This window comes from Lentzea sp. NEAU-D7 (genome assembly GCF_026242055.1).
Classification (GTDB): domain Bacteria; phylum Actinomycetota; class Actinomycetes; order Mycobacteriales; family Pseudonocardiaceae; genus Lentzea.
Genome location: NZ_JAPJDL010000008.1, coordinates 277,195 through 332,969, shown reverse-complemented (window position 1 = coordinate 332,969; position 55,775 = coordinate 277,195). Strand labels below are relative to the sequence as shown.

At 70.6% G+C, this 55,775-nt stretch carries 53 protein-coding genes and 1 pseudogene (2 of these 54 only partly in view); 23 read left to right on the top strand and 31 right to left on the bottom strand.

The window, feature by feature from the left end:
• From ORI60_RS19115 to ORI60_RS19105, 3 genes are all read right to left on the bottom strand, one after another.
• A protein-coding gene (locus tag ORI60_RS19115; protein WP_266038887.1) for a 5-carboxymethyl-2-hydroxymuconate Delta-isomerase crosses the window boundary here: on the bottom strand, nucleotides 1-250 show its 5' portion. It extends 107 nt beyond the left edge of the window; 250 of the gene's 357 nt are visible here — the first part of the coding sequence; the start codon lies at nucleotides 248-250; its stop codon lies off the left edge, out of view.
• Entirely contained in the window at nucleotides 214-2,163 is a 1,950-nt protein-coding gene (locus tag ORI60_RS19110; RefSeq protein ID WP_266038886.1) for a hypothetical protein, read from the bottom strand. The genes ORI60_RS19115 and ORI60_RS19110 overlap by 37 nt, the downstream gene beginning before the upstream one ends.
• Before the next feature lie 235 nt (nucleotides 2,164-2,398).
• Entirely contained in the window at nucleotides 2,399-3,163 is a 765-nt protein-coding gene (locus tag ORI60_RS19105) for an SDR family oxidoreductase (RefSeq protein WP_266038885.1), read from the bottom strand.
• A gap of 101 nt (nucleotides 3,164-3,264) precedes the next feature.
• Between ORI60_RS19105 and ORI60_RS19100 the strand changes: the two genes are divergently transcribed.
• Nucleotides 3,265-4,104 (top strand): helix-turn-helix transcriptional regulator, encoded by an 840-nt coding sequence (locus tag ORI60_RS19100; RefSeq protein ID WP_266038883.1) that lies wholly within the window; start codon nucleotides 3,265-3,267, stop codon nucleotides 4,102-4,104.
• Here ORI60_RS19100 and ORI60_RS19095 read toward each other — a convergent pair.
• Together ORI60_RS19095 and ORI60_RS19090 are read right to left on the bottom strand one after the other, a co-directional pair.
• On the bottom strand, nucleotides 4,097-4,573 hold the full coding sequence (locus ORI60_RS19095) for a GNAT family N-acetyltransferase (RefSeq protein WP_266038881.1): 477 nt from the start codon (nucleotides 4,571-4,573) through the stop codon (nucleotides 4,097-4,099). The genes ORI60_RS19100 and ORI60_RS19095 overlap by 8 nt on opposite strands.
• Nucleotides 4,570-5,592, bottom strand: coding sequence for an alpha/beta hydrolase (locus ORI60_RS19090; protein WP_266038880.1), 1,023 nt, complete (start codon nucleotides 5,590-5,592; stop codon nucleotides 4,570-4,572). The genes ORI60_RS19095 and ORI60_RS19090 overlap by 4 nt, the downstream gene beginning before the upstream one ends.
• 53 nt (nucleotides 5,593-5,645) lie before the next feature.
• On the opposite strand from ORI60_RS19090, the gene ORI60_RS19085 reads away from it, so the two are divergent.
• The 5 genes from ORI60_RS19085 to lnt all read left to right on the top strand — a co-directional run bounded on the left by ORI60_RS19085 (nucleotide 5,646) and on the right by lnt (nucleotide 11,703).
• Nucleotides 5,646-6,227 carry a TetR/AcrR family transcriptional regulator gene (locus tag ORI60_RS19085; RefSeq protein WP_266038879.1) on the top strand — a complete coding sequence of 194 codons (582 nt, stop codon included), beginning with the start codon at nucleotides 5,646-5,648 and terminating at the stop codon, nucleotides 6,225-6,227.
• Between the two features lie 45 nt (nucleotides 6,228-6,272).
• Complete coding sequence (locus ORI60_RS19080) at nucleotides 6,273-7,043, top strand: SDR family NAD(P)-dependent oxidoreductase (RefSeq protein WP_266038878.1); 771 nt, start codon at nucleotides 6,273-6,275, stop codon at nucleotides 7,041-7,043.
• Nucleotides 7,044-7,134: 91 nt separating this feature from the next.
• On the top strand, nucleotides 7,135-8,715 hold the full coding sequence (locus ORI60_RS19075) for a sigma-70 family RNA polymerase sigma factor (RefSeq protein ID WP_266038876.1): 1,581 nt from the start codon (nucleotides 7,135-7,137) through the stop codon (nucleotides 8,713-8,715).
• Between the two features lie 101 nt (nucleotides 8,716-8,816).
• Nucleotides 8,817-10,235 (top strand): polyprenol phosphomannose-dependent alpha 1,6 mannosyltransferase MptB, encoded by a 1,419-nt coding sequence (gene mptB, locus ORI60_RS19070; protein WP_266038875.1) that lies wholly within the window; start codon nucleotides 8,817-8,819, stop codon nucleotides 10,233-10,235.
• Complete coding sequence (gene lnt / locus ORI60_RS19065; RefSeq protein WP_266038874.1) at nucleotides 10,222-11,703, top strand: apolipoprotein N-acyltransferase; 1,482 nt, start codon at nucleotides 10,222-10,224, stop codon at nucleotides 11,701-11,703. Before mptB ends, lnt begins: the two co-directional genes overlap by 14 nt.
• A 105-nt stretch (nucleotides 11,704-11,808) precedes the next feature.
• Here lnt and ORI60_RS19060 read toward each other — a convergent pair whose 3' ends face one another.
• The 3 genes from ORI60_RS19060 to ORI60_RS19050 all read right to left on the bottom strand — a co-directional run bounded on the left by ORI60_RS19060 (nucleotide 11,809) and on the right by ORI60_RS19050 (nucleotide 14,918).
• Nucleotides 11,809-12,714, bottom strand: a complete 906-nt coding sequence (locus ORI60_RS19060; RefSeq protein ID WP_266038873.1) for an ArsR/SmtB family transcription factor — start codon at nucleotides 12,712-12,714, stop codon at nucleotides 11,809-11,811.
• A gap of 200 nt (nucleotides 12,715-12,914) precedes the next feature.
• Nucleotides 12,915-13,340, bottom strand: coding sequence for a peptidase inhibitor family I36 protein (locus tag ORI60_RS19055; protein WP_266038871.1), 426 nt, complete (start codon nucleotides 13,338-13,340; stop codon nucleotides 12,915-12,917).
• A gap of 132 nt (nucleotides 13,341-13,472) precedes the next feature.
• Nucleotides 13,473-14,918 carry a phenylacetate--CoA ligase family protein gene (locus tag ORI60_RS19050; protein ID WP_266038869.1) on the bottom strand — a complete coding sequence of 482 codons (1,446 nt, stop codon included), beginning with the start codon at nucleotides 14,916-14,918 and terminating at the stop codon, nucleotides 13,473-13,475.
• Between the two features lie 134 nt (nucleotides 14,919-15,052).
• Between ORI60_RS19050 and ORI60_RS19045 the strand changes: the two genes are divergently transcribed.
• The 3 genes from ORI60_RS19045 to ORI60_RS19035 all read left to right on the top strand — a co-directional run bounded on the left by ORI60_RS19045 (nucleotide 15,053) and on the right by ORI60_RS19035 (nucleotide 18,826).
• Nucleotides 15,053-16,705 carry a choice-of-anchor B family protein gene (locus tag ORI60_RS19045; protein WP_266038868.1) on the top strand — a complete coding sequence of 551 codons (1,653 nt, stop codon included), beginning with the start codon at nucleotides 15,053-15,055 and terminating at the stop codon, nucleotides 16,703-16,705.
• A 53-nt stretch (nucleotides 16,706-16,758) separates the two neighbouring features.
• Complete coding sequence (locus ORI60_RS19040) at nucleotides 16,759-17,625, top strand: hypothetical protein (protein WP_266038867.1); 867 nt, start codon at nucleotides 16,759-16,761, stop codon at nucleotides 17,623-17,625.
• 82 nt (nucleotides 17,626-17,707) lie between these two features.
• Nucleotides 17,708-18,826, top strand: a complete 1,119-nt coding sequence (locus ORI60_RS19035; protein ID WP_266038866.1) for a glycosyltransferase — start codon at nucleotides 17,708-17,710, stop codon at nucleotides 18,824-18,826.
• Here ORI60_RS19035 and ORI60_RS19030 read toward each other — a convergent pair.
• From ORI60_RS19030 to ORI60_RS19005, 6 genes are read right to left on the bottom strand one after another with little or no spacing between them, the layout of a single operon-like run.
• Nucleotides 18,798-20,075 (bottom strand): cation:proton antiporter, encoded by a 1,278-nt coding sequence (locus tag ORI60_RS19030; protein ID WP_266038864.1) that lies wholly within the window; start codon nucleotides 20,073-20,075, stop codon nucleotides 18,798-18,800. The genes ORI60_RS19035 and ORI60_RS19030 overlap by 29 nt on opposite strands.
• A gap of 16 nt (nucleotides 20,076-20,091) precedes the next feature.
• Nucleotides 20,092-21,387, bottom strand: coding sequence for a cytochrome P450 (locus ORI60_RS19025; protein WP_266038863.1), 1,296 nt, complete (start codon nucleotides 21,385-21,387; stop codon nucleotides 20,092-20,094).
• Nucleotides 21,381-22,376, bottom strand: coding sequence for an alpha-hydroxy acid oxidase (locus ORI60_RS19020; protein WP_266038862.1), 996 nt, complete (start codon nucleotides 22,374-22,376; stop codon nucleotides 21,381-21,383). Before ORI60_RS19020 ends, ORI60_RS19025 begins: the two co-directional genes overlap by 7 nt.
• Complete coding sequence (locus tag ORI60_RS19015; protein ID WP_266038861.1) at nucleotides 22,373-23,923, bottom strand: NAD(P)-binding domain-containing protein; 1,551 nt, start codon at nucleotides 23,921-23,923, stop codon at nucleotides 22,373-22,375. Before ORI60_RS19015 ends, ORI60_RS19020 begins: the two co-directional genes overlap by 4 nt.
• An 11-nt stretch (nucleotides 23,924-23,934) precedes the next feature.
• The gene (locus tag ORI60_RS19010) at nucleotides 23,935-25,308 is read right to left on the bottom strand and encodes a class I adenylate-forming enzyme family protein (RefSeq protein ID WP_266038860.1); all 1,374 of its coding nucleotides are present in this window, start codon (nucleotides 25,306-25,308) and stop codon (nucleotides 23,935-23,937) included.
• Entirely contained in the window at nucleotides 25,295-26,839 is a 1,545-nt protein-coding gene (locus ORI60_RS19005; protein WP_266038859.1) for an NAD(P)-binding domain-containing protein, read from the bottom strand. The genes ORI60_RS19010 and ORI60_RS19005 overlap by 14 nt, the downstream gene beginning before the upstream one ends.
• Before the next feature lie 63 nt (nucleotides 26,840-26,902).
• Between ORI60_RS19005 and ORI60_RS19000 the strand changes: the two genes are divergently transcribed.
• On the top strand, nucleotides 26,903-28,399 hold the full coding sequence (locus ORI60_RS19000) for an aromatic amino acid ammonia-lyase (RefSeq protein WP_266038858.1): 1,497 nt from the start codon (nucleotides 26,903-26,905) through the stop codon (nucleotides 28,397-28,399).
• 185 nt (nucleotides 28,400-28,584) lie between these two features.
• Here the strand turns inward: ORI60_RS19000 and ORI60_RS18995 are convergent, their stop codons facing one another.
• From ORI60_RS18995 to ORI60_RS18975, 5 genes are all read right to left on the bottom strand, one after another.
• A complete protein-coding gene (locus ORI60_RS18995; RefSeq protein WP_266038857.1) occupies nucleotides 28,585-29,823 on the bottom strand; it encodes a sensor histidine kinase in 1,239 nt (412 codons plus the stop codon).
• Nucleotides 29,820-30,509 carry a response regulator transcription factor gene (locus ORI60_RS18990; RefSeq protein ID WP_266038856.1) on the bottom strand — a complete coding sequence of 230 codons (690 nt, stop codon included), beginning with the start codon at nucleotides 30,507-30,509 and terminating at the stop codon, nucleotides 29,820-29,822. Before ORI60_RS18990 ends, ORI60_RS18995 begins: the two co-directional genes overlap by 4 nt.
• A 202-nt stretch (nucleotides 30,510-30,711) precedes the next feature.
• Nucleotides 30,712-31,503, bottom strand: a complete 792-nt coding sequence (locus tag ORI60_RS18985; protein ID WP_266038855.1) for a glycoside hydrolase family 20 zincin-like fold domain-containing protein — start codon at nucleotides 31,501-31,503, stop codon at nucleotides 30,712-30,714.
• Nucleotides 31,504-31,537: 34 nt separating this feature from the next.
• Nucleotides 31,538-33,235, bottom strand: a complete 1,698-nt coding sequence (locus ORI60_RS18980; RefSeq protein ID WP_266038853.1) for a sensor histidine kinase — start codon at nucleotides 33,233-33,235, stop codon at nucleotides 31,538-31,540.
• Nucleotides 33,225-33,920, bottom strand: a complete 696-nt coding sequence (locus ORI60_RS18975; protein WP_266038852.1) for a response regulator transcription factor — start codon at nucleotides 33,918-33,920, stop codon at nucleotides 33,225-33,227. Before ORI60_RS18975 ends, ORI60_RS18980 begins: the two co-directional genes overlap by 11 nt.
• Nucleotides 33,921-33,999: 79 nt before the next feature.
• On the opposite strand from ORI60_RS18975, the gene ORI60_RS18970 reads away from it, so the two are divergent.
• The 4 genes from ORI60_RS18970 to ORI60_RS18955 are packed head-to-tail and all read left to right on the top strand — an operon-like array spanning nucleotide 34,000 to nucleotide 37,473.
• Nucleotides 34,000-35,037, top strand: coding sequence for a peptidoglycan-binding protein (locus ORI60_RS18970; protein WP_266038851.1), 1,038 nt, complete (start codon nucleotides 34,000-34,002; stop codon nucleotides 35,035-35,037).
• Nucleotides 35,034-35,750, top strand: a complete 717-nt coding sequence (locus tag ORI60_RS18965; protein WP_266038850.1) for an ABC transporter ATP-binding protein — start codon at nucleotides 35,034-35,036, stop codon at nucleotides 35,748-35,750. Before ORI60_RS18970 ends, ORI60_RS18965 begins: the two co-directional genes overlap by 4 nt.
• Nucleotides 35,747-36,916 (top strand): ABC transporter permease, encoded by a 1,170-nt coding sequence (locus ORI60_RS18960; protein ID WP_266038849.1) that lies wholly within the window; start codon nucleotides 35,747-35,749, stop codon nucleotides 36,914-36,916. Before ORI60_RS18965 ends, ORI60_RS18960 begins: the two co-directional genes overlap by 4 nt.
• A 17-nt stretch (nucleotides 36,917-36,933) precedes the next feature.
• On the top strand, nucleotides 36,934-37,473 hold the full coding sequence (locus tag ORI60_RS18955; protein WP_266038848.1) for a hypothetical protein: 540 nt from the start codon (nucleotides 36,934-36,936) through the stop codon (nucleotides 37,471-37,473).
• A 37-nt stretch (nucleotides 37,474-37,510) separates the two neighbouring features.
• Here ORI60_RS18955 and ORI60_RS18950 read toward each other — a convergent pair whose 3' ends face one another.
• The 4 genes from ORI60_RS18950 to ORI60_RS18935 are packed head-to-tail and all read right to left on the bottom strand — an operon-like array spanning nucleotide 37,511 to nucleotide 41,086.
• Nucleotides 37,511-38,089 (bottom strand): DUF2510 domain-containing protein, encoded by a 579-nt coding sequence (locus ORI60_RS18950; RefSeq protein ID WP_266038847.1) that lies wholly within the window; start codon nucleotides 38,087-38,089, stop codon nucleotides 37,511-37,513.
• 4 nt (nucleotides 38,090-38,093) lie between these two features.
• Complete coding sequence (locus ORI60_RS18945) at nucleotides 38,094-39,428, bottom strand: DUF4041 domain-containing protein (RefSeq protein ID WP_266038845.1); 1,335 nt, start codon at nucleotides 39,426-39,428, stop codon at nucleotides 38,094-38,096.
• A 54-nt stretch (nucleotides 39,429-39,482) separates the two neighbouring features.
• A complete protein-coding gene (locus tag ORI60_RS18940; protein ID WP_266038843.1) occupies nucleotides 39,483-40,505 on the bottom strand; it encodes an LLM class flavin-dependent oxidoreductase in 1,023 nt (340 codons plus the stop codon).
• Nucleotides 40,502-41,086, bottom strand: coding sequence for an NADPH-dependent F420 reductase (locus tag ORI60_RS18935; protein ID WP_266038842.1), 585 nt, complete (start codon nucleotides 41,084-41,086; stop codon nucleotides 40,502-40,504). Before ORI60_RS18935 ends, ORI60_RS18940 begins: the two co-directional genes overlap by 4 nt.
• 95 nt (nucleotides 41,087-41,181) lie before the next feature.
• On the opposite strand from ORI60_RS18935, the gene ORI60_RS18930 reads away from it, so the two are divergent.
• Nucleotides 41,182-41,934: a class I SAM-dependent methyltransferase gene (locus ORI60_RS18930; protein ID WP_266038840.1), complete on the top strand. Its 753-nt coding sequence runs from the start codon at nucleotides 41,182-41,184 to the stop codon at nucleotides 41,932-41,934.
• Here ORI60_RS18930 and ORI60_RS18925 read toward each other — a convergent pair.
• Nucleotides 41,918-42,688 carry an alpha/beta fold hydrolase gene (locus tag ORI60_RS18925; RefSeq protein ID WP_266038838.1) on the bottom strand — a complete coding sequence of 257 codons (771 nt, stop codon included), beginning with the start codon at nucleotides 42,686-42,688 and terminating at the stop codon, nucleotides 41,918-41,920. The two genes, ORI60_RS18930 and ORI60_RS18925, sit on opposite strands and share 17 nt — an antisense overlap.
• Before the next feature lie 502 nt (nucleotides 42,689-43,190).
• On the opposite strand from ORI60_RS18925, the gene ORI60_RS18920 reads away from it, so the two are divergent.
• Nucleotides 43,191-43,499, top strand: a complete 309-nt coding sequence (locus tag ORI60_RS18920) for a DUF1540 domain-containing protein (protein WP_266038837.1) — start codon at nucleotides 43,191-43,193, stop codon at nucleotides 43,497-43,499.
• On the opposite strand, the pseudogene ORI60_RS18915 reads toward ORI60_RS18920, so the two are convergent.
• Nucleotides 43,499-43,921 (bottom strand): annotated as a pseudogene (locus tag ORI60_RS18915) (MgtC/SapB family protein); the annotation flags it as partial. The gene ORI60_RS18920 and the pseudogene ORI60_RS18915 sit on opposite strands and share 1 nt — an antisense overlap.
• A gap of 232 nt (nucleotides 43,922-44,153) precedes the next feature.
• Entirely contained in the window at nucleotides 44,154-44,978 is an 825-nt protein-coding gene (locus ORI60_RS18910) for an aldo/keto reductase (RefSeq protein ID WP_266038835.1), read from the bottom strand.
• Between the two features lie 30 nt (nucleotides 44,979-45,008).
• On the opposite strand from ORI60_RS18910, the gene ORI60_RS18905 reads away from it, so the two are divergent.
• The gene (locus tag ORI60_RS18905) at nucleotides 45,009-45,650 is read left to right on the top strand and encodes a TVP38/TMEM64 family protein (RefSeq protein WP_266038834.1); all 642 of its coding nucleotides are present in this window, start codon (nucleotides 45,009-45,011) and stop codon (nucleotides 45,648-45,650) included.
• Nucleotides 45,651-45,720: 70 nt separating this feature from the next.
• Here the strand turns inward: ORI60_RS18905 and ORI60_RS18900 are convergent, their stop codons facing one another.
• Both ORI60_RS18900 and ORI60_RS18895 read right to left on the bottom strand, forming a co-directional pair.
• Entirely contained in the window at nucleotides 45,721-46,065 is a 345-nt protein-coding gene (locus ORI60_RS18900; RefSeq protein WP_030475310.1) for an RNA polymerase-binding protein RbpA, read from the bottom strand.
• A 238-nt stretch (nucleotides 46,066-46,303) separates the two neighbouring features.
• Complete coding sequence (locus ORI60_RS18895; protein WP_266038831.1) at nucleotides 46,304-47,059, bottom strand: thymidine kinase; 756 nt, start codon at nucleotides 47,057-47,059, stop codon at nucleotides 46,304-46,306.
• Between the two features lie 657 nt (nucleotides 47,060-47,716).
• Here ORI60_RS18895 and ORI60_RS18890 point away from each other — a divergent pair.
• Together ORI60_RS18890 and ORI60_RS18885 are read left to right on the top strand one after the other, a co-directional pair.
• Nucleotides 47,717-48,064, top strand: coding sequence for a PadR family transcriptional regulator (locus tag ORI60_RS18890; RefSeq protein WP_323055924.1), 348 nt, complete (start codon nucleotides 47,717-47,719; stop codon nucleotides 48,062-48,064).
• On the top strand, nucleotides 48,061-48,948 hold the full coding sequence (locus ORI60_RS18885; protein ID WP_266038830.1) for a hypothetical protein: 888 nt from the start codon (nucleotides 48,061-48,063) through the stop codon (nucleotides 48,946-48,948). Before ORI60_RS18890 ends, ORI60_RS18885 begins: the two co-directional genes overlap by 4 nt.
• Here the strand turns inward: ORI60_RS18885 and ORI60_RS18880 are convergent.
• Together ORI60_RS18880 and ORI60_RS18875 are read right to left on the bottom strand one after the other, a co-directional pair.
• A complete protein-coding gene (locus tag ORI60_RS18880; RefSeq protein ID WP_266038828.1) occupies nucleotides 48,945-50,357 on the bottom strand; it encodes an MFS transporter in 1,413 nt (470 codons plus the stop codon). The two genes, ORI60_RS18885 and ORI60_RS18880, sit on opposite strands and share 4 nt — an antisense overlap.
• Nucleotides 50,358-50,411: 54 nt before the next feature.
• The gene (locus ORI60_RS18875; RefSeq protein ID WP_266038827.1) at nucleotides 50,412-51,173 is read right to left on the bottom strand and encodes a glycerophosphodiester phosphodiesterase; all 762 of its coding nucleotides are present in this window, start codon (nucleotides 51,171-51,173) and stop codon (nucleotides 50,412-50,414) included.
• Nucleotides 51,174-51,469: 296 nt separating this feature from the next.
• Between ORI60_RS18875 and ORI60_RS18870 the strand changes: the two genes are divergently transcribed.
• The 3 genes from ORI60_RS18870 (at nucleotide 51,470) to ORI60_RS18860 (ending at nucleotide 54,544) form a co-directional block, all read left to right on the top strand.
• Nucleotides 51,470-51,811 carry a hypothetical protein gene (locus tag ORI60_RS18870; protein WP_030475304.1) on the top strand — a complete coding sequence of 114 codons (342 nt, stop codon included), beginning with the start codon at nucleotides 51,470-51,472 and terminating at the stop codon, nucleotides 51,809-51,811.
• A 72-nt stretch (nucleotides 51,812-51,883) separates the two neighbouring features.
• The gene (locus ORI60_RS18865) at nucleotides 51,884-53,884 is read left to right on the top strand and encodes a putative bifunctional diguanylate cyclase/phosphodiesterase (protein ID WP_266038824.1); all 2,001 of its coding nucleotides are present in this window, start codon (nucleotides 51,884-51,886) and stop codon (nucleotides 53,882-53,884) included.
• Nucleotides 53,885-53,899: 15 nt separating this feature from the next.
• Nucleotides 53,900-54,544, top strand: a complete 645-nt coding sequence (locus ORI60_RS18860; RefSeq protein ID WP_266038822.1) for a VOC family protein — start codon at nucleotides 53,900-53,902, stop codon at nucleotides 54,542-54,544.
• A 7-nt stretch (nucleotides 54,545-54,551) separates the two neighbouring features.
• On the opposite strand, the gene ORI60_RS18855 is transcribed toward ORI60_RS18860, so the two are convergent.
• Nucleotides 54,552-55,016, bottom strand: coding sequence for a PPOX class F420-dependent oxidoreductase (locus ORI60_RS18855; protein WP_266038905.1), 465 nt, complete (start codon nucleotides 55,014-55,016; stop codon nucleotides 54,552-54,554).
• 10 nt (nucleotides 55,017-55,026) lie between these two features.
• Here ORI60_RS18855 and ORI60_RS18850 point away from each other — a divergent pair, with 10 nt between their 5' ends.
• Nucleotides 55,027-55,775, top strand: partial view of an alpha/beta fold hydrolase gene (locus ORI60_RS18850; protein ID WP_266038820.1) — the 5' portion only. Its footprint extends 94 nt past the window's final position; the window shows 749 of its 843 coding nt (coding positions 1-749); its start codon is at nucleotides 55,027-55,029; the stop codon falls past the right edge of the window.

Genomic DNA, 55,775 nt, shown 5'->3' with positions numbered 1-55,775 from the left:
CGGCCACCTGCCCGACCTCCTGCTTGAGCTCGACCGACCGGCCCGTCAGCAGCCCCACCCTGATGTGGATCATCGCCGCGGGCGAGCCGTCACCGATCACGGACTCCTCGATCTCGCGGAACCGCGTCTTGAACGCCGCCACCTCCGCGCTGACCAGCGGCCCGACGGTCCGGTGCAGCGCGAAGGCGAAGGCGCGGCGGTCGAACGCCTCGCTCAGTTCGGCGGAGTACTCGACGGTGATCTGTGGCATGGGCTCACGCTACCGGCGGCGGCCAGGACCTCACGGACCGTCTCGCACAGCAGATCATCATCGGGTATTCCGCGGCTGGGACGCACGTCCGTGGCGAGCAGTGGCCGCAGCGCGGGGACGGCCGGTTCGGCGAGAGCGCCCAGCGGCACCAGCTTCCCGATCGTGCGAATGGTTTGACGACCATGGACTCCGTCCACGAGGAGCGCGGACCTCGCGGCCGTCGCGGCCGAGAGTCCGTCCTCAGGGTCGGCGGTCATCCTCCACAGCGCGTAGTGGAGCTTCACCAGCTCCCAACCGCGACGCAGAGCTGTCTGCTCGCGCAACCGGTCCGCAAGGCCGGCCGCCGCCGGGCCCAGCTGGGCCAGCACCTCGGCGTGCTGTCGCAAGGTGTGGGTGTCCTCTTCGAGACGAAGCAGGAGTTCTTCGGGCTCGCCGGTCACCTTCCACCGGCGCACCGCCGTCCGGACGGATGTCGGGACGTCCTCGGCGGCCATGACCGCGGGCAGTGCCGCCTCACGCGCTTTCTCGGAATCCAACGCGATGAGGGCGTCCAGCGCCCAGTCTTCTGCCTGCGTGCCGAGGAACGACGTGATGTCGACGAGTGCGTCTTGGGCGTCAGGACCCCACTTCGCCAGCGCCAGCAGCAAGGTGCGCTGCTCCGCCAGCGTGTTCGACGACGTCAGTCGCCGCCGGACCCCGGGCAGCAGCTGTACGGCGGCGGGACGCAGCGACGTGAGGAGGGCGGCCAGTGACGGACCGTCGCATCCAACGTTGTGCGAGAGCCCTTGGTCGGGTGCGTCGAGCAGCTCCGCGACCAGGCCGACGGCTTCGGGAGCGCCGGTTGCGACCAGGGCCTGCAGGGCGGGCCGGGCCACAGCGGGTTCGTCGTCGCAGGCGGCGAGCAGCTGTGCCGTCCAGGGCGCGGACGCCCGGCCGGCGGACGCGAGGATCGACGCCGCCGAACGCCGCTGTCGGCAGTCCGGATCGGAGAGTCGCTTCGCGACGAGCGGCAGAAGTGTCGTGACGGGAGAGCGCCAGCGGTCCATGACGGCCGCGGCGGCGTTCATCGCGTTGGCACGGCGGTCCGGATCGACACTGTCCAGCAGCGTCGTGGCCAGTCTGGTCCTGCCGTCCCGATCGTCGTCGAGCACGTCGTTCGTCCACCACAGCAGACGCGCGACCACCCGTCTTCCCCGCGGCCAGACGTCATGCCACACAGCCAGATCAGCGGTCGAGAGGTAGGACGCGATCTCGTCGACGTGCCGGGGGTCGCGGCCGCCGAGCCCGCAGCGCCGTGCCGCCAGGGCTCCGGCGAACCGAAGTGCGCGGTTCTCGTTCCGGTGCAGGGAGGAAAGCCAGTCGACCACCTCCACCGGCCACTCACCGGACGTGTCGCGCAGCAGTCGGGCCGCTGCCAGCACGTGGTTCAGGCGGGCTGCCTCATCGGGTTCCTCGTGCCACCGGGTGAGCAGCGCGGGCAACACGAGTGAGGCTTGGTCGGCGGCCTGTGCCAACGGCGACGCGACAGCTCTGCGGACGACGGGATCGGGGTCGGCGAGCAGGGCGAGCAGGTGCGGCAGCGCATCCTGCCACGCCGCCGGCCACGCGGCGGTGACGTGCTCAGGACTGGCCTCCCGCGCTGTTCGTGCGAGGTCACCGATGAACCCGATGGCCTCGGCCCGCAGCGCGAAACCCGGATCACGTGCCCACCGCAGGAGAACGGGGAGCACGGGCGGCGCGGCGGACAGGACGCCGCCGCCCTGGTGGTGGATCTTGTTGTGCAGTTCGCCGAAAGCACCGGGATCGGCGGCACTGGCGAGGAGCAGAGCGGGAATGTCCTCGGCGGAACCAAAATTGTGACGCAGAGACTCCCACGGGACGTTGTCGACCATGGGCGAGAGATCCTGGGACATCCAGGCGACTTCTTTTCGAATCGGACCGCCAACGGGCGATCATGTCCTTTCAGGCTAGCTCATACGGCCTCGACGTGCGCTGGGAGAAGCACCCGCTCTCCCCGAACGGCCGCGGCTACCGCAACGGTGTGCGGGCCGGCCGTTGCCTGCGACGCTGCCGGGTGCGCCGAAAGGTGTCCGGTTCTACCGCGCCGGCCAGACCTTCCGAGGCAGCTGTCCCGGCAGCGCCCCGGTGTCACTTCCCGTGCGGGTCCTCGGTGTTGAGCGCGGCGACCACCTGGTCGTAGTCGCCGCGCGCCTCGGCGTAGCGCAGGAACTTCACGCGCTCGACCTGGATCTCGCGGGCGTCGGGCCGGGTCTCGATGATGCTCATGACCTCGGCGACGTACTCGTCGAGCGGCATGGCGCTGTCGTTGTCGGCGTGGCCCGGCAGCAGGTCCGTCCGCACCGCCGGCGGCTCCAGCTCCACGACCTCCACCGACGTGTCGGCGAGCTGGAGCCGCAGGGTCTCGCTGAGCATGTGGATCGCCGCCTTGGACGCGTTGTAGCTCGGCGTGATCTTCAGCGGCGCGAAGGCGAGTCCGGACGACACGGTCATGATCGTGGCGTCCGGCAGCGTCTGGAAGTGCTCGACGAACGCCGCGATCAGGCGGATCGGGCCCAGGACGTTGGTCGTGACGATGCCCTCGGCGGACTCCAGGAACGACTCGGGGTGGTGCCAGTCCTCGACGCGCATGACGCCGGCCATGGTGATCAGCACGTTGACCGACGGGAAGCGGGCGATGACGTCCTTGGCCGCCGCCTGGACGCTCGCCGCGTCGGCTGTGTCGATCCGGACGGTCTCGACGCCGGGGTGCTCGGCGGCGATCCGGTCGAGCAGTTCGGTGCGCCGGCCGCCCACGACCACGGTGTTGCCGCGCTCCCGCAGCGCGAGGGCGAACGCCAGGCCGATGCCGCTGGTGGCTCCGGGGATGAAGACGGTGTTTCCGGTGATGTCCATGGCGACGAGCTTCTGCCGGTGTGCGCCGCCGCGGCAGAGAGCCCTTGTCGGGGGATCGGCGGTCCCTGGTTCGGAACGCGCGAGCCCGGATACTGGGGCTCATGGATCGAGCGGAACTCGCGGGATTCCTCCGGCGCCGCCGGGAGGAGCTCAGGCCGGAGGACGTCGGCCTGCCGGCGGGCGCGCGCAGGCGGGCACCGGGGCTTCGGCGCGAGGAGGTCGCGGCGCTGGCCGCCATGTCCACCGACTACTACACGCGCCTGGAGCAGCGGCGCGGCCCGCAGCCGAGCGAGCAGATGCTGGCCGCGCTGGCCCGCGCTCTGCGGCTGAGCGACGACGAACGCGACTACCTGTTCCGCGTCGCCGGCCGCAACGCCCCGTCGCCCCGGGCCACCGCCACGCACGTGGCGCCCGCGCTGCAACGGGTGCTGGACCGGCTCGACGACACGCCCGCGCTGATCCTGTCGAACCTCGGCGAGGTCCTGGTGCAGAACAGGTTCGCCGAGGCGCTGTACGGCGACTCCTCGCGCTTCACCGGGTACGCCCGCAGCGGGATCTACCGCTGGTTCACCGATCCTGGCGAGCGCCTGATCTACCCCGAGCACGACCGCGACCGGCAGGGCCGCACGCAGGTGGCGAACCTGCGCGCCGCCTACGCCTCGATGGGTCCGCGCTCACGGGCCGGTGAGCTCGTTCGCGTGCTGCGGAAGGAAAGCGCGGAGTTCGCGCAGCTGTGGGAACGGCACGAGGTCGCGAAGCGGTTCGAGGACCACAAGGTGCTGATCCACCCCCAGCTCGGCGAGATCGAGGTGGACTGCCAGGCGTTGTTCACCGAGGACCAGTCGCAGGCGCTGCTGGTCCTGACCGCGCCGCCGCGCACCGAGGCGTTCGACAAGCTGCAGCTGCTCGGCGTGCTGGGGACGGAGAAGTTCGTCAGCTGAGGACGAGGATGGTCTCCTCGATCTCGGCCTTCCTGGCCGCCGCGTAGCCGGTGTCGGTACCTACCGGCTTGAACCCCGCCCCGGTGAGCACGCGCATCGACGCCACGTTGTCACTGGCCGCGCGAGCGTGCAGCGGCCGGACCGTCACCCGTTGCAGCAGCAGCGCCACCGCCCGTCTGGCGACGCCCTGGCCCCAGACCGCGCGGTCGACCCAGTAGGTGATCTCGGTGTCGCCGTCCATCACGAAGCTGGCGATGCTGCCCACGACCACGCCGTCGCCGAGGATGACGTGGTTCAACGTTTCGGGGTTGCCGCGGATCTTGCGCCAGTGCGCGTCGAACGCCGCGCGGTCGTCGGGGTCCTCCGCGGTGAACGCGGCCACGCGCACCGCTTCGGGGTCGCGCATGAACTCGAACAACACGTCCAAGTCGGCGTCCTCGAGACCTCTCAGGGTCACCTCGCTGATCATCGAGCGAGCCTGGTCGCGAGCCACGCCAAGGACAGCGGATACCGGTAGTCGATGGCGCCGTGCCCCGCGTCGAAGAGCTCGAAGTGCACGCGCTCGTCCGGAAGCCCGGCCGCGGCGATCTCCCTGCGGAACGCCTCCGCGCCCAGGTCGAGGTAGTACTCGTCCCTCGTGCCCGCGTCGATCCACACGGCCCGGAGCGAGCGGATCGCGCCGGCGTGACCGGCCGCCATGCGCACCGGGTCCCAGTCGAGCCAGCGCTGCCACACCTGCGGGATCGGCGCTCCGGTGACCGGGTCGAACGGCAGCTCCGGCGTGCCGTCCTCGCGGGCCGAGAAACACGCGGCGACACCGAGAAGCCCGAGCAGGTCCATGTCCTCGGACTTGGTGAACGCCGTACGGCTCTTGAAGTCCGTCCACCACTTCTGCACGTCGTGGTCATAGCCGCGCAACGCCCGCGCGGCCTTGCCGAAGTCCGCGAGGTAGCAGAGTTCGTAGAGCGCGTCACCCGCGTGCGTGGCCAACGCGCCGAACAGGTCGGGCCGCAGCATCGGCGTGATCATCGCGCCGAACCCGCCGGAGGACTTGCCCGCGATCGCCCGCGACTCCCGGTCCGGGATCGTGCGGTAGTGCTCGTCCACCCACGGCACGATCTCGTCGCACAGGTACGAGTGGTAGCGGCCGGTGCCGGGGGAGTCGACGAACTGCGACCCGCCGTACGTCGTCCACGCGTCGACGTAGACGACGATGCACCCAGGGGCTCCCTGCGCGAACACCGCGTCGGCCGTCTCGATGAACGGCTGGCGGAACGGCATCCGGTTCGCCCACATCGCCACGTGCCCGGTGTAGCCCTGGATCATGTAAACGGTTGGGTAGCGGTCCGTCCCCGAGTCGTAGCCCGGCGGCACGTACACCCACAGCGGACGCTCGTGCGGATCGCCGAGCGGGTTGTCGCGCAGCAGTGCCGAGTCGACGGTGTGACGGTCCAGCCGACCGGCGAGCGGTCCCTCCCAAGGCAGCATGGTCCCAGTCAACCACAGTGGACCGGAAGGTCCAGAAAATCTACAGTGGAGACATGGCGCTCACAGCGAAGGGGCAGGCGACGCGGCGGCGCATCATCGAGGGCGCGGCGGCGTACCTGCGCAGTGACGGGGCGGGCGGCGTGACGCTCGACGACATCAGGGCGATCACCGGCACCAGCAAGGGGCAGATCTTCCACTACTTCCCGGACGGCAAGGACGAGCTCTTCCTCGCCGTCGCCCGTTTCGAGGCGGACCGCGTCCTGTCCGACCAGCAACCGCACCTCGGCGCGCTGACGTCGTGGCCGGCCTGGGAGCGGTGGCGCGACGCGGTCGTCGCGCGCTACCGGGCGCAGGGCCGCAGTTGCCCGCTCGGAGTGCTGATGAACGAGCTCGGCGGCACGCCAGGGGCCCAGGAGGTTGTCAGCGCGCTCGTCGACCAGTGGCAGGCCCACCTGCGCGACGGCATCGCCGAGATGCGGCAGGCCGGTCTGGTGCGTTCCGAGGTGGACGCCGACCGCACGTCCGCCGCGTTGATCGCGGGCATCCAGGGCGGCGTGCAGATGCTCAGGTCGACCGGCGGCGTCGGCCACCTGGAGGCCGCGCTCGACACGTTGATCGATCACCTCCGACGCTGATTTCTGGACTTGTTGGTCCAAAAATGTGCTCCTAACTTCGGGGGCATGACTTCACGACTGCAGGGCAGGACGGCCCTCATCACCGGCTCCACCAGCAACATCGGCCGCTCGATCGCGGTGGCTCTCGCCGCGGAAGGGGCTCACGTCGTCGTCTCCGGGCGGGACGAGACCAGGGGAGCGGCCGTGGTCGCCGAGATCCGCGAGGGCGGCGGCAAGGCCGACTTCGCCCGCGCCGACCTGGACGGTTCGCCCGCCGCGAGCCAGGCGCTGGCCGCCGCGGCGACCGACCTGCTCGGCGGCCGCGTCGACGTCCTCGTCAACAACGCCGGCGTCTACCCGCCGTCGAGCACGCCAACGACCGACGAGGAGACCTTCGACCGGGTTTTCGGCGTCAACGTGAAGGCCCCGTTCTTCCTGACCAAGGCCCTCGTCCCCGCCATGTTCGAGGCCGGTGGCGGCGTCGTCGTCAACCTCGGCTCGTGGATCACCCGGCTCGGCGTTCCGATGGGGGCGGTCTACAGCTCCAGCAAGGGCGCCGTGGAGACGCTCACGCGGGCGTGGGCCGCGGAGTTCGGGCCGCGGGGCATCCGGGTCAACGCCATCTCACCCGGCGTCATCGCCTCGGAGGGCTGGGAAGACGGGACCCGGCAGGCCGCCGGCGTGATGATGCGCGGCACCCCCGCGGGCCGTTCCGGGCACCCGGACGCGATCGCGGCCGCGGCGGTGTACCTGGCCTCGGACGACGCCGAGTTCGTGCACGGCACCGTGCTGGACGTCGACGGCGGCCGGACGGGAGTGGCGGTCGTCGCCGTGTGACCCCGGTCACCTTCCGGCCCTGTTTCTGTGACCTGAGGTGAGACTCGCCGGTCTCCCATGGCGTACAGGACAGCCGGCGAAGGGTGCGGAAGTGACGGGTCGGGAGTGGCTGGGGCGGGTGGACGCGGAGCAGGTGCGGGCCGCGCGGGCCGGTGATCGGACGGCGCTCGACGCCGTGGTCGCGGGTTGCCTGCCGCTGGTCTACAACGTCGCCGGTCGGGCGCTGCACGCCGATTCCGACGTCGACGACGTGGTGCAGGAGACGATGGTCCGCGTGATCCGCGGCATCGACGCGCTGCGGGAGCCCGACCGGTTCCGGTCGTGGCTGGTCGCCGTCACCATCAACCAGGTCCGCGAGCACCACCGCCGCCGCGACCTGGCCCCGGCCCCGCTGGAGGAGTACGACCGGGCCGATCCGGGCGCCGAGTTCGTCGAGGTCGCCCTGTCCCGGCTGCATTTCGCCCAGCAGCGCCGGGAGGTCGACGAGGCCGCGCGCTGGCTGGACCCGGGCGACCGCGAGCTGCTGGCGCTGTGGACGCTCGAACGCGTCGGGCAGCTGACCAGGGCCGAGGTCACCGACGCGCTCGACCTCGGCGCGCACGCCGTCACCGTGCGCGTGAGCAGGCTGAAGGGCCGCCTGGAGACGATCAGGCACCTCGTCCGCGCGTTGTCGGCGGAGCCGCGGTGCGCCGGGCTCGACCGGGCCGCGCAGGGCTGGAACGGCGAGCCGAACCCGTTGTGGCGCAAGCGACTCCTGCGGCACGTCGACGAGTGCGGGCGCTGCGGGCGCGGCGTGGACGACACGATGCCGGTCGAGCGCGTTCTGACCGGTGCCGCGCTGCTCGTGGTCCCGGCCGCCTACCTGCCCCGGCTGCTCGAGACCCTTGCGGACGTCACGCCGGACCCCGTCGCGTTCGAGTCCGATCCGGGCGCCGTGCCGACGCACCTCGCCGAGCCCACCGGCGTGTTCGGCAAGCTCGCGGGCATCGCCAGCGGCAAGCCCGTTCTCGCCGTGGCGGGCGCCGCGGCCGTGTGCGCGCTCGTCGGCGTGGTCGGCACGATGGTGCTGCTGCCGTCCGACCCGCCGTCCGCCGTGGCCGGTCCGGGCACCACGCAGGGACTGGCGCTCACCACGTCCTCGTCGTCGCCGCCGGAGACCACGTCCGCGTCGTCGAGCGCACCGTCGTCCAGCACCACGACGACGACCACCACCACGACAGCGCCGCCCGAGCCCGTCCGCGCCGCGACGCCGGAGGAACGCGTCCTGGCGCTGATCAACGAAACCAGGGCGCGGGCCGGCCTGGCCCCGCTGACCGTCGACCCGGCGCTGGTCACCGCCGCCGACCGGCACACCAGGGCGATGATGAGCAACGGCTGCGGCCTGTCGCACCAGTGTCCCGGCGAGAGCGGCCTCGGCGAACGCAGCACCGCGGCGGGCGTGAAGTGGAGCTCGGTCGCGGAGAACGTCGGCATGGGCGGCCCGGTCAAGGACAACGTCGAGGCCATCTCCAAGATGGCGCTCGGCCTCACCCAGGGCATGATCGACGAGAAGCCGCCGAACGACGGCCACCGCAAGAACATCCTGAGCAGGTCCTCCACCCGCATCGGCATCGTCGTGATCCGCGACGCCAAGGGGACCGTGTGGATGACGCACGACTTCGCCGGAAGTTGAGCTGAGACGCGAGTTCCAAAAAAGATCATCCTCAGGTCGTACGTGGGAACGCGACCACGGTCGGACGCGTGACGATACGGCCGGGCAGCACTGTCTGTCCCGTGCAGACCGTCACGTACCGCTGGCCGACCGCGGTCGCCACCGACACCCCGGAACTGTTGCGCTGGACGGGTTTCGGCGGTGCGCTCCTGCTCACCGCCGGTGCGTGGGCCGTGAGCGCCAGGACCGGTGGCGCGGTGGCCTTGGGCGTCGCGATCGCGGGTGCGGGACTGGTCGTGCTGACGTGGGCGCTGCTCGGCCGCACCAGGCCTGACCCCGGATGGCTGCGCCGGACCGCTGCCTGGTGGTGCGCGCCGCTGCTCCTCGCCCCGCCGTTGTTCAGCGGCGACGTCTTCAGCTACCTGGCCCAGGGCGAGGTGGCCGCGAACGGGCTCGACCCCGGCATGGTCAGCCCGGCGGCCGGTGCGAGTGCGGAGGCCGTGGCCCGCGTCGGCGTCTACTGGCGCGAGACGCCGTCGCCGTACGGGCCGTTGTTCACCACCGTCGAGAGGGCGATCACCGAGGTCACCGGTGGTGATCCCGTCCTGGGCATCGGCCTGTACCGGCTGGTCGCCGCGCTGGGACTGCTGCTCGTGGTGTGGGCGGTGCCCCGGCTCGCCGCCATGACCGGTGTGCAGGACCGCACGGCGCTGTGGCTGGGCGTGATGAACCCGTTGGTGTTGTGGCATCTCATCGGCGGTGTCCACAACGACGCGCTGATGCTCGGCCTCATGCTGTCCGGCACCGTAGTCGCGTTGCACGCGCTGCCTGAACTGAAGTGGTGGCAGTACACGGCCGGTGTCGTCCTCATCGGACTGGGCGCACAGGTCAAGCTGCCCGCGCTGGTGGCGCTCGCGGTCGTGGGAACCGCACTGGCGCGCAGGCTGGGCGGCGGCTGGGTCCGGTTCGTCGCGGCGGGCCTCGCCATGGTCGCGGCCGCCGGGGTGGTGTCGGTCGTGACGTCGCTGGCCGGCGGGTCCGGTTTCGGCTGGGTGCAGGCGCTCGGGACACCGTCGAAGGTCAACAGCTGGATGGCGCCGACGAACTGGCCCGGCTATCTGGCGGGTGCGGTGTTCGGCCCGGAAGCCGGGCAGGCGATGATTTCCTCGGCACGGATCGCGGGGCTCGTGCTGATCCTCTGTGGAGTGACGGTGCTGGTGGGCCGCCAGCTGCGCGGACGGATCTCCGAGGTGACGTCACTGGGAATGATGATGAGCCTGATCGTGGTGCTGGGGCCGGTGATCCAGCCGTGGTACCTGCTGTGGGCCGTGCTGCCGCTGGCCGCGTGCCTGCCGGTGGGCACGTGGCGGACCAGGGTCGCCGTGCTCGCCGGGGTGTTCGCGCTGCTGGTACCGCCGCTCGCGGGCAACTTCGCGGGCCGCGTCCCCGAGCTCGCCGCCGCCTACGTCGTCGGGATCGCCCTCGTCGGTGGCGCGTACCTCCTCCTGCGCCGGGCGAGGGTGTCCGTTGCGCAAGCCTGACCTCGCCCGCTACGGCGCGGCGGCCGTGGCCGGCGGCGCGCTGGCCCTGAGCTTCCCGCCGCGCACGCTCTGGTGGCTCGCCGTGCCCGCCTTCGTGCTGTTCTGGCTGGCGCTGAAGGGCGCGGGTGCGCGCCGGAGCGCGGGCCTCGGGTTCGCGTTCGGGCTCGCGTTCTTCCTCCCGCACCTGTGGTGGATCCAGCACTTCCTCGGCGACGACTTCGGGCCCTGGCCGTGGCTCGTGCTCAGCGCGTTGATGGCGTTGTTCGTCTGCGGTGTCTGCGCGCTGTTCCCGCTGGTCACCCGGCTCCCGGCGGCTCCGGTGTGGGCGGCGCTGCTGTTCGTGCTGCAGGAGACCCTGCGCGGTCTGATCCCGTTCAACGGCTTCCCGTGGGGCCGCGTCGCGTTCGGCCAGGTCGACGGGCCGTTCGCGCGGCTCGCCGTGCTCGGGGGCGCGCCGTTCGTGACGTTCGCCGTGGTGTTCACCGGGTTCGGCCTGGCAGCCTGGTTCCCGAGGTGGACCCGCGCCTGGGCGCTGGTGCCGATCGTCGCCGCGCTGGCCGTGAGCCCGTTGATCTCGATCGAGGCGCAGACCGGGCAGCGCACCGTCGCGGTCGTGCAGGGCAACGCCCCCGACGTCGGTCTGGGCCTGCTCACCGAGGGCACCACCCTGCGCGACAACCACCTGCGCACGACCGCCGAACTGGCCGCGCTGGTCCGCGGCGGCGCGCTGCCGAAGCCGGATCTGGTGGTGTGGCCGGAGAGCGCGACCAGGACGCGTGACCGCGACCCGGTGCTCGACGCCGCCATCGCCGACCTCGGCGTGCCGACCCTCGTGAGCGCGCTGCGCAACGGGCAGAACTCCGTCATCACGTGGGACCCGGAGACCGGCGCGGGGGAGTCGTACGCGAAGCAGGAGCTCGTCCCGTTCGCCGAGCACATCCCGCTGCGCCCGCTCGCCAGGGTCTTCACGCCGTTCGCGGACCAGCCCGACCTCGACGCGGGCACCGAACCGGGCGTGCTCGACATCGCGGGCACGCGCGTGGGTGTCGGCATCTGCTACGAGGTCGCCTACGACTACGTCCTGCGGGAGAGCGCGGCCGACGGCGCGCAGCTCCTGGTGGTGCCGACCAACAACGCCTGGTACGGCCGCGGCGAGATGACCTACCAGCAGCTCGGGATGGCCCGGCTGCGTGCGATCGAACACGGCCGCGCGGTCGTGGTGGCGGCGATCAGCGGCGTGAGCGCGGTGGTGAGGCCGGACGGCAGCGTCGTGCGGTCGACCGGGATGTTCACCGACGACCTGATGGTGGACACCGTGCCGTTGCGCACGGACGTGACGTTCGCGACCAGGTTCGGCGGCGCGATCCACGTCCTGCTCACGGGCTTGGCGCTGGCCTCGTGCGCGGTGGCCCTGTGGTCGAGGCAGCGAGCACGACGGGCGACAGCCGCTCCAGCCGGTCAGAACTGAGCCACCGCACGCGACGGGGGTGCGTTCCGGACTCCTTCGGGAATCTGGAACGCACCCCCTGACCGCAACCACCTCTCCGGCGCTCCGGTCTCGCGTGCGGCGAACTCAGTTCTTGCCGAGCAGGGCCGACCCCAGCAGCGTTCGCTGGTGCAGCACGGACAACCCCTGCCTCTCCGTCGTCAGCAGCCCCGCCTCCCGCAGCACCGTCGTGTGCCGGCTGACCGACGACGGCGACGCGCCGAGGCGTTCCGCCAGCTCGGTCGTCGTGGCCCCGGCGCCGACGGCCGCCAGCACCGCCGATCGCGTCGTGCCGAGCAGGGCCGCGAGCGCGCCCTGCTCACGCCGTCCGCTCGCGAGCTGCCGCTGCCAGGTCCAGTCGTGGTGCAACGGGTACACCACGGTGGGCGGCAGCCCCGGATCAGCGAACGCGACCGGTGTGCGGCGGCAGAAGTACGACGGCACCAGCCGCAGCCCGCGCCCGTTGAGGTACAGGTCGCGGTCGTACGCGTACTGGACCTCCAGCACCGGTGCCCGCCAGTTCATCAGCGGCCACATGCCCCGCAGCAACCCCTCGACGTCACCCGCGAGACCGTTGCGGTGCACCCGATCGGTCTCGACCGCCTCGTCGATCAGGTCGGCGTACGGCTCGACCACCTCGCGGTGGTAGCGGGTGAGCGCCTCGGTGAGGCCCATCAGGGACTCGCCGTCGCCCGCCGCCAGCGGACGCGTCCACTCCGGAACCGGCCGCACCTCCTCCAACTTCCGGAACTCCTCTCGGAGCCGGTGCCGGGGTGTGGACCGGATCGCCGCGAGCGCACTACCCAGGCCCTGCGCACCCTCCGGGGGTGTGAGGAAGTCCGGGAAGTACGGCCCGAGCGGCGCGAGCACGGACAGCATGCGCACGCCGGACGTGATCACCTGCCGGTCCCCGTTGCGGCGGACGTGACGAAGCCACGGCTGCAACAACAAGCCGCTGTCCAGTTCGGTCAGCCGAAGCCAGCTGAACACCATTTCCCAGAGTGGATCCACCCTTTCCGCTACCTGCGTACGCTCCAGATCACCAGTGGAAAAATGGATGCGCAACACAGCAACCTCCCCAGGCCAGGTCACCGCGCATAACGTTACAGGGCCTGTCACTCCGCCGAATTACGCAACGAAAACCGGACGGGGGACCAGTGGTCCCGCGCCCGGTTCCGCGCCGGCCGGCCGGATCAGCCGCAGCTGGTGCTGACCCACTGGTGCGAGCGGACCTGGTAGGTGCCGGCGAGGTCACCCTTCTGGCCCTGCTTCGTGCAGCCGATCGAGTTGTTGTAGCCGGTGTTGCGGTAGAACCGGACGCCCTTGGCGGAGGACGTGCCGCGGTTGTAGACGGACTTGACCTCCTTGGTCGTGGCCCAGGAGCACTTGTAGGTGCCCGAGGTCCAGTCCGAGTCCGCCACGTCCCACATGCAGCGGCCGCCGGTGCCGCCGAAGCCGTTCCAGAAGCAGATGTTGCCGGTGTTGCAGTCCCAGGCCGCGAGCGCCTGGCCGGTCTCGGAGTCGAACGCCGCGCCCACGGCGGCGGCCTCGGCGACCGGAGCCTCCGCCTGCGCGCTCGGCGCCGCGAGAGCGACGGTGAAGAGCATGGCGAGTGGCATCAACGCCAGCAAAATACGCCGAACGAACCTCAAAGGATTCCTCCCTAACCCAAAATGAATTCCGCCGGGCGCCACTTTAGGCAGGGAGGGGAAGTGGAGAAAAGCTATTGCTCCGTGGTGCAAAAGCGCTTTTCAGGATCGTCGGGTGTACCTGTGTTTCACGCCGGCCGGGAAGTGCTCCGGATCGCCGTGCGGCCGCAGCACGACCTCGGGCAACTGGCGTTCGGCCGGGACGTAGTGCGCGAACTCGCTGTTGAGCCGCAGCAGCTGGGCCCGGACCGCCTCGGCGATCACCGCCGCGTCCGCCGTCGCGCCCGGCGCGGTCTCGACGGTGATCCGCAACAGCCGGTCGCGATCTTCGTCCTCGACCGACTCGATCACGAACTTCCCCGTCACCGCGTCGCTGATTCCGGGCTGTTCCAAGCCTACGGTCACGTTCTCCGGGTAGATGTTCGCGCCGAAGAACGACACGGTGAACAGCGACCGCCCGAACAGGAACACGAACGGCAGCTCCGGTCCCGCCGGAGGAGTGAAGCCGTTGCGGGCGCAGTGCTCCAGCAGTTCCCCGTGCCCGAGAACCCCGCCCTCGTCGGCGATCCGGTAGCGGATCAACGGGATCCCGCCGTCCGCGGTGAACACGAGCGTGCCGTCGTGCACCTCGAAGAACCGGCTCGCCGGGTCGTACTGCACGAGCGTCGGCAGCCGCGAGTCGCCGAAGACCTCCCGAGCCTTCGCGGGATGCCCGGCGAAGAACCTGCGGATGCTCACCGACAGCGCGGTCTCGTTGCCCAGCACGCCGGAATCCGCTGTGCCGTAGAGGGAAGCGACGTCGGTGACGGGATCGGCGACGCCGGCGCGCCGCGACACCAGGTCGCGCCACTGCTCGCTGAACACCTCGCCGGCCAGCACGAGCTTGATCCGGTGCGCTGGCCAGTCGACGCCCTCCGCGAGCCCGGTGTCGACGACGTCCTTCACGAACGGCGGGTAGCCCAGCAGCACCACCTGGTCGAAGTGCGGCGCCAGTTCGGGCAGGACCCTCAGGATCTCGGCCTTGTTGTTCCCCGGCGCCACCACCGTGATCGGGCAGCCCTTGGCCGCGAGGTGCCGCACGCACGCCTGCGTGAACAGGCCGCCGACCCAAGTGCCGAGCGGGAAGCACACCACGGCCAGCGTCCTGCGCTCGTCCGCGTGGAACCCGTCCACCAGCACCTGTTCGAACCGCCGCGCCACGTGCAGCTCGTCCTCGACGCCGCGGGGCCAGACCGTCGGCCTGCCGCTCGACCCCGACGACACGGCGATCATGTCGCAGCTCTCCAGCTTCCCGTCGCGGCACAGCTCCGGCAGCGGGTACCGCTCGTGGTAGTTCGCCTTGTCGAGCAGCGGGAGGCGCTGGAAGTCCTCGAACGTCCGGATCGCCGCGGGCTCGATCCCGTTGCCCCGCAGGAGTTCCCGGTAGGCGGGCACGGTCGCGGCCGTGCGCTGGAACAGGTCGAGCACCCAGCTCGCCGACTTCGGCTCGCCCGGCGCGAAGAAGTCGTCGAACGCCTGGCGCACGCGGATCTGGCGGCTGCTGTCCATGGGCCGAGCGTATCGATCTGATCCACATTCCACTCGAACCAGACGAACGACGGTTCACGGGGAGTGCTCGCCGCTTCTACGGTCTGTTGTTGACCGGGAACCCCCTGCTTTCCGGTGTTAAGGAGTCCAACTTCATGAAATCCCTGCGCATGGGGGCGCTGGCCGTCTTGACGGTCTCAGTCGTCGCCCTCTCGATGACGGGCGCCGCCGCCCACGATCCCAACACCGCCGAAGGTCAGGCCGCCGCCAGGACGTTCCTGGCCGACCACCTGCCCGCCGACCGGCACGCCGTCTCCGGCCAGGCCGCCGGGGTGCCGTGCGTCAACGGCAAGGCCGACATCTACCCCTGCAAGAACGTCGACCTGCTCAGCGTGCTGCCCCTGTCGGCGATGGGCGGTGGCAACGGCAACGACATCTGGGGCTGGACCGACCCGTCCTCCGGCAAGGAGTACGCGATCGTCGGCCGCACCAACGGCACCGCGTTCGTGGACGTCAGCACGCCCACGTCGCCGAAATTCCTGGGCAACCTGCCGTCCAACGGCGGCAGCAGCTCGTGGCGCGACATGAAGGTCTACAAGGACCACGCCTTCATCGTCGCCGACTTCATCACCGGCCACGGCATGCAGGTGTTCGACCTGACCCGCCTGCGGACGGTCACCACGCCTCAGACGTTCACCGCCGACACCCTGTACAAGGAGTTCGGCCCGGCGCACAACATCGCCATCAACGAGGAGACCGGGTACGCGTACGCGATCGGCTCCAACACGTGCAGCGGCGGCCCGCACATGGTCGACATCCGCACGCCGAAGTCGCCGAAGAACGCGGGATGCGTGGCGCAGGACGGCTACACGCACGACAACCAGTGCGTGGTCTACCGCGGCCCGGACGCGACCTACCGGGGCCGGGAGATCTGCTTCAACTCCAACGAGGACACGCTGACGATCGTCGACGTGACCGACAAGACCAAGCCGGTCCAGATCTCGCGCAAGGCCTACTCCGGCGCGCAGTACTCGCACCAGGGCTGGCTGACCGAGGACCAGCGCTACTTCCTGCTCGACGACGAGCTGGACGAGTCGCGCGGCACCGACAAGCGCACCAAGACCTACATCTGGGACCTGGCGAGCCTCGCGAACCCGGTGCACACCGGCGTCTACAACTCGCCGGCCACCGCGATCGACCACAACCAGTACATCAAGGGCAAGTACTCCTACCAGGCCAACTACCAGGCCGGGCTGCGCATCCTCGACGTCAGCGGCGTCGCCTCGGCGCAGTTGACGGAGGCCGGGTTCTTCGACATCTACCCGGCGGCGAACGAGGCGAAGTTCAACGGGGCGTGGAGCAACTACCCGTACTTCGCCAGCGGCATCGTCCTGGTCAACGGCATCGAGCAGGGCCTGGTCGTGGTCAAGCCCAACCTCGGCACCGTCGAACCGCCGCCCGCCGGTGGCAAGTTCGAGAACACCACCGACGTGCAGATCCCGGACAGGGGAGCGGCGGTGACGTCGTCCGTCACGGTCTCCGGTGTGCCCGGCAAGGCCCCGGCCGCGCTGAAGGTCAACGTCGACATCAAGCACCCCTACCGCGGTGACCTGGTGGTCGATCTCGTCGCGCCGGACGGGATCTCGTTCCGCCTCAAGGGTTCCGGCAACGACTCCGGTGACAACGTGCTGACCACCTACGAGGTGAACGCCACCGCCGAGGACGCCGCAGGCGCCTGGCAGCTCAAGGTGCAGGACGTCGCCAGCTCCGACGTCGGCTACATCGACGCGTGGAGCCTTCAGTTCTGACCCTGACGCGGGTGGGCGGCCGTGGCCGTCCACCCGCGCCGCGAGGAGTTCTCATGCGCAAGCTCAGCCTTGTCGACTGGCTGTTCGCCCTGCTGGCCGTGGTCGTCGTGGCAGGCGGCGGCATCATGGTGTTCGCCAGGTCCGCGCCACCGGTGCAGCACCAGAACATGGGCGCCGTCGTCCCCGCCGCGCACAGCGACGGACTGTCCGATGTGGAGAGCGGCTACCGCTTCGAACGCGTGGTCGTGCCCGAGACGCGCGGCACCGCTGTGCCGGTGGCGTTCCGGATCCTCGACGCCGCGGGCAAGCCCGTCACCCGGTTCCTCGACAACCAGACCAAGCAGATGCACTTCTTCTCCGTCCGCGAGGACATGGCCGTCTTCGAGCACCTGCACCCCGTGCTGGACGGCGACACCTGGCGCACCGCGCTCTCCCTGCCCGACGGCGGCGCGTACCGGATGTTCGCGGAGTTCGTGCCGCTCGACACGGCGGACCCGCGCCATCCGGTCGTGCTCGGCGTGCCGTTCAGCGTCGCCGGCGACACGACTCCGGCCGCGGTTCCCGCGCCCGAGGCCGGTGCGGTGGCGACCGACGGCTACACCGTCGTGCGCGTGGACGAACCGGCCCGGCCCAAGGCGATGACCGCGCAGACGGTGCGGCTGTCGATCCGCGCTCCGGACGGCACACCGGTCAGCTCGCTGGAACCCCACCTCGGCGCCAACGGCCACATGACCGGTTTCCACACCATGCTGCTGTCGGCGACGCACCTGCACCCCGTCGAACTGGCGGGGATCCCGTTGAACAACGGCGAACTGAGCTTCCAGGCGGTCTTCGCCGACCGGGGCGAGTACCGGCTGTTCCTGGAGTTCTCCCACGGCGGCAAGCTGCGCAGGGCGGCGTTCACCGTGGACGTCGGCTGAGTCTTCGACCTCTATAGCTTCAGTGTAGACTAAATTCAACCTTATCGACCGGGGCGGAGCGAAGATCGCTAGCCTGGACGAGGTGCGCATCCTCTTCTCGTGCCGCCCCGCCTACGGACACCTGTTCCCGCTGGTGCCGCTCGCCCGAGCGGCACAGCACGCAGGCCACGAGGTCGTGTTCGCGATCGGTCCGGGCTTCGTGGAGAAGGCGCGCGAGCTGGGCTTCGAGGCACACGCGTCGGGCATCTCGATCGCGGAGGCCGAGGCGGAGGCCCGCAGGCGGCACGGGGACGCGGAGGTGCCGCGGCTGATGATCACGATGTTCGCGGACGTGCTGCCGCGGGCGACGGTCAGGGACCTCGGGGGACTGCTGCCCCGGATCAAGCCCGACCTGGTCGTCTACGAGCAGAGCGACACCGGTGCCGCGAAGGCGGCCCGTGACGCCGGGATCCCGTTCGTGTCGCACGTGATCGGCCGGTCCATGCCGCCCGCGATCCAGGAGATGGCGGCGGGGGAGATGGCGTGGATGTGGGAGGGCGCCGCACCCGCCGACCTGATGCTGGGTGACGTCGTGGTCGACCTGTGGCCGGACACCGTGCGCGATCCTGTCGTCGCGGCGCTGCCGACGGTCCTGCGGCAGCGGCCGACGGCGTTCGACCTGGACGTGCCCATGCCCGAGGTCAGCACGACGAAACCGTTGGTGTACCTGACGCTCGGCACGGTGTCGTTCGGTCGGACAGAGGTGCTCCGGAAGGCCGTGGACGGACTCTCCCGGCTCCCGGTGAACGTTCTGGTGGCCGTCGGACCGGGTGATCCGGCCGTGCTGGGTGACGTGCCGGCGAACGTGCGCGTCGCCGGGTTCGTGCCCCAGGCGGAGGTGCTGCAGCGAGCGGATCTCGTCGTGCACCACGGTGGAACGGGCACGGTCCTCGGCACGCTGGCGGCCGGGCTGCCGCAACTCGTGCTGCCGCAGGGCGCCGACCAGTTCGTGAACGCCGACGTGCTGGCCGAGACCGGTGCCGGCGCGAAGCTCGTGGGCCCGGAGGTCACCGCCGACGCCGTCACCGAGGCGGCGGGCCGTCTGCTCGACGACCCGGCCGCGCGGGAGGTGGCGGGGAAGGTCAGGTCCGAGATCGCGGACATGCCGGATCCCGCCGCCGTCGTTCAGGGGCTCATGGAACTGGTGCGGGGGACGGTTTGACGTCCGCCGCGGCCTCCAGGTGGTCGGGCAGCGACGCGCGGTAGATCGGCATCGCCGCGGCGGTGGTGACGATCGCGACGGCGACGAGGATCGCGAACATCTCCGGTGTCACCAGGTCGTAGGCGAGGCCGATGTTGATGAAGATGAGGATCATCAGGCCGCGGGCGTTCATCAGGCCGCCGACCGCGGAGGCGTAGCGCCACGAGAAACCCTGCGCGCGGACCACGAGCCCGCAGCCGAGGTACTTGCCGGCGAACGCGGCCAGCATGATCACCGCGAGCGGGAACCAGAGCGCTCCGCCCGAGCCGAAGCCGTCCAGCCGGGTGTTGAGGCCGCTGAACGCGAAGAACACCGGCAGCAGCAGGATGGAGTTGAGGTCGGAGAGCTTGGTCTCCAGCTCGTGGCGCACGACCGGCGACTTGGGCATCGCGAGGCCGGTGATGAAGCCGCCGAACACCGAGAAGACGCCGATGTAGTCGGTGTACCAGCCGGCGAGCAGCACGACCAGCAGGATCACCGCCACCATGTCGCGGCTGAGCTTGCCGTCGCGTTCGGCGCGCTCCCCGAGCTTCGCCAGCCACTTGCGGCCGAGCGTGAGCATCAGCACCGCGAAGAGCGCCGCGCCGACGATGGTGCGCAGTGCGCCGGACGGGCTGCCGGACATGCCCACGGCGATGATCAGCGCGAGGAACGCCCACGCCACCGCGTCGTCGATCGCGGCGGCGACCAGGGTGAGGCCGCCGATGGGGGTGTTGGCGATGCCGCGTTCCTGCAGGATCCGCGCGAGCATCGGGAACGCGGTGATCGACAGGGCGCCGCCGACGAACAGCATGAACACCCACAGGCTCGACCCCTCCGGGCTCAGGGTGTCGAAGAAGAGCACCGCCGCGCCCGCGCCGAGCAGGAACGTCGGCACGATGCCGGAGATGGCGAGCACGGACGCCTTGCGCGCGTTCGCACCCGTCGTCAGTCCGTGGTCCAAAGAGGACCCGACGAGGAACATGTAGAACGTCAGGCCGATCGTGCTCAGGACGTACAGGGTGCTCTTGACGTCGGCGGGGAAGAGCTGGGCCTGCACGCCGGGGGCGACGGCGCCGAGCAGCGCGGGGCCGAGCAGGACGCCGGCGACCATCTCGCCGACGACCCTGGGTTGTTTGACCAGCATGGCGAGCCGTCCGCAGACGGTGGTCGCGGCGAGCACGACCGCCAGCGCGGCGAAGACCTGCAACGCGAAGTGGATCTGGTTCACCGGGGATCTCCTGGGGTCAGTGCCGGACCGGGCAACCCTGCGTGTCGTGCGTGTCGAAGTAGCGGCCCGCCAGCCGGAGCCGGTGGGCGTGCAGCACCATCGCGGTGCCCAGCACGAGCTGGACGACGCTGCGCCAGACGTCCTCCCAGCGGTCGCGCACGCGCATCAGGGCCAGCCTGGAGCGGGGCACGGGGCCGTCGCGCACGAGCAGGCACGGGCCGCGGCTGGGCAGCGAGCGGGTGTGGGTGACGGAGGAGTGGAGGGTGACGCGGCGCAGCACTTCCCTGGCGGAGGCGCGCATCGCGATGGGGGACAGGCGCCACGCCGGGCAGGGGCGGTTGGCGGCGATGCCGAACGGGATGTGGTGTTCGCGGCGCGCCGTCGTCCTCTCCCAGCGGCCGGGGTCGAACACGCCGGGGTCGTCGTAGCCGGTCGCGTGGTAGGCGGGGTAGTTGAAGCACAGCACCGAGCCGGCGGGGAAGAACGCGTGGTCGTCCAGCTCGATGTCCGCGGTCGTGATGCGGTGGGCGATGCCGAACAACGGGTAGAGGCGGAAGGTCTCGTCGAGGACGTGGGCGAAGTACCGGTCGTCGGCGGCGCGCCGGGCCGCTTCGGGGTGCTGGGCCAGCGCGAGCAGCAGGTGCGTCATCGCCTCGGCCATCTGCACGACGGCGGTGTTGAAGTAGGTGCCTTGCAGGTAGTGCACCTGGTCGGTCTCCGAGAGCGTCGCGGGCAGCGGGTGCCGGACGTCGGCGAGCCGGATCCGCAGGTAGCGGGTGAGGCGGGCGCGGCGGGAGGGATGGCGCAACCCCGTGCACTTCAACGAGGTCACGACGTCGGTGGCGTGCGCGACGATCAGGTCACGCGCGTGGCGCGGGCACGGTTCGCCGAACACGAGCTCGTAGAAGTACTCGGCCCACACCGGCATCATCAGCTCGCGCAGCCGCACCGCGGTGACGCGGCCGGTGAGCACCTCGTCCAGCACCTTGGCCGTGCAGCGGGTCGCGGCCGCCGAGAGCGCGTCGCTCGATCCCGCGAGGAAGGCGCGGGTCGTCCGGGCCACGTCGTCGTAGCGCGGCCCGGCCTCCAGGTGCTCCTGGTGCACCTCGGGACCGGGGGAGAGCCAGTACCAGAACAGGTCCGACAGTCCGGCGCCCTTGCTGCGGCCGTTGGCGGCGGGGTGGGCGTAGACCTCCTGGAAGCGGTCGGGGCCGACCTGGTCGTTCGGGAACGTGATGGCGTTGTCGCCGTTGACCTTCTCGAACACCTTGGCGCGCAACGCGACCACGCGTTCGGGCAGCCAGCTCAGCACCGGGCCACCACCATGTCCCTGGTCAGCTCGCCGCCGCACATCGCCAGGACGTGCTGGAACTCGTCGCGCAGCACGTCGAGCACCCGCCGCACGCCCTGCTCGCCGTCCGCGGCCAGTCCCCACAGCACGGGCCTGCCGATGCCGGCGGACGACGCTCCCAGCGCCAGCGCCAGCGCGATGTCACCTCCACTTCGGACACCGCCGTCGAGCACGACCGGGACCCGCCCGGCCACCGCGTCGACCACGGCGGGCAGCGCGTCGAGCGAGGCCGGCACGAGGTCGAGCTGGCGTCCGCCGTGGTTGGACACGACGATGCCCGCCACGCCGTGCGCGACCGCGAGCACCGCGTCCTGGGGGTGCAGGACTCCCTTGACCCACAACGGAAGCGTGGTGAGGTCCAGGATCCGGTCGAGGTGCTCCCACGACACCGACGGCGACATCTCGATGTTCCGCAGAGCCACCCCGGCCAGGTCGCGCATGTTCTCCGCGGCCAGCCCGGCGGGCAGGTCGTGGAAGCCGTGCGCGATGTCGCGCCGGTGACGGCCGAAGACGGGGGAGTCGGCCGTCACCACCAGCGCCGCGCACCCCGCCCGTTCCGCTCGGCGCACCAGGGCTTCCGTGACGTCCATGTCGGGCTGGACGTAGAGCTGGAACCACACCGGCCCGGTGGCGGCGGCCACGACCTCGGCGATCGGCACGGTCGACGCCATGCTCGACACCAGGGTCGTCCCGTTCGCGGCCCGCGCGGTCGCCAGCTCACCGTCGGGGTGGGCGAGCCTGTGGAAGGCGGTCGGTGAGATCAGCACGGGGAAGTCCTCGCTGATCTCGTTGCCCCGCAGCACTCTCGGCAGCAGGGCGAGGCGCCGGAACGCGGCCTCGTTGTCCGCGAGCACGACCTCGTCCCCGACCCCGCCCGCGAAGAAGTCGTAGTGGACGGGGTCGAGCACCGCGCGCGCCTTGTCGTGCAGTTCCGCGAGCACCGGGTTCACCGCAGGTACTCCCGCAGCGGAGCCTTGTGCACGGCCTCGCTGTCCCACTCGTTCTCGAGGTTCTCGGTGATGTGGTGCTCGTCGACGAGCACACCGCCGCGGAACCGCCGCACCACCGGGTGCAGGTAGCGGCCGTCGAGCCCGCTGGTGTCGTCCTGGGAGGTGCGGCCGGCGGTGATGTCGAACGGGTTGACCTTGTCGTGGTCGGCGCCGTACTCCAGCGTCACCGTCAGGTACGACGCGACGTCGCCGAACTCGCCGCGCTCCACGGCCTCGTGCAGGTGCGCGACCGGCACCTCCTCGACGTAGCGCACCGACCCGTCCTCGCCGGTCAGCACGGCGTCGGCGAGGAACGCGAACAGCTGCCACAGCGCGGAGGTCCGGTTGACCCGCTCGATGATCGCCTCGGTGACCGCCTCCGGCGTGGGGTCGACGGAGCGGCTGGGCCAGTCCACGCCGTGGTAGCGCTGTTCGGCGATCCGGTGCAGTGCGCGCACGCCGTAGCGGAAGCCGTGGATGAACCCGCTGGTCGACTTCTTGAAGTCGCGCATCTGCGTGATCGTGCCCGCGAAGAACATGTCCGGGACGTTGACCGACTCCCACGCCGCCGTCTGGTCCGGGAAGCGCGACTTGATCGTCAGCTGTGGCCGGCACTCGGGTGCGAAGATCGAGGCGTCGAACCGGAACCCGGTCGCGAGGATCACCCGGTCGTAGCGGATCTCCTTCACCACCTCGTCGACCCGCTGGAAGCTGACCTTCACCAGGTAGTCGTCGCCGTCGCGGCGGATGCCGGCGATGTGCCCGTCCAGCACGGCGTTCTGCGACTTGAGCTGGTAGGTGTCGAGGAAGTTGTTGTTCACCGCCCGCAGGTGGCCGACGAAGTGCGTCTGCCACGCGAGCTTCAGCGAACCGGGCCCGGCGACGTGGATGACCGAGGCGGTCTCGACGAGGGCGTCGGCGGTCTCGAACGCCGAGTTGCCGCGCCCGATGATCAGCACCTTCTTGTTCGTGAAGTCGTGCGGGTCGACGGAGACGTCGTAGTAGTGCTCGGCGTGCTCGACGCCCTCGATGTCCGGCACGTACGGCTGCGAGACGCCCGTCGCCACGATGATCCGCTTCGCGCGGTAGGTGCCGCCGTGCTGGTCGAGCACCACGAAGTCGTCCGGCCGCGTCACCGAGACGACGCGGGTGTCGTAGTGGACCGGCAGGTCGAACTTGCCGGCGAAGTCGCCGAGGTAGCGGACCATGTCGTCGGCGTTCGGGAAGTACCTGGGCGTGTAGCCGGTGAACAGCAGCGCGGGATCGTCGGACAGCAACGAGTTCCAGTCGACGCGCAGGTTCAGCTCGGGGTCGTCCCAGCCGGTGTAGATCTTGTTGATGGAGATCAGCTGCCGGTGCCGGGGGAAGCGGGTGAAGAAGGTTCCCGCCGCCGGGCCGGCCTCCAGCACCACGTGGTCACGTCCTGCCTGTTTGAGCAGGTAGGACGCCTGCAGTCCCGCTGGACCCGCGCCGATCACGAGACATTCGGTCGTTACCTCGCTGGACACGACGTTCTCCTTCACGCAGTGAGCTGACGCTTGTCGGGTTTGCCGCTGGGAGCGACGGGTGGTTCGGAGATCGCGGTGACCCGCGCGGGGGCGCAGGCCGCGCCCAGACGTTCGGTCACGAGCGTCCGGAGCTCGTCGAGACCCGGAACGCGATCGGCCTTCGGCACGACGAACGCGTGCACGGCCTCGCCGGTCTCGTCGTCCGGCACCGCGACGACGTAGGCCTCGGCGACGTCCGGGTGCTCGGCGAGCACCTGCTCGATCGGACCGATGTAGTGCAGGTTCGCGTTGACGATCACGACGTCGCGGGCCCGGCCGGTCAGGCGCAGGTGGCCGGAGGCGTCGAACCGGCCGAGGTCGCGGGTGCGGACCCAGCCGTCCACGAAGACCTCGGCCGACTCCTCCGGGTTGCCCCAGTACCCGCAGGCCTGGCCTGGAGTGCGGACGAAGAGCTCGCCGTCGCGGATCTCCACGTCCACCGGCGGTCTGCCCACCGTGCCGGGGGGATCGTCGGGCGTGGCCATCGAGATCATGCCGGTCTCGGTCTGGCCGTAACCGTGGAACAGCACCGGTCCCAGGGTGTCCAGGGCCTCGCGGTGCCGGTCGGGGGTCAGGGGAGAGCCGGACACCAGCAGCGCGCGCAGGGTCGACAGGTCGGCGGGGTCGCGCTTCTGGGAGGCGACGAGCTTCGCCAGGCCGGGCACGGTGATGACGCGCGCGGTGGCCTTGAGGCGGGTGATCGCGTCGGCAGGGTGGTCCGCGACGACGATCGTGCCGCCGGCTGTGAGGGTGAGGACGGCGTACTCGAACATCACCTGGCTCGACAGCGATCCGAAGACGAGGTACCGGTCGAGCCGTGTCGCCAGTTCCCGGATCGCGGGAGGCCAGGCGCCGGGACGGGCGGTCCAGGCACCGGTCATGGAGGCGTAGGTCTGGGCGCAGGCCTTCGGAGCGCCCGTGCTGCCGCTGGTGTGGATGAGCCGGGCGATGTCGCCGGGACGGCCGTCGCACCACAGGGGTCCGGGGGAGGAGGCGAGCAGGCCGGTGAGGTCGGCGTCGCGGAGCACGAGCTTGATGTCGAGGCTCAGCAGGTGCTCGACCTGCGCGTCCGTCAGGCCCGGCCGCACCCCGGCCACTCGCGCGCCGACCGCGTGGGCGGCCAGGATCGTCGCGAACGCCTCCACGGTCACACCGAGCAGCAGGGCCACGCCGTCACCGGGGCCGAGGCCCTTGCGGCGCAACCCGTTCGCGATCCGCGCGACCAGGTCGAGCAGCTCCGCGCCGCTCACCACGCGGGTGCCGTGCTCGAACACCGGCCGGTCCGCGGCGGTGGCGAGGACGTCGAGCACCGCCTGCGGGAACGGCCCGGTGTCACGCGCCGGCAAGGCATTCCTTCACGAACAGCACGAGCGGCTGCTGGTGCACCTCCGGCAGGTCCCAGTGGTTCTCCAGGTTCTCGGCCAGGTGGTGCGTCGCGGCGAGCACGCCGTGCCGGTAGTGGCGGACGACCGGGTGCAGGTAGCTCGCGCCGGCCGCGTTCAGGGGGTCGTTCTCGGCGACGCGGGGGACGGTGACGTCGAACGGGTCGACGGTGTCGTGGTCGGGGCCGTACTCCAGCGTCGCGACGAACCGGTGCTCGGCCGGGCCGAGGCCGCCGTCCGCCACGAACGCGACCGGCACCTCCTCGCAGTACCGCGCGGTGGCGCCGTCGATGCTCACGACGTCGCCCATGACCGCGAACTGCTGCCACAGGCACGACGACCGGTTCACCCTGGCGATGACGGCCTCGCTGATGGCCTCGGGTGAGGGCTCCAGATCCTTGCCCTGCCACGGGACTCCGTGGTTGCGGTCGCTCAGGACGCGGTGCAGCGCGCGGGCGCCGTAGCGGAAGCCGTGGATGAACCCGCTGGTCGACTTCTTGAAGTCCCGCGACTGGGTGATCGTGCCGGCGAAGTACAGGCCGGGGACGTTCGTCGACTCGAACGCCGAGGTCTGCCGCGGGAAGCGGTCCTTGATGACCAGCGCCGGGCGGCAGTTCTCCGCGAAGATCGAGGCGTCGAACTGGAACCCGGTGCACGCGATGACGCGGTCGTACTCCAGTTCACGGACCTTCTCGACCGTGCGCGCGTAGCGGAACTGGATCCGGAAGCCGCCCTCGGGCCGTGGCTCGATGCGTTCGACGGTGCCGTCGAGGACCGCGTTCTCGGACTTGAGCTGGTAGGTGTCGAGGAAGTTGTTGTTCACCGCCCGCAGGTGCCCGACGTAGTGCGTCTGCCAGGCGAGCCGCACCGAGTGCGGCCCGGCGACGTGGATGACGGCGGCGTGCTCGACCAGCGCGTCGGCGGTCTCGAAACCCGAGTTGCCCTTGCCGATCACGAGCACCCGACGGCCGGTGAACGACTCCGGGTCCGTGTCGAAGGTGTCGTAGCGCTCGGCGTGCTCGATGCCGGGGATCGGCGGCACGTGGAGCTGGGAGACCCCGGTCGCCATCACGAGGTTCTTCGCGTGCCACGTCCGTCCACCGCGGTCGGTGGCCGCGAACCCGTCGCCGTCGCGCGAGATGCTCGTGACGTCGACGTCGTAGTGGATCTCCAGGCCCGCCGCGCAGTCCTGGAGGTAGCGCACGATGTCGTCGGCGTCCGGGAAGTACCGGGGCGTGTAGCGGGTGAAGAGCAGCTCGGGGTCGTCGAGCAGCAGCGAGTTCCAGTCCATCCGCATCCGCTGCTCGGGATCGGTGAACCCGGTGTGGACCTTGTTGATGGAGATGAGCTTGCGGTGCCGCGGGTAGCGGGTGAAGAACGTGCCGGCGCCGCTGCCGCGTTCCAGGACGGCGTAGTCCCGGCCGTCCCGCTCGAGCAGCGCGGCGAGCTGCACACCGGCCGGTCCCGCGCCGATGATCAGGTACTCGTGAGCCATGGACGGGGAAGCTACCCACGCGATCTCAGAACTTTCTGAGATCGGCTGCCTACCGTCCGTGCGGTGACCGCGACCGCCTCAGACACGTCCGTGGACCTGGGTTCGCCCCTGACCGTTCCGCACCTTCTGCGCGCTGCCGGGCCGCTGCCCGTGCTCGTCGGATCCGATGTGCTCGACCGAGTCGAACGGGGCCGCGCCTACCTGCGCACGGTCCTGGCCGACGACGAGCGCCCGGTGTACGGCGCCAAGACCGGGTTCGGCGCCCTCGTGGGCTTCGCGGGCAGGGCCTCCGAAGCCGACCAGTGCGACAACACCCTCGCACACCTCGGCGCGGGCCAAGGCCCCGACCTGCCCCTCGACATCGCCAGAGCCGCACTCCTGGTGCGCACCTGGTCCCTGGCACAGGGCCTGTCCGGCGTGTCCGCGCACGTCGTCGAGGGCCTGTCCGCGATGTTCGCGACGACGTTCGTCCCGGCCGTCCCCCGCTACGGCTCCGTCGGCGCCAGCGGAGACCTCATCCCGCTCGCGTACGCCGCCCAGGCGTTGCGCGGCCGGGGACACGCCTACCTCGACGGCACCCGCCTCCCCGCCGCCGACGCCCTGGCCGCAGCCGGGCTCTCGCCGTTGCACCTGGACGGCCGCGACGCCCTCGCCCTGGTCAACGGCACCTCCGTCACGACGGCGGCGCTGGCCCTGGCCCTGTCGTCCGTGCGTTCCTCGCACCGAGCCCTGGCGGACCTGACGTGCCTGCTGGTGGACGTCGTGGGCGCCGACCCGGGCTTCACCGACCCACGCCTGATCTCCGCCTTCGGCCACCCCGGCGCGGTGACGGTGGCGGGGTGGATGCGTTCCACGCTCGAAGGCACCACCCCCAGCGGCCTGCGCGCACTGCAGGAGCCGTACAGCATCCGCTGCGCCCCCCAACTCCTCGGCGCCGCCGAGGACGCCCTGCGCTACGCCGACAGCGTCGTCGCCTCGGACCTCGCCGGCGTCAGCGACAACCCGCTGTTCTTCCCCGACGACGACCTGATCGCCCACGGCGGCAACTTCTTCGGCCAGCCCGCCGCCTACGCCGCCGACGTCCTCGCCATGGTCACCGCCTCACTCGGCAACCTGGCCGAACGCCAGCTCGACCTCCTCGTGGACCCGGCCCGCAACACCGGCCTCCCGCCGATGCTCGCCGCCGGACCGGGCCAGCAACACGGCCTGCAGGGCGTCCAACTGGCCACGACCGCCTTCGTCGCCGAGATCCGGCGAGGCGTCCTGCCCGCCAGCACGCAGAGCCTGCCGACCAACCTGCACAACCAGGACGTGGTGCCGTTCGGCACCCAGTCCGCGCTGCGCGCCTACGACCTCGCGGACCTGCTGCGCCTGCTGTGCGGCTCACTCGCCCTGGGCCTGCGCCAGGCCGTGCACGTGGGCGGCCGCCGCCCGACCGCGCCCCGGTGCGCGGCGTTGCTGGACGCGCTGGCTGCGGCCATCGAGCCGGTGGACCCGGACCGGCCGCTGGACGAGGACGTGCGCGTGGCGGCGGAGGTGGTGGTCAGCGGCCAGTGGTGAGGAGGTCGGCTGGGCGGTGGCCCGAGCTTCACATCGAGCCGCTACCCAGCCACACCGCTGTTGTACAGCAGACCTGACGCCTCACCACTCTGACGCTCGCCGCGGTTACCCCAAGCCGACGCGACCAAGCCAGCCGTCGCCGTGGCGCGATCGCCCAGCACCACCGCTCCGCCGCCTCGCCCTTCTCACGGACAGGCGCTGGCGATCTCCTCCCGCGCCACCAACGCCCCCTGCCCGCCCAACGGAATCCGCAACGTGAACCGAGCCCCCACCCCAGGCCGCCCCGCCGCCTCCACCGTCCCACCGTGCCCGGTCACGATCTCCCGCACCAGCGCGAGCCCCAGCCCGAACCGCCCCTCACCCGAGCCCCGGTGGAACCGCTCGAACAACCGCTCCGCCTCACCGGCCTCGAACCCCTCGCCATCGTCCGCCACGACCAGCTCGGCCACACCACCACCGGCACGCACGGCCACGGAGATCCGCCCACCCTCCGGCGTGTGCCGCACGGCGTTGGCCAGCAGCTCGTCGACGGCCCGGCGCAGCCCGGTCTCGATCCCGCAGACCACCACCGGGTGTCCGGGGTGGTCCAGCGACACCGTGATCCGCCGCTCGGCGGCGCGTTCCGTCTCGCCGACGACCGCGGCCTCGGCCACGTCGGCCAGGTCCACGGGTTTGCCGTCGAGCCGCTGCGGAAGCTGTGCGGAGGCCAGCAGGTCGTCCACCACGTCGGCGAGGCCTCGGATGGACCTGGCCAGGGCGTCGAGGTCGGGTCGCTGGTCGTCGGGCAGGTGGGAGGCGAGCAGTTGGGCGCGCAGGTAGGCGCGGGCGATGGGGGTGCGCAGCTCGTGGCTCGCGTCGGTGACGAAGCGGCGTTGCCTCGCCAGTGCTTCCGCCAACGGGCCCACCGTGCGGCGGCTGATGCCCAGGCCGATCAGCGCTGCCGCCAGCAGGCCGCAGACCAGTGCGATCGCCAGTGCCTGCAGCAGGTGTGCGCGGTCGGCGAGCTGGTAGCGCATGTCGAACACCGCCTGCACCGTCGTGCCGTCCGCGCCCGGTGCCGTGAGCACGCGGTACTCCGTGCCGTTCGCGATGACGTCGCGGGGCAGGGCGACGCCCGACCTGTGCACGGCGTCGATGTCGGCGCGCAGCGGGAACCCGGCGGGCACCTGGAGCTCACCCTCGTGCAGCACGCCGTCCTCCAGCACGAACACCCACGCGCACCGGGGCGCGACGCCCGGCACGCCGTAGTGGACGTTGTAGCGGAGCTCGCGCGACACCTGGGTTTCCTGCCCGTGCGCGATGACCACGTAGGCGATCACGCCGACGAACGTGATCATCAGCGTGATCGCCAGACCCACCAGCACGCTGACCCGCAGCCGCGCCCGGCGGACCTCCGCGCGCTCCGCCTCGGCCCACGACCTCACAGCGCCCCCAACCGGTAGCCGATCCCCTGAACCGTCTGCACGACCGAACGTCCCACCTTCGAACGCAGGTAGTGCACGTAGGTGTCCACAATGGACTGTGAGGGCGCGTCGCAGAACACCGTGCGCCGCAACGCCGCCCGCGTGTGCACCGTCTCCGGATGCGTGGCGAGCACCCGCAGCAGCGCGAACTCCCTGGTGGTGAGCGGCACTTTCTCGCCGTCGGGCAGCACGACCTGGTGTTGCTCGAGCTCCAGGCGGCCGGCGCCGATGCGCAGCACCGCAGCCAGTTCCGCCGCGCGCCGGCACAGCGCCCGCAGCCGCGCGGTCAGCTCGCCCAGGTCGAACGGCTTGGCGAGGTAGTCGTCGGCGCCGGCGTCGAGGCCGTCGATCCGGTCGTGCACCGATCCCATCGCGGTGAGCATGAGGGCCTGCGTCCGCACGGACCGGGAACGCAACCGGGACAACAGGTCCAGCCCGTCTACGACCGGCAGGACGCGGTCGATCACCACCACGTCGTAGGGCCGGGTGAGCGCGAGGTGCAGTCCGCGCTGGCCGTCGAAGGCGGTGTCGACGTCGTACCCCTCACCGCGCAGCACCGTGGCGAGCAGCTCCACCAGCTCGCGGTCGTCGTCCACGAGCAACAGCCGGAACCGCTGGACTGATCGCGACTTCGAAGAGGCCCGCACGAAACCACGATCGCACGTGATCAGCGTCGATTCAGGGGGCAACAGCCAACGGACAGGTTCACGGACGCGGCCGGAAGGCCTGCTGTGGCACAACTTCCCCGGTCGCACGGCTTCAGCGCTCCGCGGGCACCCGCTGATCAAAGATAAACATGTGAACCGCGGTCGTCGCGTGACCTGCGATCACGCGACGACTGTGAACGACCTACCAGGCGGGCGCCACGGCCGAGGCGGTCCGCAGTTCGCCGACCCAGCCCGCGGTCGCGATGGCGCGCAGGCCGTCGTCGCCCTCGGCGAGCTTGCCGTGCGGGCCGAGCACGGCGGCGTCCCCGTCGTGCCAGCGCACCGGCAGCTTGCCGTGGCGTTCCAGCAGACCGGCGAACTTGGTGGTCAGCTTGGCGGTACCGATGTGCACCCAGCGGCTCGGGAACAGCTCCAGCAGCTCGACCGTCGCCGGACCGAGCTCGGGCACGACGGTGATGCCGTGATCACGGCCGTACTCGACGAGGTCGCGCAGCGCGTCGGGATCGCCGTCCGGGAAGACGTGCAGGACGTTGAGCTTGTAGGCGGCCATCCGGTCGATCGCCCTGCGCATCTCGGCCGGTGGCAGCAGCGCGCTCGACACCCCGCGCCACGCGAACGCGGGGGAGTCGCGCACGTCGGCCGCGCGGACCGTGCCGTCGCGGGTCATCAGCTGCCGGAACGACTGCACGCCGTGCCGCAGCCCGGCCTGGGTGCCCGCGCGCAGCATGATCGCGTCGTTGCTGACCAGCAGCGCGTACCCCTCGGGGCCGAGCCCGCGCATGGCCGGGTCGTGCGACACCATCAGCATGCCGTCGGGCGACTCCGCCAGCAGGTAGCCGGTCTGCCGGAAGACGTGCTCGCGCAGCATCGCGGCCGCGGTGCGCGCCTGCCCGGTCACCCGGACTGTCACGTCTTCGGTCAGTACGAACGAGCCCGTGCGACGGGGCGCGCTCGTGGGCATGGGAACAATCACCGGTTTCCTCTCCAGCGAACTAACGCTGGGTGTATCAGCTGAGTTCCGGCAATCGGACGCGGAACGTGGTTCCCGCGCCTGTCGCGCTGGTCACATCGACCGTTCCGCCGTGCGCCTCGGCGAGCTTGCGGACGATCGCGAGCCCCAGCCCGCTGCCGCCCGTGCTGCGGCTGCGCGACTTGTCCGCCCGCCAGAACCGGTCGAACACGTGCGGCAGATCGTCCTCGGAGATGCCCGGGCCGGTGTCGGACACCGTGATCACGACCTCGCCGTCCCCGGCCGCGCCCCCGACCGTCACCGACCCGCCGGCGGGCACGTGGCGCAACGCGTTGGAGACGAGGTTGTCGAGGATCTGCCGCAACCGCAGCGCGTCGGCCCGGACGGTGAGAGCGGGATCCGCGGACGCGGTCAGCGTGACGCGGGCCTGCGACGCCCGTACCTCGTGCGCGGCTTGGAGTTGCTCCAACGCCCCCGCGACGTTGAGCCGTTCGAGTGTCAGGCGCAACGAGCCCGTGTCGGCCACGGCGAGGTCCTGCAGGTCGTCCACCACGTGCTGCAGCACGAGCGCCTCCTTGAGCAGCAACGCGACCAGGGCCGGATCGAGGTCGCTCACCCCGTCCTCCGCCGCCTCCAGCCAGCCCCGGATGTTGCTCAACGGCGTCCGCAGCTCGTGCGCGACGTCGCCGACCATCGCCTTGCGCGCCCGCTCCAGGTGCGCCCTGTTCGCCGCCATCGTGTTGAACGCCCTGGTCAAGACCGCGATCTCGTCCTGCCCGCGCACCGGCACCGGCGGGATCTCGCTCCCGCCGGACATGTGCGTCGCCGCGGCCGTCAACGCCCGCAGCGGGCGGGTGATCCGGGCCCCCGCCACCGCCGCCACCCCGATCGCCGCCAGCAGCACCGCCGCCGCGGCCCCCATCACCCGCCAGCCGTTGCCCGGCAACGAGATCGCGGCGGTCGGCGGGCCCGTCGGATTCGACAGGTACAGCAGGACGGGCGGCGCCACGTACGGCGCGAGCTGCTCCTTGCGCGACGCGGCCACGCACGCCGCGACGGCCGGCTGGTCCGGCGGCGGCACCCCCGAGGACTGCTTGTCCGCCGGGGTGAAGTCGGGATCGAGGTCCACCGGCGGCAACGAGCGGCGCGCCAGACAGGCGTTGACCAGGTCCTCCAGGTCGAGCAACGCGAAGAAGTCGGCCGCGGTGTCGAACGGCAGGTCCCGCTCCCGGCAGTCCAGCCGGGCCTGCTCCTTCCTGACCAGCCGCAGGCAGAACAACGCCCCGGTCCGGTCCTCGCGGTCGCGGAAGTCGATCGGCGTGCGGAACGGCCCCAGCACCCGCTTGTCGATCCGGTCGGCGGGCGCGCCGGGCACCAGGACCGGGTCGACCGCCAGCGGGTCCACCACCGCCGAGGCCCTGTCCGGCAGCTGGCCGCCACCCTCGCCCAGGTCGGCGACCGTGCGGCCGTCCTTGGTCACCAGTGCGATGCGACGGCCCGGCTGCTCCGACACCAGGCCGTCGACGTAACCGTCCACTTCGGACCAGTCGCGGTGGCCGGCGGCGTAGGTGAGCAACGTCGTGTAGATCTTGTGGTCCGAGGCCAGCTCACGGCCCTGCTCACGGGCGATCGACGCACGGGTCAGCTGCGTCGCGAGCCACGCCGTCGCGGCGATCGAGCACAGCGCGATCAACACCGCCACGACGAGCAGACGCGTGAAGACGCTACGGCGCATCAGCGCGCCCGGCCGTGAGCTTGTAGCCGATGCCGTACACGGTCACGAGGTGGGCGGGCGTCCGCGGATCGGCCTCGATCTTGCGGCGGAGGTTCTTCACGTGCGTGTCGATCGTCCGCGCGGTGAGGAAGCTGTCGATGCCGTGCATCCGCTGCAGCAGCTGCTCGCGGCTGAACACCCTGTCCACTTCGGACGCGAGCACCTCCAGCAGCCCGAACTCGCCGGGCGTGCACTCGACCGCTTCGCCGCGTACCCGCACCTCGTGGCGCAGCTGGTCGACCACGATCGGCCCCACCCGCAGCACCGGCTCCGGCTTCGGGACGGGCACCCGCCGCAGCAACGTCCGCACCCGCGCCACCAGCTCGCGCGGGCTGAACGGCTTGGTCATGTAGTCGTCCGCGCCGATCCCGAGCCCGTGCAGCAGGTCGTCCTCAGTGGACCGCGCCGTGAGCATGAGCACCAGCACGTCCGACTCGGCCCGCAACGCCCGGCACACGTCCAGCCCGCCCAGTCCCGGCAGCATCAGGTCGAGCACCACGAGAGCGGGGCCTTGTGCGCGGACGACGTCGAGCGCGTCCCTTCCGTCGTGGACGACGAGCACCCGGTGGTGGTCCTGCTCCAGGTACCGGCGCACCAGCTCGGCCTGGTTCTCGTCGTCCTCCGCGACCAGGATGAGAGCGCTCACCGGCCGATCATATGGACGCCCTCACGGCGATCACCGGTTCGTCACAGGATCCTCACAAATGCCTTCCAAGATCCACGGCATGCGCAGGACAGTCATCGGAGCGGCGGTGCTCGTCGTCGTGGTCGTCATCGCCGCGGTGCTGGTGGTGCGGTCCCGGCCACCGGAGCCGGCCGCGGCCCCGCCACCGGCGGTGAAGACCACGACCGTGCGGAAGGGAGACCTCACGAACACCCGCACGCTGCAGGCCCAGCTCGGCTTCGGCGCCGCCCGGCTCGTCAAGGGCACCGCGGGCGTCGTCACGAAGCTGCCCGCCACCGGCCACGCCACGGAGCTCGGCAAGGAGCTCTACCGCGTCGACGACCAGCCCGTCGTCGTGTTCTTCGGCGCGACGCCGCTGTTCCGAGCGCTCGACACCCCAGGTCTGAAGGGGTCGGACGTGGCGGTGCTGATGGACAACCTCGCCGCGCTGGGCTACCAGGTCGGCACCCGCCCCAAGGACGTCACGAAGGCCGAGTTCACCCCGCGGGTCGTCGAGGCGCTCAAGAAGTGGCAGCGAGCCCTCGGCGTCGAGCAGACCGGCACCCTGGCACCGGGCCGGGTGCTCGTCCTGGACCGCCCGATGCGCGTCGGCGCCGTGAAGGCCCAGCTCGGCGACCCCGCCACGGGGGACCTGTTCGAGGTCACCCCCACCACGCGCCTGGTCACGCTGCAGATACCGGTGGCGGAGGCGGGCGTGCTGAAGACCGGTCTGCCTGTCACGATCGTGCGCCCGGACAACCGCCCCGTCCCCGCCAAGGTGACCTCGCTGACCCAGGTCGCCGCCCCCGCCGAGAACGGCGGCGGCCCGAAGCTCGACGTCGTCGTCACCCCCGACGACCCGGCGGACGTCACCGACCTGGACACCGCGCCGGTGCGCCTCACGGTCACCACCGAGAGCCGCACCGGCGTCCTGACCGTGCCGCTGGCGGCCCTGGTGGCGCTGAAGGAGGGCGGCTACGCCGTCCAGCTGCCCTCCGGCGGCCTGAAGGCCGTCCGGACCGGCCTGTACTCGCAGGACCAGGTCGAGATCTCCGGCGACGGCGTCGTGGACGGCCTGGAAGTGGTGACGGCCTCATGACCCCGGTGCTCGCCCTGCACTCGGTGACCAAGAGATACCCCGGTGGCGTGACCGCGCTGGACGACGTGTCGCTGCGGGTCGCGTCAGGTGAGCTGCTCGCGATCGTGGGCCCGTCCGGCTCCGGCAAGTCCACGCTGCTTCACCTCGTCGGCACCCTGGACCTGCCCTCCTCCGGCACCGTCGAGATCGACGGCCAGGACGTGTCCCGCCTGCCCGACCGCCACCTGTCCGCGTTGCGCGGCAGCCGGATCGGGTTCGTGTTCCAGCAGTTCCACCTCTCAGACGGGCTCACCGCGACCGAGAACGTGGCCACTGGTCTCCTCTACGCCGGGGTGCGCCGCAAGGACCGCCGCCCGCTCGCGGTGGAGGCCCTGCACCGCGTCGGCCTCGCGCACCGGGCCGGCCACAGGCCGCAGCAGCTCTCCGGCGGCGAACGGCAACGCGTCGCCATCGCCCGTGCCGTGGTGAACAACCCGGCCCTGGTGCTCGCCGACGAGCCGACCGGGGCACTCGACACGGCCACCGGGCACGCGGTGCTGGACCTGCTGCGGGAACTGAACGCGCAGGGGACGACCATCGCGCTGATCACGCACGACCGCGACATCGCCGAGTCGCTGCCACGCCGGGTGGAACTGCGGGACGGGCGGATCGTCGCGGACACGGCGGACCGGCCCACCGTCACGTTCCCGAGCCTGAACGGCGTCACCGGATGAGCCGCCTGTCACCCGCCGACCTGCTCGCCCTCGGCTCCCTGGGCATCCGCACCCGCCGGCTCCGCGCCGCGCTGTCCGCGCTCGGCATCGCCCTGGGCGTCGCCACCGTCGTGGTGGTCACCGGCATCCCCGCTTCCAGCCAGCGGGCCCTGCTCGACGAGCTGACCGCCCTGGGCACCAACCTCCTGCGCGCCCAGCCCACCCCGCGCCCGGACGACCCGGTCCTGCTGCCCGAGTCCTCGGTGGCCATGGTGGGGCGCATCGGCCCCGTCACGGCCGCCGCCGCGGTCGCCAACACCCACACCCGAGTGCGCCGCAACGACCTCCTGGACCCCGGGCACAGCTCCGACATCACGGTCCTGGCCGCCACCGCGGGCCTGCTGGACACCGTGAACGGCCACGTCCGCAGCGGGGAGTTCCTGCCGCGGCCGGACTTCCCGGACGTGGTCCTCGGCAGCGTCGCCGCCGAACGGCTCGGCATCGCGGAGGCGGGCGACCGTCCGGCGATCTTCGTGGGGGAGAAGTGGTTCACGGTGACGGGCGTGCTCGGCCCCATGCCGCTGGCACCCGACATCGAACGCTCCGTGCTCGTCGGCTGGGACGCCGCCCGCACGCACCTGGGCTTCGACGGCCATCCGACCGTCGTCTACGTGAAGGCACGGGAGGAGTCCATCGAGGACGTCCGGGCGATCCTGCCCGCCACGCTCCACGGCGAGATCCCCGGCCTGGTGCAGGTGAGCCGCCCGTCCGACGCGCTCGCGGCCAAGCGCGCCACGCAGAGCTCCTACAGCGCGCTGTTCCTCGGCCTGGCGGGCGTCGCACTGCTGGTCGGCGGCGTCGGCGTGGCGAACACGATGGTGATCTCCGTGCTCGAACGCCGCAGCGAGATCGGCCTGCGCCGGGCGCTCGGCGCCACCCGCGGCCACATCCGCGCGCAGTTCCTCACCGAGGCCGTCCTGCTCTCCGGCCTGGGCGGCCTGGCGGGCACCGCGCTGGGGGCGGTGGGCGTCGCCGGCTACGCGGCGCTGCACCGCTGGCCGCTCGTCCTCCCGCTCGAAGTCCTGGCCGCGGGTGTGCTCGCCGCGTTCGTCGTGGGCGCCGCCGCAGGCCTCTACCCCTCCCTCCGCGCCGCCCGGCTCACCCCGACGCAGGCGCTCGCCGCGTGACGAAAGGAAGACCCGTGATGAAGAAGGCCACCCTGGCCCTCCTGCTGCTCCTGGCCGCGTGCTCCAAGCCCGAGGCCCAGCCCCAGGTCGCCTCGATCTCGACGCCGCCGAGCAGCGCCGCCGCACCGACGTCGGCCGCCCGGGAACAACGGCCCCGCGAACGCCTCGACATGACCCCGGAGGACCTCGAAGCCCTCCAGGCGCCGTACGACCAGTGCATGGCGAGCCTCGGCCTGGACAGGAAGGGACGAGCCGCCGAGGGCAGCGGCCGCCCGCAACCGACCAAGGAGGAGCTGGACAAGGCGCTCGAGAAGTGCGAGTCGAAGACGCCGCTACCGCCGTGGGAGAAGGACACCACCAACCCGGAGGCCGTCGACTTCGCCAACCGCGTGGTGCAGTGCCTGCGGGGCAAGGGAGTCCGGTACGTCGAGGTGCTCAACGAACCGGGCGCGGACATGATCGGTTACGCGCTGGGCGGCCCGAACAACGACGCCGCGTCGATCTCGCTCGGCCTGGAGCACGCCAAGGAGTGCGAGATCGCGAGCTCCAAGAAGTGACGCGTGGAGCGGGGGCCGTCGCGGCCCCCGCTGCCGGTCAGACGACGTCGAGCCGGGGCGCTGCGGCCGCGGCCTGAGCCGCCTGCGCGACCACCTGGGCGTCGCTGAGGTTGCCGACGCGGACCGCGAACGCCGGTACGGCGCGTTTGGTGGGTTTGGTGACGTAGACCAGGAACATGCGTGAGGTGCGGTCGTAGACGACGGCCTTGGCCTGGTTCCAGCCGATCTGGATGAACTGCCTCCTGATCACGCCGACGAACAGGAACAGCAGACGCTGGTTCGTGCACACGAGTACGCCCTGTCCTTCCCCCGCGGCACCGGTGAGGGCGAGCACCTGCTCCTCGGCGCCGAGGTAGCCGCCCAGGAGGTTGACCTCCTTCATCGACCCCACGAGCATCCCTCGCACGCGGTTCACCGCCGCCGCGACATCCGGTCGCAGCGCGGGTTGTGCCGGCTTGATCGTTTGCTCGGCGACCGGTGCTGGAGCGTCGACCTGGCGGACGGCGGTGTGGAACGTCCACCGCTGTCCGTCCCAGTAGCGGACGAGCGCGTCGTCGAGAGGATCAGGCAGCCACGCGGCGGGCCGCACGGGCGGAGCGGCAGGCGGGTAGGTCATGCCGTCACTCGCCATCGTCGGACAGGTCGCCGTCCGCACCGACGGACGCCATCGCGAGCGAACCCGGCGCACCCCGCCTGTTCGACTCCGAGGCGCGCCACTCCAGCGCCTCCGCGACGTCGTCGTACTGCAGGACGGGGCTGTTCTCCAGCTCGGCGACCAGATCCTTGACCTCGGCCGGCGTCGCGTAGAAGAACTCACGCCGATGGTTGACCAGGTTGACGCGCTTGTGGCTCAGCCGCTGGTGCAAGGCGGTTTCGAGGCCGACCGCGTCCTTGGAGAAGATCAGCGCGTGCGTGTCGAAACGGAACGGCACCGACGCGTCACCGAGCTCCCTGACCCGGTCCATCGGCTCCTGCCGCCGCGTCATGCCGATCTTCACCACACCGGGACCGAACGCACCGATGTTGGAGATCACGTACACGTAGCCCAGCCGCACGTTGGCTGCGCGTTCTTCGACCCCGGCGATGGCGTCCTCGACCGAGGCGAGCTGCTCCTGCGCCTTGGCCAGCGCGTCGAGGTCTCCGTTGGCCTCCAGCTTCGCGATCACTGCGAGGTAGTGGGCCTGTTCCTTGGCGAAGCGGGCGCGGTCACGCTCGATCTCCCTCGCGACCTTGGCCTCTTCGCGCAGCCTCTCGCGCTCGGCCTTGGCCTGCTCCCTCTCCTCCTCGACCTTCACGAGGTGATCAGCGGTCAGATCGATCTCACGCAGCCGCAGCAGGTGGTAGTCGGGGGAGATGGCGATGCGCATGAGGACACCGAGCTTGCCGATCGTGTCCTTCGTGGTGGTGAGGCGTTTCTTCACCGCCTCACGGGTGTGGGGCTTCACCGAGCGCACCGCGACGTCCGCTTCGGCGTTGTAGGCCCGCAGCATCAGTTTGGCCATGTCCCTGCCGAGCTTCTGCCCCTCTTTGACCGACCCGTTGACCGCCCAGTCGACATGACAGGACACGGCGTCGCCCTTGGCGGCCAGCTTGATCCGCAGCTTCAGCTCGGCCAGCGCGTCCTTGTACGCGACCGCGTCGCTCAGCGGATGCGCGTACTCGTAAACACCGACTTCCTGCAGCAGAGCCAGGTCACGCGTCTCCACCAACCGCGAGCGCCACTCGTCCACCTCCGCCTGGAGCTGGCGGTGCGTGGTGCCGAGCGTCATGTACTCGTTCTTCTTGTGCTCCACGGCCGCGCGCAGCTGGCGCAGCTCACCTTCCAGCGCGGGGGTCTCCGAGCTGCGCAGGTGGCCGACCCACCCGCGCAGCTCGGTGATCGTGCCGTGCGCCGCGGCCAGTTGCTCCCGCAGCGCGGCGACCTCCGCGTTCTCCCTGTTGCCGAACAAGACCACTCCCCAGGCGACGTGTGCGATGTGTCCGGTGCATCGCGTGGCCGTCCAACATCATTACTGGGCGAGCATGTCCTGCACCATCGGCACGACCTTCGTCCCGTACAGCTCGATCGTGCGCATCAGCGACTCGTGCGACAGCCCGCCGATCCCGTACTTCAGGTCGAACCGGCTCGCGTCGAGCTTCTTCATGGTGCGCGCCATCTTCTCCGCGACCGTCTGCGGCGACCCGACGAACAGGGCGCCGTGCGGCCCGACCTCGTGCGCGTACGACTCCGGCGTCGGCGTGGCGAACCCGCGCGTCTTGCCGAGCCGGCTGATCACGTCGAGGTAGTGCGGCCAGAACTCCTCCCGCGCCTGCTCGTCGGTCGGCGCCACGTGTCCGGGGGAGTGGATGCCGATCGGCAGCGGGTCGCGGCCGAACTTCTCCAGCGCGTGCTTGTAGAGCTCCGAGAACGGCGCGAACCGGCCGGGGTGGCCGCCGATGATCGCGAGCATCAGCGAGAAGCCGTACGAGGCCGCGCGCACCACCGACTGCGGGCTGCCGCCCACGCCGATCCACGTCGGGAACGGCTCGGTGTGGGGCACGACGTCCTGCTCGTGCAGCGACGCGCGGGTCTTGCCCTGCCAGGTGATCGGGCCACCCTTGAGCAGTTCGGCGAACAGGTGCGTCTTCTCCTCGAACAGGTCCTCGTAGTCCGCGAGGTCGTAGCCGAACAGCGGGAACGAGTCCACACTGGACCCGCGGCCCAGGATGATCTCCGCGCGGCCGTCCGACACCGCGTTCAGCGTCGAGAAGCGCTGGTACACGCGCACCGGGTCGTCCGAGCTGAGCACCGTCACCGCCGACCCGAGGTGGATCGACGACGTGCGGGCGGCGATCGAGGCCAGCACGACGTCGGCGGCCGACAGCGGCATGTCCGGGGTGTGGTGCTCGCCGATGCCGAAGAAGCCGAGGCCGACCTGGTCGGCGAGCACGCCCTGCTCGACCACGTTGCGGATGGTCTGGGCGTGGGAGAGCGGGGTGCCGGAGGCGTCCTGGGTGACGTCGCCGAACGTGTCGAGTCCGAACGTGGTCATGACTGCTCCTTGGTGAAGTTCTCGAATTCCTGCCTGCGGGCCGCGACGCCGAACACCGGGCTGCCTGGCTCCAGCAGCCGTCCCGCGGCCAGGGACCCCACCGGCACCGGGTCGAACCCGATGCGTTCCAGGAACTCCGCGACGGTCCGCACGGCGTCCGGTGAGTCACCGGCGACGCCGACGGCACGGCCACCGGCGAATTCCATGTCCTGGTAGGCGACGTGGTTCAGGGTCTTCACGACGTCGGCGCCCGCCAGCCGCCGCGCGACCTCCTCGCTCGTGCCCAGGGGAGCCTCGGCGGGCGGCCAGTGGTTCATGGAGTCGATGACGACCTTGCCCGCGAACATCCCCGGTTCGAGCGAGGGGAAGCGGTGCCACGGGATCGCCAGCACGACGAGGTCCGCGTCCGCCACGGCGTCGGCTGCCCGCAGCGCGACGGCACCGGGGGCGAGGAACTCGGTGATCATCTCGATCCGCGCCGGGTCGCCCGACCCCGCGATGCCCACCTCGTAGCCCGCCGCCAGGGCCAGGCGGGCGATGACGGGACCGACGTGACCCGCACCGAGAACAGCGATCTTCACAGCACACCCGACCTTGCTAGTTGATGTGTCATCTAGCTTAACCGGACCAGCCCCCGTTTATTCCGCCGGGGTGCCGGCTGGGCTACCTTCGACGCGTGTGGGATCTGGGTGACGCGTACGAGCGGTACGTCGGCCGGTGGAGCCAGTTGGTCGCGGTGGAGTTCCTGCGCTGGCTGGACGTGCCGCCCGGCCGCACGTGGCTCGACGTCGGCTGCGGTACCGGCGTGCTGACCGAGGCCGTGCTGGCGCACACCCGCCCGGCCGCGGTCACCGGTGTGGACCCGTCGGAGGGCTTCCTGGACCGCGCCCGCGCCCGTGTCCCCGACGCCGGGTTCGCCGCCGGCGATGCAACGGACCTGGGCGAACGCACGGCCGACGTCGTGGTCAGCGGTCTCGTGCTCACGTTCGTGCCCGACGCCGCCCAGGCGGTGGAGGAGTTCGCCCGAGTGGCTCCGTTCGCCGGCTCGTACGTGTGGGACTACGCGAGCGGCATGCAGATGATGCGGCTGTTCTGGGACGCCGCGAAGGACGTCGACCCCGCCGCGGCCGCGCACGACGAGGGACTGCGCTTCAGCGCCGTGAGCGGCGCCGAGCCCTTGCGCGCCTTGTGGACCGGCGCCGGCCTGCGCGACGTCGAGGTGACGGGCATCGTCGTGCCGACGGTGTTCCGCGACTTCGACGACTTCTGGGCACCGTTCCTGGGCGGCACGGGCGCCGCGCCCGCCTACGCCGCGACACTGCCGCCGGAGCAGCGCGACGCGATCCGCGATCTGCTCCGCTCCCGTCTCCCGGCGCGGGGCCCGATCGAGCTGACCGCGAAGGCGTGGGCCGTCAGAGGGTCGCGCTGAGGAACCGCTCCAGGTGCGGGTTCACGTCCGCGGCGTGCGTGAGGCTCAGGAAGTGCGCGCCGCCCTCGACGAGCACGAGCGGCTCGGCCTTGGGCAGCGCCGCGACGAGAGCCTCGGCCTTCGCCACGGGGTAGGCGAGGTCGGCGGTGCCGTGCAGCACCAGTGCGGGCACGGCGATCTCGGTGACGCGGTCCAGCACGCCTTCTCGGCCGACCAGGGCGTTCATGATCAGCCGCAGCCGTCCGGGCTCGACCTCGCTCCACTTCGGCGTCCACGCGGACGGGTCGTAGTCGCCCAGGCAGATCTTCGCGACGGCCTCGGTCACCGTCTCCGGGCCCTGCGCGATCCACACCTCGGCGAGCTGCTGGTACCCGGCGGAGATCTGCTCGTCCTCGGTCTCACCGGACGTGCCGAGCAGCACGAGCGCCGTCACCCGTTCCGGTGCCAGCAACGCCATCCGCAGCGCAACGAACCCGCCTTGGCTGGTGCCGGCGACGGCCGCACCGCCGATCTTCAGCTCGTCGAGCACGGCGAGCGCGTCGCGGGCGACGTCCCAGTGGTCGAACGGCGCCGTCGCGGGCGTGTCACCGTGGCCGCGTTCGTCGATCGCGATCAGCCGGTACCGGTCGCCGAGCGCCTCGACCTGCGGCGCCCACATCGACGCGTCCATCAGGAAGCTGTGCAGCAGCACGACGGCCGGACCGTCCCCGCCGTGGTCCACGTAGGACACCAGCTGCCCGTCCGCTGTGGTCACCGTAGCCATGCCGCACGCCCCGTCCCGCATAGTGGATCTTCAGCACCGTCCGCCCGGCCGGCGCCGCGCTGCCCGGATGCGACAAGTATTCAGGAGCGCGGTGCTGCTCCTGCCGCGGGCGCGGAGGAGGCGTGCGCGCTGCTGGACCAGGTGGGTCTTCCAGAAAGTTGATTCGCATCCGTACCAGCTTTCCGGAGACCCGCAACAACGCGCAGGTATTGCCCGTGCACCGGCTTTCAAACTTCACGTCGCGCTGTTAGGCGACGCCATCCCGGCACTCGATCCGCGGTGGCCGAACATTTGGCCCGGAGGGGTGGACCTCGGTCGACCACCTGGTCAGGTGACCGCCGATACGCAGGAAGAACGCACGCGGCGCGTCCCCGGCCACGCCTGGAATCATTCTTGAGGATAGGCTCGCCTAAACAAATCTCGAATTGCGGGGCTCCCGCGGTGGTGGCATCGTCGCGATTACCGAACCTTTCCCACCACGGCAGGAGCGGACATGACCACCCTTGAGAACCCGGCGATGCCCGCAGTCCACGATTGCACCGTGAGCGACTGCTCCTACAACCACGACGGATGCCACGCGTTCGCGATCACCGTGCGCGGCGACAACGGCGCCGCGGACTGCGGCACCTTCATCCCGTTGGGCACGAAGGGCGGCCTGGACAAGGTCGTCGCGCAGGTCGGCGCCTGTTCGCGCACCGACTGCGTGCACAACGCCTCGCTGGAATGCACGGCGCAGAGCGTGAGGGTCGGCCAGGGCGAAGGCGACCACCACGCGAACTGCCTGACGTACCAGCCGCGTTAGCCGTCGTCGTCCTTGCGGTCGACGGCCCGGCCCAGCTCCCGCAGGCCGACGTTGACCGCGATGATCGCCACCGTGCCGGCCGCCGCCACGACGTGCAGCCCGGCACCGGCCAGCGAGCCCACCGCGGCCGCGCACCAGAGCGTGGCCGCGGTGTTCAGGCCGCGCACCGACAGCCCGTCGCGCAGGATGACGCCCGCGCCGAGGAACCCGATGCCGGACACCACCTGTGCGGCGACGCGCGTGGGGTCGCCCTGGCCGTCGAAGCCCTGTGCGGACAGCAGGACGAACAACGCGGCACCCACGGCCACGAGGGCGTTGGTCCGCAGACCTGCCATGCGAGAGCGGTACTGCCGCTCGAAACCGATCAACGCGCCGAGGCCCATGCTCTCGGCGATGCGCAATGTCATGTCGAAGACGTGCATCGTGTGACTCCCCTTGTGTGCAGGGGGTGTGCGTCACACGCCAGAACTGAAGCGTGCGAGGTGGGATGACCTGCGCGGGCAACTGTCGCCTGGCATGTGTCGCTCACCTCGCTTCCTTGTGCCTGGTTGCCGAAACCGGGGGACCACGTTACCGGAGCGACTGCGGGCCGGGCAGGAGAGTGGGACGCGCGTCTCATTCCTCTGGGGAGTCTTCGGGCTCGAATCCGCCGGTTCAGAGCATCGCGAGCGGCGAAGGCCCGTCGGGCGGGGGAAAGGCGCTGTCGAGGTCGGCCAGATCCTCAGGGGACAGGCGGAGTTCCAGTGCCCGCGCGTTCTCCCGGACGTGGTCCGGTGACCCCGCTTTGGGAATCGCGTTCACGTACGGCAGCCGCAGCACCCAGGCGAGCGCGATCTGGGCGGGCGTGGCGCCGTGCCGTGCCGCGACCGACGCCAGCGCGGGGGAGTTCAGCAGCCTGCCCTGCTCGACGGGGGAGTAGGCCATGACCGGGATGCCGGTGGAGGCGTGCCACGGCAGCAGGTCGTGCTCGGGACCGCGGCGGGTGAGGTTGTAGAGGATCTGGTTGGTCTGGCACTGGCCCGGCAACGCCGTGAGCTCGCGCATGTCGTCCAGGTCGAGGTTGCTGACGCCCCAGTGCCGGATCTTGCCCGCCTCCAGCAGCGCCGAGAACCCCTCCACGGTCTCCGCGAGCGGCACCCCACCACGCCAGTGCAGCAGGTACAGGTCGAGCCGGTCGGTGCCCAGGCGGCGCAGCGACGCCTCGCACGCGCGCACGGTCGCGGCGGCGGACGCGTTGGACGGCAGCACCTTCGACACCAGGAACACCTCGTCGCGCCGGCCCGCGACGGCCTCGCCCACGAGCGTCTCGGACGCGCCCGAGCCGTACATCTCGGCCGTGTCGATCAGGGTCAGTCCGAGGTCCAGGCCGGTCCGCAGCGCGGCGATCTCGGCGGAGCGCCTGCCGGGTGTCTCGGCCATCATCCAGGTGCCCATGCCGAGTGCGGGGACGGTCTCGCCGGAGGGGAGCAGCACGGTCATGCGCTCCAGCTTGCCGGGTACGTTGGTCCGATGCGACGTGCGGGCCTGATCCTCCTGGTGCTGCTCGTCGTCGCCCTGGCGGTCACCGCCCAGCTCGTCGACCTGCCCGACGGCGCGGAACTCCGAGCCCTGGTCGGCCGCGCGGGACACGCGGCGCCGCTCGTGTTCGTGGCCGTGTGCGCGTTCGGCACGGCGGTGTTCTTCCCGAAACCGGTCCTCGCCACGGCGGCGGGGCTGCTGTTCGGCGTCGGGTGGGGGAGCGCGCTCGCCGTCGCGGGGTTCACGGCCGGCGCGATGATCGCGTTCGCGATCGCCCGCGGGCTCGGCCGCGACGCGGTCGAAAGCCGGCTCGGGGAACGGCTGGCGGTGCTCGAACGGGTCTTCGCGCGGCGGGGGGTCGAGGCGACGCTCGTGATCAGATTGTTGCCGATCCTGCCGTTCGCCCTCGCGAACTACGGCGCGGGCGTGACGTCGGTGCGCGGCAGGCACTTCGCCCTCGGCACGGCGCTCGGGCTGGTGCCCTCGACGATCCTCGCCGCCGTGCTGGGCGACGCGCTGAGCGATCTCGGCTCACCGCGCTCGATCGTCGCGTTGTCGATCTGGGCCGTGCTGGCGGCCGTGGGCGTGTGGTGGGGCCGGAAATTGATCACAGGAGCCGTACGGGCCTCCTAGACGCCCTTACGAGGTGCGCAAAAAGCCGCCCCGGCGGGAGACCGGGACGGCTTGACGCGTCTGGTGTGGATCAGGCCGTGCGGGTGCGGCGTCCGCGAAGCTCTTCGAGGCGCTCGTCGAGCAGCTCCTCGAGCTCGGGGATCGACCGGCGCTCCAGGAGCATGTCCCAGTGCGTACGCGGCGGCTTGACCTTCTTGATCTCCGGCTCGACCCCGTCGATGATCTTCGACTCGGTGCCGTGGAGACGGCATTCCCAGGTCGGCGGCAACTCGGCGTCGTCGGAGAACGGGACCTCGAAGTCGTGTCCCTTCGGGCAGGCGTACCGCGCTGCCCGGCGCGGAGCGAGATCGTGGTTGCGGTCGGTCTCGTAGCTGACTGCTCCGAGCCGGCTTCCACGCAAAACGCGGTCGGCCATGGCGGTGTCCTTTCGCTCGGCTCAGGGCCGGGGCCCAGGCTTCTTGCTCACCGTGTGCAACGCCCGGATTGCTCCGTTTGTTTCCGGCTCGCTCTCATGGTCGCCCACAGTGACGTCGTTCACTCGTCAACGAAGGCTTCCTACTAATGGATGCGATCGCCACAGGATCGTGACGCGTTATCAAGCTCCTGCGCTCATGCATCACTCTAATGGCCCAGTGGGACCGGTGGGTAGTCGCCTAGGCCAACCGAAGCTGACCACTTTGTGCGACGTCAGGGCCCAGGTCGCCCAACCTAAAGTGACGCCTGCAGAGCACCTGGTAACGGACAGTAGTTTCCGTGGCGTCCGTTACATCGTTGCTCTCCGTACCCGATCGGTGCTGTTCCGTGTCCGTCGCAGTGTCTGCGACCAGAACCGTGTCGCCGGCACGAATCACTCGTCCGGCCCGCACCCGCGCGTTGAACCGTCCCGGCACCCCGCACCAGCACAGAACCTCGACCTGGATGGCCTTCAGCTCGTCCGCGAGCTCGAACAGCCGCTGCGACCCCGGGAACATCTCGCCGCGGAAGTCCGTGGCGAGCCCGAAGCAGTAGACGTCGACCTGGACGTCGTCCGCGAGCTCCGCCAGCTGCTCCACCTGATCGGGCGACAGGAACTGCGCCTCGTCGACGATCAGGTAGTCCACCCGCCGCCCCTCGGCCCACTCCGACCGAACCATCTGGCGGAGATCGTCGTCGCTGATCTCCGCGGCCTCGCGGGTGATGCCGATGCGGCTGGAGATCTGGGGCTTGCCCGAACGGTCGTGCCGCACCAGCAGCAGCCCGCGCCGACCCTGGCGCGAGTTGTTGTGGTCGATCTGGAGCGCGAGCGTCGACTTGCCGCAGTCCATGGGGCCGAAGAAGAACTTGAGGTGCCCGACCACCGGCGTCGAGCGCCGGGAACCAGCGACAGGTACAGCGGAGAGGGCGTCTGTCGGATCGGGAAGGGCGTCCACGGCGGGTCACCCTAGTGCCTGGATCCCGATCATGAGGAATCCCCACGGTCTGCCTCCCTCCTGTCTCCGGTGTTTTCGGCGCGACCTGCTGTTTCGGGACGACATAGCCGCTGCGGGGGCGGATTAAACCTGAAGTCGGCTCGGATCACTCGATAGTTTCAGTGTTGACTGAGGCTCGGGTGTTGCTGAGTGGTGCGGAGGTGATGGGGAGAACGACGCATCGACGGAGAGCGGGCCTCGCGGGGTTTCGGGGCACGTGGCGGAACAGGGGAGCCGTGTGGCTCGGCCAAGACGCCGCGCATCGCAAGGTGGCTTGGCCGAGGGGAGTGCGTGGGCCGAGGGGAGTGCGTGGGCCGAGGGGAGTGCGTGGGCCGAGGGGAGTGCGTGGGCCGAGGGGAGTGCGTGGGCCGAGGGGAGTGCGTGGGCCGAGGGGAGTGCGTGGGCCGGTCGACGGCTCCGCCCCCGCCATTCCCGAGCAGGCGCCGCCACCTGGCGCCTTCGGCAAGCCGCCGGCGCGCGGTGTGACGGCCGCCGAACCGCGAAAGAACCGCCATCCACCTCCCTCGACTCACTCGATAACTTCAGTGTTGACCGAAACAAAACCAGCTCGGCGGTTACGCTTCCCGATATAGCTCGCCTCACGATATATTCAACGACATGAGTGGTCGGATCATGTCCGAGCAGACGTTCCTGGTGCTCACCGCGCTGGCGGAGGAGCCGTTGCACGGCTACGCGATCGTGCAGGCGGTGGAACAGCTGTCCGAGGGACGGATGGTGTTGCGGGTCGGCACGCTGTACGGCGTGCTGGACCGGCTGGTGGCGGACGGGTTCGCCGAGCGCGACCGGGAAGAGGTGCACCAGGGGAGGCTGCGGCGCTACTACAAGCTCACCGACTCCGGTGTGCGGGCGTTGCAGGCGGAGGTCGCGCGGCTGAGCGCCAACGTGCGTGCGGCGAGTGCGGTGTTGCGGGGGAGGGGCGTTCAGGCGTGGGCGGGTCGGGCATGAGGAACCTGGAACGGCGGTATCGCACGCTGCTGAAGGTGCTGCCCCGGTGGTACCGGCGGGACCGCGAGGAGGAGATGGTCGGGATCTTCCTGGCCGACCGGGACGACGACCTCGACCTGGAGCACAGCTGGCCGGGGTGGGGGGAGACGTGGGCGGTGCTCGGGCTCGCGGTGCGCACGCACCTGGCGGCGGGGGCGGCGCTCACGTCGGTGCCGGCGAAGGTGGTGTGGCGCGGCGAGGTCGTGCGGGCGCTGGGGATGCTCGGACTGTTGCTAGGCGTCTTCTTCGCCATGACGGCGGTCGTGAGCGTTGTCGTGGGGTTGGGCAGGCCTTACCAGTCGCCTGATCCGTGGTGGAGGGTTCTGGAGCTGGCGCCGGTCGTGGCGTTCGCGGCGTTGCTGTGGGGGCGGCGGACTCCGGCCAAGGTGGCGGCCGCCGTGCCCGCGCTGGCCGCGGTGGTCTCGCTCGGGGAGCCGGGGTACTTCCTGACGTGGAGCGTGTTCCAGGTGCCGCCGCTGGTGACGTTCGTGTGCCTGTGCCTCGGTTTTCACCGGGACGCGCCGACGCCACCGGCGCGCAGGATGCTGTGGTGGGGCGGGGGAGCGGCGCTGATCGGCGTGATCGGTGGCGTCTCCGCGGGGACCGGGATGCTGACGATCGGGTTGATCACCGTTGTCCTGCGGGTGATCTCGTTCGTGCGCGGTGACTTCGTGCTGGGGCGGGCGTTGTCGTTCTTCGCGGCGCTGCAGCTGGTGCCGTTGCTGTCCCTGGTGATCCCGTCCGGAGGGTTCTTCGTGCCGGCCGGGCTGGTGGCGGCGCTGCTCGTGCTGGCGGTGGTGCTGCCGGTGCGGCGCCGCTCGAAAGCGGCGCCGCAGGTGACCTAGACGAGCACGGGTTCCTTGTTGCCCACGGCCTTGATGGCGCGGCGGACGGGTACGAAGATCAGCAGGACGAAGCCCGCCACGAAGAAGATGATCAGGGCGAGGATGGCGGGCCGCAGGCTGCCGGTGGCCTGGCCGACGCCGGCGAAGACCAGTGGGCCGAGCCAGCTGGTGGAGCGCTCGCCGACCTCGTAGAGCGAGAAGTACTGGGCTTCGCGGCCGGGCGGGACCATCTGGCTGAACAGGCTGCGGGACAGGGCGTTGGTGCCGCCGAGCACGATGCCGATGCCCGCGGCGACGAGGTAGAACGACGTCTCGTCGCCGGCCTCGACGAAGAACGCCGCGGTGATCACGACGATCCACACGACCAGTGAGCCGAGGATCGTCTTCTTGGCGCCGACCCGCTTGGCGACGAAGCCGTGCAGCACGCCGCCGACGAACGCCACGAACTGCACGATGAGGATCACCGTGATCAGGGTCTGCTGGTCGAACTTGAGCTCGACGCTGCCGTACTGGGCGCTGACGTTGGCGACGGTGGCGATGCCGTCGGTGTAGATCAGGTAGGTGCCGAGGAACGCGAGGGTGAGCGGGAAGGCCTTGGCCTGCCTCAGGGTCGTGCCGAGTTCCTTGAAGCCGGCGGAGATCACCGAGGCGCCGTGCTCGCCGCCGTGCGGTCGCTGGTGCTCGGTGAGGGCGCGCAGCGGGATGATCGTGAAGGCGGCCCACCAGATGCCGGAGATGACGAACGCGATGCGCGCGGCGTCGCCGGAGCTGATGCCGAGGGAGTCGGCGGACAGGGTGATGCCGAGCTGGATGGCGAGGGCGACTCCGCCGCCGAGGTAGCCGAACGCCCAGCCGCGGCTGGAGACGGCGTCGCGTTCGTCGGGTGTCGCGATCTCGGGCAGGAAGGCGTAGTAGACGACGACGCTGGAGCCGTAGCAGATGTTGGCGATGATGAAGAGCAGGACGCCGAGCTTCCAGTTGGTGCCTTCGACGGTCGCGAGCGCGATGGTGGCCGCGGAGCCGGTGAAGGCGAAGAAGCCGAGCATCTTCTTCTTGTTCTGGGTCCGGTCGGCGATGGCGCCCATGACGGGCAGCACGATGACCTGGACGACGGTCGCGATGGAGAGCAGGTAGCCCCACAGCGAGCCGGAGGGGAACTGCAGGCCGAGGATCGTGACGTCGCAGCGGTCGAAGGCGTTGTCGTTGGCGCACGGGTTGGTCCCGTTGAGCGCGTTGTCGGCCTTGGCCGCGTTGGTCGCGATGCTCGTGAGGTAGAGCGAGAGGAAGACGGTGATCACGGACGTGGGGAACACGGAGTTCGCCACGTCGTACCAGACCCAGCCGCGTTGTTCTTTCTTGCGGCGCCCGGCGTTGTTGGCGTCGGCGGCGTCGTCGCCCTTGACCTTCATGTCGGCGGACTGTACTTGTCCGCCGACACGTCCATTGATCGACTGTCCAAGCTGTTACCAGCTGTTGCGCGACTGGAGAACTTCGCGCAGGACGTCGGGCCTGTCGGTGACGAGGCCGTCGACGCCGAGGTCGAGCAGGGCGCGCATGTCGGCTTCGTCGTCGACGGTCCAGACGTGGACTTCGAGGGACCTGCGGTGGGCGGCCTGGACGAAGCGGCGGTCGACGATCTGCAGGCGTCCCTGGCTGACGGGGACCTGGGCGACCTGGCCGCGGACGGCGAGTCCGGCGAGGGGGATGCGTCCGGCGGCCCAGAGCGCACCGGCGGAGCGGGGGCCCATGGAGGTGAGCAGTTCGGGGCCGGCGGTCCTGCGCAGGCGGGCGAGGCGGTTGTCGGAGAAGCTGGCGAGGCAGACGCGGTGCAGTGACTTGGCTTTGCGCAGCAGGGTGATGATGGGTTCGACGGCGTTCTCGGACTTGACGTCGATGTTGAAGAACGTGTCGGGGAGTTCTTCGAGGACGTCGGCGAGACGGGCGATGGGTTCGCGGCCGCCGACGCGGGCGCGCCGGACTTCGGTCCAGGGGAGTTCGGAGACGACGCCCTGGGCGTCGGTGGTGCGGTCGAGGGTGTGGTCGTGGTGGACGACGACCTGTCCGTCGCTGGTGGCGTGGACGTCTGTCTCGATGTAGCGGTAGCCCTCCTGCACGGCCCGGCGGAAGGAGCTCAGCGAGTTCTCCATGCCGGTGAGGTCGTCGACGTGCCAGCCGCGGTGGGCGAAGGCTCGGGGGCGCGGGCCTGTGAGGTAGGGATGTGTCACGTGCTGGAGTGTGCCTTCCGGCGATGGCTTCGGGGTGGACGGTGGGTGGCGTCACACTTTCTTCTTTTTCTCTATTACTTCAGTGTTGCCTGAAATAAAACCTGACGGTCTACCGGTCCCAACCGAACCTCCCATCCAAACCAGCAATGGAACAGGCCAAAGCAACGGAAGTTGATCAAACCCCACCCGAAAGCGACACGAACGGCCCTGCGGGTACTGTCCGGCTACCTACGAAGGTCGGGCTTTCTGGCGCGTCGCTGGAGACCACCCACCGCCATTCGCTACCGTCGCGCGCCATGGAGCGCTCCATGGAGGCGGATGAGCCCAGGCACTGCGCGTGGTGCGGGAGGCGGTTGCCCGGGAGTGGGCGGATCGGCCGGCCGCGGCGGTACTGCGCACAGCCGTGTCGTCAGCGCGCGTACGAGCGCAGGGCGGCGTTGCAGCGTGGTGGGTTGCCGGAGGACGCGGTGGTGCTGAGCACCGCCGAGCTGGCGGATCTGCAGGACAGGTTGTTCCAGCTGCGGTGTGCCGCGGAGGATGTGGTGACGGCGGCGCAGGACGGGGCCGAGAACGAGGAGCTGAGGAAGCTGGCCGCGGAGCTGGTGGAGTCGGCGAAGGGTCTGGAGCGGCTGAGATAGCCGTTCGCACATCAGCGAACTGACCGGCGTAGCGGGTTGCTTACGTCCGGTGATCGGACGATCATGACGCGCGTGACCTCCTACTGCCGCACGGTGCTGGACCGAGCGGGTGTCGGCTATGCCGTGACGGATTCGCGCGGGAACCTGTTGTGGTGCAACCGCGCCTTGGGCGCTGTGCTGGGGGTTCCGGTCGAGCAGGCGTACGGGCGGTCGTTGCCGGCGCTGCTGCCGGGGGTGCCCGAGGTGCCTGCTCCGGTGCGTGAGGTGCTGGTACCGGGTCCGAAGTGGCTCGAGGTGCGGTGCTCGCGGCTGGGTGACGACCTGATGTACGAGGTCGTGGACGTGTCGGCGTGGCGTGATCGTGAGCTGACGGTGACGCAGGAGGCGGACGCGTTGCGCCGGGCTCAGGCGCTGGGGCGGATGGGCACGTGGGAGTGGTCGATCCGCGAGGACCGGGTGACGTGGTCGGACACGCTGCTGGAGATGTTCGGGTTCGCGCCGGGGACGGCGTTCGACTTCGAGATGTACTCGCACCTGGTGCACCCGGACGACCTGCCGATGATCGAGGAGACGCTGGACGCGGCTCTGAAGACGGGGTCGGTGTTCACGTACACGCACCGGATGTTGCGGCCGGACGGCAAGGAGCGGGTGTTCGAGTGCTTCGGTGAGGTCGTCGTGGGGGACGACGGCACTCCGTTGCGGGCCTTGGGGACGGCGCACGACGTGACGCAGTCGTCGCGGGTGCACGACGAGCTCGTGCGGATGGCCGAGCAGGATCCGTTGACGGGTCTGCCGAATCGCCGGGCGTTGACGCGTGCGTTGGAGCAGGAGCTGGCGAACAACGGTTCCGGTGCGTTGCTGGTGCTGGATCTGGACAACTTCAAGGACGTCAACGATCTGCGTGGTCATGCGGTGGGTGACCGGGTGATGCGGATGCTGGCGAGTGCGTTGCAGTCCCGTTTGGGTGACAGGTTGATCGCTCGTCTGGGTGGTGATGAGTTCGCGGTGGTGTTGCCGGGGGCGTCGCCGAAGGACGCGTCGGAGGTCGCTGACGGGTTGCGGGACGCGGTGGCGGGTTTTCCCCTGGCGGGGATCGGGACGCCGGCGCGGATCACGGTGAGCACGGGGCTGGCGGAGTTCGGGCCGGGTGACTCGTGGGAGTTGGTGCTGGCGAACGCGGATCTGGCGTTGTACGCGTCGAAGGCGGCGGGCCGGGACCGGGTGACGGTGTACGAGCCGAACCACTACGCGGACACGGTGAAGCGGGTCAGTGTGCTGGACCGGTTGCGGGCGGCGCTGGCGGGTGGCGGTCTGGCGTTGTACGGCATGCCGATGGTGGAGCTGGCGACGGGGCGGACGCTGGGGCACGAGTTGTTGCTGCGTCTGGAGGACGGGCAGGAGCCGTATCTGGGGCCGGCGGACTTCCTGCCGGTGGCGGAGCGGTCGAACCTGATCCTGGAGGTGGACCGGTGGGTGCTGACGACGGCGATCGACGCGTTGGTGGCGCAGCCGGATCCGCGGTTGCGGTTCAACGTGAACGTGTCGGGGCGGACGCTGGAGGATCCTGACTTCGGGAACTTCGTGCTGGACAAGCTGGGGTCGGCGGGGGTGGCTCCTGGCCGGTTGGGTTTGGAGATCACGGAGACGGCGGCGGTGACGAACCTGGACGCCGCGGTGACGCTGGCGACGCAGCTGCGCAGTTTCGGGTGCCGGATCACGTTGGACGACTTCGGTTCGGGGTTCGGGTCGTTCGTGCACCTGAAGCACCTGCCGATCACGGGTATCAAGATCGACGGTGAGTTCGTGAAGGGCATCGAGACGAACGACGCGGACGCGGTGCTGGTGTCGGGGATCGTGCAGATCGCGAACGGGCTGGGGTTGTCGTCGGTGGCGGAGTGGGTGGAGCGACCGTCGCAGGTGGACGCTTTGCGCAAGCTCGGGGTGCGGGTGGGGCAGGGGTTCCACCTGGGCAGGCCGGTGCCGTTGCGTGACGTGGTGAGTGCGGAGCGCATGCCGCCGAATGGCGCATTGTCGTCTCAGGTGGTCGGAGCAGAGGATGGTGCGCGCTCCTGATTCCCGCCCGATGGGATGCCTGTGTCGTCTTGTGGTCTTCGTCGTCTTGAGTTGAGTGTTGCCGAGCCTGAGTCGTCGGTGGATTTCTTCGCCGGTGTGCTGGGGTGGACGGTGATCGCGGAACCGGGTGGGTCGTTCTCGGGCTGGGTGGGTGATCGGCTGGCGGCTCAGGTCGTTGCGGGGGACCGTGGCTGGCACGTGGTCTTCGGTGGTGACGAGCGGCGGGAGCTGGTCGGGAACTCCTCTGTGGACTCGGGTCGTGTCCTTCATGGTCCGTGGGCGCCGCCGCCTCGGCATGGTGAGCCGTGCTGGGTGGAGTTGATGACGGGGTCGCCCGAGGACGGGTCCTGGCTGGCGGCGCTCGGTTGGGAGAGCAGGTCCGCGGCTGAGGACTTCGTGTTGTTCACGTCCGCGCGGCATGGTGGTCCGCGTGCGGTGGCGGGGCGTTTGACGACGTCTCGTGCGGTGGGCTGGCAGACGTATTTCGCCGTGGACGACGTCGCGGCGGCGTGTGCGCGGGTGTCCGAGTTGGACGGCCGTGTGCTGATGGAGCCCACGACCGTGCCGACCGGGTTGATCGCGTCGATCGAGGCCCCGCGCGGCGGCTCGTGCGTGTTGCTGGAGAAGCCGGCGGGCTGGGGCGGGGCTTGGTGCGGCTAGGGAGCGGTCACTGGTCCAGTTCGGGTGGGAAGCCGCCGGTGGCGATGGGGCCCCAGCTGTCGATGGTGATGCGGATGAGGGACTTGCCCTGGCGGAGCATGGCGGCGCGGTACTCGTCCCAGTCGGGGTGTTCGCCTGCGATGCAGCGGTAGTACTCGACGAAGTCGTCGAGTGCGTCGGGGAGGTCGAGGACTTCGGCGGTGCCGTCGATCTGGACGTAGGCGTCGTCCCAGTCGTCGGAGAGCACGCAGATCGTGACGGAGGGGTCTCGGCGGGTGTTGCGGACCTTGGCGCGCTGGGGGTAGGTCGCGATGACGATGCGGCCGTGGGAGTCGACGCCGCAGGCGACGGGGGAGACCTGCAGGCCGCCGGTCGAGGAGCGGCGGGTGATGAGGACGCCGTGGTGGCGGGTGGAGAGGAACTCGAGCAGCTGCGGCCGGTCGACGAGGTCGGCCGTGGCGATCTTCGGCATGATGTGCAGCATGGCACGCTTCACCTCGTTCGACGGCACCGAACTCGCCTATCGGGAAATGGGTGAGGGGGTTCCGCTCGTGGTCCTGGCGGGTGGTCCTGGCCGGGCGTCGGAGTACCTGGAGACGCTGGGCGGTCTGGACGCGTCGCGGCGGCTGGTGGTGCTGGACAACCGGGGGACGGGGGCGTCGGACGAGCCGGCGGATCCGTTCACGTACCGGCGGGACATGCTGGTGCGGGACGTGGAGATGCTGCGGCGGCATCTGGGGCTGGACGTGGTGGACGTGCTGGGGCATTCCGCCGGTGCGGGGATCGCGATGGGGTATGCGGCGGACTTCCCCGGTCGTGTCGGGAAGCTGGTGCTGCTGACGCCGGCGTTGCGCAGTGTGGGGTTGTCGCCGGAGCAGAGCGACTGGGACGTGTTCCTGGCGGCGCGGGCGGATCAGCCGTGGTTCGAGGCGGCGACGGCGGCGCTGGCGCGCAACGCGGCCGGGGACGACTCGGTGGAGAACCGGGTGGCGGCGTCGCCGTTGCTGTACGCGCGGTGGGACGAGCGGGCGCGGGCGCACGCGGACGCGGAGCTGGGTCAGTGGAAGTACGAGGTGGCGCTGGGCTACAACGCCGAGGGCGCGTTCGTGCCGGGGGTGTTGCGGCGGGCGCTGACGGAGTTCGACCACCCGGTGCTGGTGTACGCGTGTTCGGAGGATCCGATCTCGCCGGTGCGGCGGTGTGTGCAGCTGGCGGAGTTGTTCCCGGACGT

Excerpts from the sequence above, each read along its gene's own strand:
- ORI60_RS19100 (WP_266038883.1), top strand. The coding sequence starts at position 3,265 with ATGGATCGAGCGGAACTCGCGGGATTCCTCCGGCGCCGCCGGGAGGAG.
- ORI60_RS19040 (WP_266038867.1), top strand. The coding sequence starts at position 16,759 with ATGCGCAAGCTCAGCCTTGTCGACTGGCTGTTCGCCCTGCTGGCCGTG.
- ORI60_RS19055 (WP_266038871.1), bottom strand. The coding sequence starts at position 13,340 with ATGCCACTCGCCATGCTCTTCACCGTCGCTCTCGCGGCGCCGAGCGCG.
- ORI60_RS19045 (WP_266038868.1), top strand. The coding sequence starts at position 15,053 with ATGAAATCCCTGCGCATGGGGGCGCTGGCCGTCTTGACGGTCTCAGTC.
- ORI60_RS18965 (WP_266038850.1), top strand. The coding sequence starts at position 35,034 with ATGACCCCGGTGCTCGCCCTGCACTCGGTGACCAAGAGATACCCCGGT.
- ORI60_RS19085 (WP_266038879.1), top strand. The coding sequence starts at position 5,646 with ATGGCGCTCACAGCGAAGGGGCAGGCGACGCGGCGGCGCATCATCGAG.
- ORI60_RS18905 (WP_266038834.1), top strand. The coding sequence starts at position 45,009 with ATGCGACGTGCGGGCCTGATCCTCCTGGTGCTGCTCGTCGTCGCCCTG.
- ORI60_RS19090 (WP_266038880.1), bottom strand. The coding sequence starts at position 5,592 with ATGCTGCCTTGGGAGGGACCGCTCGCCGGTCGGCTGGACCGTCACACC.
- ORI60_RS19105 (WP_266038885.1), bottom strand. The coding sequence starts at position 3,163 with ATGGACATCACCGGAAACACCGTCTTCATCCCCGGAGCCACCAGCGGC.
- ORI60_RS18950 (WP_266038847.1), bottom strand. The coding sequence starts at position 38,089 with ATGACCTACCCGCCTGCCGCTCCGCCCGTGCGGCCCGCCGCGTGGCTG.
- ORI60_RS19080 (WP_266038878.1), top strand. The coding sequence starts at position 6,273 with ATGACTTCACGACTGCAGGGCAGGACGGCCCTCATCACCGGCTCCACC.
- ORI60_RS19005 (WP_266038859.1), bottom strand. The coding sequence starts at position 26,839 with ATGGCTCACGAGTACCTGATCATCGGCGCGGGACCGGCCGGTGTGCAG.
- ORI60_RS19110 (WP_266038886.1), bottom strand. The coding sequence starts at position 2,163 with ATGTCCCAGGATCTCTCGCCCATGGTCGACAACGTCCCGTGGGAGTCT.
- ORI60_RS18980 (WP_266038853.1), bottom strand. The coding sequence starts at position 33,235 with ATGCGCCGTAGCGTCTTCACGCGTCTGCTCGTCGTGGCGGTGTTGATC.
- ORI60_RS18920 (WP_266038837.1), top strand. The coding sequence starts at position 43,191 with ATGACCACCCTTGAGAACCCGGCGATGCCCGCAGTCCACGATTGCACC.
- ORI60_RS18900 (WP_030475310.1), bottom strand. The coding sequence starts at position 46,065 with ATGGCCGACCGCGTTTTGCGTGGAAGCCGGCTCGGAGCAGTCAGCTAC.
- ORI60_RS18885 (WP_266038830.1), top strand. The coding sequence starts at position 48,061 with ATGAGGAACCTGGAACGGCGGTATCGCACGCTGCTGAAGGTGCTGCCC.
- ORI60_RS19095 (WP_266038881.1), bottom strand. The coding sequence starts at position 4,573 with ATGATCAGCGAGGTGACCCTGAGAGGTCTCGAGGACGCCGACTTGGAC.
- ORI60_RS19050 (WP_266038869.1), bottom strand. The coding sequence starts at position 14,918 with ATGGACAGCAGCCGCCAGATCCGCGTGCGCCAGGCGTTCGACGACTTC.
- ORI60_RS18890 (WP_323055924.1), top strand. The coding sequence starts at position 47,717 with ATGAGTGGTCGGATCATGTCCGAGCAGACGTTCCTGGTGCTCACCGCG.
- ORI60_RS18855 (WP_266038905.1), bottom strand. The coding sequence starts at position 55,016 with ATGCCGAAGATCGCCACGGCCGACCTCGTCGACCGGCCGCAGCTGCTC.
- ORI60_RS19060 (WP_266038873.1), bottom strand. The coding sequence starts at position 12,714 with ATGGTGTTCAGCTGGCTTCGGCTGACCGAACTGGACAGCGGCTTGTTG.
- ORI60_RS18910 (WP_266038835.1), bottom strand. The coding sequence starts at position 44,978 with ATGACCGTGCTGCTCCCCTCCGGCGAGACCGTCCCCGCACTCGGCATG.
- ORI60_RS18970 (WP_266038851.1), top strand. The coding sequence starts at position 34,000 with ATGCGCAGGACAGTCATCGGAGCGGCGGTGCTCGTCGTCGTGGTCGTC.
- ORI60_RS18960 (WP_266038849.1), top strand. The coding sequence starts at position 35,747 with ATGAGCCGCCTGTCACCCGCCGACCTGCTCGCCCTCGGCTCCCTGGGC.
- ORI60_RS18880 (WP_266038828.1), bottom strand. The coding sequence starts at position 50,357 with ATGAAGGTCAAGGGCGACGACGCCGCCGACGCCAACAACGCCGGGCGC.
- ORI60_RS18955 (WP_266038848.1), top strand. The coding sequence starts at position 36,934 with ATGAAGAAGGCCACCCTGGCCCTCCTGCTGCTCCTGGCCGCGTGCTCC.
- ORI60_RS18860 (WP_266038822.1), top strand. The coding sequence starts at position 53,900 with ATGCCTGTGTCGTCTTGTGGTCTTCGTCGTCTTGAGTTGAGTGTTGCC.
- ORI60_RS18940 (WP_266038843.1), bottom strand. The coding sequence starts at position 40,505 with ATGACCACGTTCGGACTCGACACGTTCGGCGACGTCACCCAGGACGCC.
- ORI60_RS18870 (WP_030475304.1), top strand. The coding sequence starts at position 51,470 with ATGGAGCGCTCCATGGAGGCGGATGAGCCCAGGCACTGCGCGTGGTGC.